Genomic DNA, 57,671 nt, shown 5'->3' on the forward strand with positions numbered 1-57,671 from the left:
GGAGCTAAATTTAGCGGGTTCCAACGGAACTGACCATCATTTATTTCACTAATTTTACCAATACCCGGAAATGGTAAATGTGCAAATGCAACGAAGGTTTGCTCTTGAGCAAAACGTTTAAAAATTGCTAAACGAGTTTCACTGGCTTTGACCGGATCGACATCAAAATCAACAGATAACTTGGGTTGTTCAAACTGTAAATGATAGGAATGAACCACATCCCCGAGGATAGCAAAACTTTTAGCTTGCGACTTTAAGATAAAAGAATAATGCCCTGGTGTATGCCCAACACTCGGTAGTACTTCTAATCCATTAATCACAGAACCAACGCTAAAAGTCTTAAAACTCCGCATGGTCTGATAAGGCGCAATCGCAGCTTTAATTTTTGCAACGGTTGCTAAATAACCGTCACGTTTTTCGGCAGCTAAAGTGTCAACGGTGTTTTCACTTAACCAATACTGACTTTCTTGTTCATTGACGTAAACCGTTGCATTTGGAAACACGGCCTTGCCTTGTTTCGCAATGCCACATGCATGATCTGGATGTAAATGGGTTAAGAATACACTGCGTACACGATTAAGCTTATAGCCAGCTGCTTCAATATTTTGTGCAATAGAACCTAAGTTCGGACCAAAACAACTGGCTGCACCACTATCGACAAGACTGATGCCGCCTTGTCCATCATCAAGCAGGTAGGCATTGACACTGGTTTGTATGCCTTTGCTCTGATCAACCGCAAGCTTTTGAAATAAGGCACTGACTTCTTCTGGAGTTAAGTTTTGTTTAAACAAATCAGGACTTAATTCGAGTGTCCCATCTTTTAAAGCAATGACTTTATACGCACCCACTTGGAAAGAATAAAATCCCACGGGCTGAGTCACATTCGTTTTGATTTCCGTTTGAATAAATGCCGGCTCTGCACTGACAAACTGGCTGGTTAAAAGTGTTGCTGCAAGCACAGCAAAACTAAAGTTTTTCATTGTTGACCTATATCACTTTTATTATTTCATGCAATGAAGCAAAGGCTTCAAAATTAAAAAATTTAAACGCCTGTATTGTGCCTGAAATTCAGGCAAATTTTAAGTCCAATACATGATAAACATAGCACTAACTTGATACAGACTTATGTAAATCATCCTAAACGTTTAGGCCTCATAAAATAAAAACTGAATGCAAGAAAACTTTAAGCTTGGCATGCTATATTTTCGCCAGTTTTTAAATCTATACGTCTGTACAGTACTATGAGTGAAATTTCCCCGTTTAAAGGTAAATCTGGACTTAAACGAATTTTAAATGCAACGCAATATTCCCTCGATGGATTCAAAGCTGCTTATCAAAATGAAGCAGCATTTCGACAAATTGTCTGGATGAATATGGTGCTTATTCCCACCAGTTGTTTTCTCGATGTCAGTCGTGCTGAACATGCGCTTATGGTGGTGGTGTGTTTATTTGCCTTGATTGTTGAGTTATTCAATTCTGCCATTGAAGCCGTTGTCGACCGGGTATCTTTAGACAAGCATCCACTTTCTAAAATTGCCAAAGATATGGGAAGTGCAGCTCAATTTGTCGCTTTAGCAATTATTTTTTTTACTTGGTTAATTATCCTTTTGCCTTAAATAAAGGCTGTCTCACTCTATTTGCAGGGTTATGCCCTGCTTTTTTATATCGACACACTTTAATAAATGGATTTAAGAAGATTTTAAAGCCATAAAAAAACCCAGCTTTCGCTGGGCTTTTTTTCGAATCAGTTCAATGCTTAGTGAGCAGCGAATTGGTTCATTGTGTTTTTCGCATCGTCACCCGCTTTAAGCGCGTTGTCACCAGCGAAGATTTCTTTGTGGTCGTCACCGATGTCAGAACCAGCCATTGCTTGGTGTTTAACACAAGAAATCGTACCGCGGATTTCTTTACGTTGAACGCCAGCTACATAAGCAAGCATACCTTGGTCGCCGAAGTAACCTTGAGCAAGCTCGTGAGTAGAAAGAGCAGCTGTATGGTAAGTCGGAAGTGTGATCAAGTGATGGAACACGCCCGCTTCACGAGAAGCATCAGCTTGGAACGTACGAACTTTTTCGTCAGCTTCAGCAGCTAATTCAGAGTTATCGTATTCAGCGCTCATTAGTTTAGCACGGTCGTAAGCAGAAACGTCTTTACCTTCAGCAACCCAACGGTCGTAAGCTTGTTGACGGAAGTTTAAAGTCCAGTTGAATGAAGGCGAGTTGTTATAAACAAGTTTCGCATTTGGAACTGTTTCTTTAACACGGTTAACCATGTGAGCGATTTCTTCAACGTTTGGAGTCGCAGTTTCGATCCAAAGAAGGTCAGCACCATTTTGAAGGCTAGATACACAGTCAAGTACAACGCGGTCAATTTGCGTGTCTGGACGGAACTGGTACAAGCCAGAAGCAAGACGTTTTGGACGGTGAAGTTTACCGTTACGCTTGATTAGGATTTCGTCTTCTTGAGCTTCTGAAATGTCAATTTCAGTTGTGTCTAAGTAGCTGATGTATTGAGAAGCGATGTCGCCTGGCTCTTTAACCACTGGGATTTTTTGAGTCAAGTCAGCGCCTTCAGAGTCAGTACGAGCAACGATGATACCGTCATCAAGACCCATTTCTAAGAATGCATAGCGAAGAGCGTGGATTTTCGCGATGAAGTCTTCGTGTGGAACTGTAACTTTACCAGCTTGGTGACCACATTGTTTAGCGTCAGATACTTGGTTTTCGATTTGTAGTGCACAAGCACCCGCTTCGATCATTTTCTTAGCTAGTAAGTAAGTCGCTTCTTCGTTACCGAAACCAGCGTCGATGTCCGCAATAATTGGCACAACGTGAGTTTGGAAACCGTCGATTTGAGCAGTGATTTCAGCAGCTTTAGCAGTATCACCAGCTTCGTTTGCTTTTTTAAGCGCACGGAACAAGTCGTTTAATTCTTTCGCGTCAGCTTGGCGAAGGAAAGTGTAGATTTCTTCGATCAATGCAGGAACTGAAGTTTTTTCGTGCATAGATTGGTCAGGAAGTGGACCGAATTCTGAACGAAGAGCTGCAACCATCCAACCAGAAAGGTAGATATAACGACGTTCAGTTGTACCGAAGTATTTTTTGTTCGCAATCATTTTTTGTTGTGCGATAAAACCGTGCCAGCAACCTAATGATTGAGTGTATTTGCTAGAATCAGCATCATAAGCAGCCATATCACGACGCATAATAGCAGCTGTATATTTCGCAATGTCTAAACCAGTTTTGAAACGGTTTTGCATTTGCATACGTGCAGCATCTTCTGGGCTAATATCGCGCCAAGTGCTTCCGAATTTTGCTTTTAATTCACGGATTGCATCAATCGCTGTTAAGTATGTAGACATGATATGTTCCTGTAATAATATTAGGATTTTTCTGCAACGTAAGGCTAAAATCATACCCTCGAATGATTGTTCAGATTTAGAACACTTCGTTGCGATAGACACAGAGTAGATTGACTAAAAAAATTAATCCAATATTCTGCATTAATTTTCGGTATTTATTTAAAAAATATGTAGATTAAAGTCGTATTATAATAATTAACCAATATTCATAAGCATTTGTATTTAAATACTTTTATTAATATATTTTGCTAATTTTCTTGTCTATTTTTCAAACATTTTGATGAATTATTCTTCATTAGACTTAAGTCGACTGAGCATTCACTTTAAAAAAAACAGCATTTTTTACGCCTTTTTTGCCCAAATTTACCAAACTAAATGCATGGTTATTCCGTCCTCAAATGATTATGTAAATGAGATATTTCATCTTACTTTTTAGTTTTATGAACATCACTTCGCATAATCAAAATTGCTCCTTATTTTTATTATATTTATTTAAAAATATCGGTCTAAACAGGTAATAAGTGTTTAAGAAATATGTGCTGTCGCTTCAGCAAATTTGTCTTAAAACTGCCGAATTTTAGTACAAAAGTACACGTCATTTTTTCATCCATTTTTTACACAAGCCTTAGTAGTTATGGCATAATCAGATAAATTTCATGATTTTATTGTCGGTATTTATTTTATGAATCTGGAGCGGGTCGATCTCAATCTATTAATTTATCTTGATGTACTTCTTCGTGAAAAAAATGTGACTCGTGCTGCCGAGCAACTGGGTGTAACTCAGCCTGCGATGAGTAATATTTTACGTCGTTTACGCAACTTATTTAATGATCCACTTCTTATTCGTTCTTCAGAAGGTATGACACCTACAGAACGTGCGCTTGAATTACAGCCACGTATCCGTGATGCTCTCTCTGACCTTTCGATGATTTTGGAACCTCGTACCGAGTTCCGACCTTACACTTCAAATCGTGTCTTCCGCATCATGACTTCAGATTATGCTGAAGCAACACTGGTGCCGCGCCTAGTAAAAGCTTTGCGCTCAGAAGCACCCAATGTGGTTCTCGATTTTTTAACGCCTAGTGATGTGTCTTATCGAGATATGGAACAAGGTAAAGTCGACTTGGCGATTAACCGCTTTAATGAAATTCCGCAAAGTTTCCACCAAGTTTTGGTCTGGCGTGACAGTTTTTCATGCCTTTTAAATGCCAAGCACCCTGCTGCAAATAATTTAAACCTGAAAAGCTATCTAGATGCACAACACATTTGGGTATCTAAAACAGGTATGGGTGTCGGTTTTGGTGTCAATCCTGAAAAACAAGCGGGTCTAGGTTGGATTGATCAGGCTCTAGAACGTATTGGCCAAAAACGTAAAATTTCAGTTTTCACCCGTCATTATCAAATGCCAGGCTTATTGGCCTCGAATGTTGATTTGGTTGCGACTCTGCCAAGCCGTATCGCTCGCCTTCAAGCCAAAAGTCAAAACCTATTACTTCGCGATCCACCATTCTATATTCCTGAATTTGAATTAAAAATGGCTTGGTGTCCATTACTTCATCATCACCCTGCTCATCGCTGGTTACGTCAACTTATATTGTATGTTGCACGTCAAATGATTGAAGAAGAAAACCGCGAATACTTAATGAATAACTCTCAGTTTTCACAGTATCAGTAATTAATTCTTTAATTCCTTATTAATTCAAACGTATACTGTCACTATATAGGTAGTAGTTAAGACTACTACCTTGCCCATTTTTGTGTTAGAAATACAGAAAAATAGAATGAATCACAAACAGGTGTATTCGTGAGCCTTTTCCAAAATATTGTCATTATTATTCTCCTGATCGTCGGTGCGGGTTTTCTTTCATTAACAGAAATTGCCCTTGCGGGTGCACGAAAAGTAAAACTTAAAATTTTGGCTGAATCTGGAGATTCACGTGCACAACGTGTGCTTGACTTACAAGCCAACTCAGCAGACTTTTTCGCCGCATCACAAATTGGCTTAAATGCTGTGGCAATTCTTGGCGGTATTTTGGGTGAAGGTGCTTTTCGTCCTTACTTCATTAGCTTAGTCACTCGTTTTTATCAGGGCCCGTGGACTGAAACTATCGGTTTCACCCTGTCGTTTACTTTAGTCACCTCCTTATTCATTCTATTTGCTGATTTGATGCCAAAACGTTTGGCGATGATCGCACCTGAAAAAATTGCCGTTGCTGTTGTTGACCCGATTCAAATCTTTATTAAAGTGTGTAAGCCAATGGCGTGGGTGATTAATGCCATTGCCAATTTGTTGTTTCGTTTATTCAAAGTGAACACAACACGTGATGACAATATTACCTTTGACGATATTTCAGCCGTGATGGATGCCGGTGCTCAAGCTGGTGTACTACAAAAGCAAGAACACCACTTTATTGAAAACGTATTTGAGCTGGAAGAACGTAACGTCCCTTCAAGTATGACTACACGTGAAAACGTGGTGTACTTTACCCTAAAAGAATCAGAAGCCAGTATTCGTCAAAAACTCGCTGAATTTCCATATTCGAAGTTTTTAGTCTGTAGTGAAAATATTGATGACGTCATTGGCTATGTAGATGCCAAAGATATTTTGGTTCGTATCCTCAACAATCAGTCACTTCTACAGCTCAATGAAAATACTATTCGTAATGTCCTCACGATTCCAGATACATTAACACTGTCTGAATTACTCGATCGCTTTCGTTCAACCAAAGAAAAATTTGCCGTAGTAATTAACGAATACGCGTTGGTTGTCGGCGTTATTACCCTCTCCGACATTATGATTACCGTGATGGGCGACTGGGTAACACCGATTGAAGCAGAACAACAAATTATTAAACGTGATGCGGATTCTTGGCTTATCGATGGCAGTACACCAATTGAAGATTTAAAGCATGCCCTCGCTTTAGATGAAATGCCCGATGAAGAAAACTATGAAACCCTTGCGGGCTTTATGATGTTTAAACTGCGTAAAATTCCACGTCCAGCGGACTTTGTCACCTATCATGGCTACAAATTTGAAGTTGTGGATGTAGACCACTTTAAAATTGACCAATTATTAGTGACCCGCTTACAACAGGCTGAAACTGAACTAGATACACCAGAAGAATCGGATTAATTCGATTCTTTTTTTCTAAAACAATAAAATATAAATACGATGGAATACGAAGTTGTCTTTTTCACTTAAAGCGATTTTGACTTGCTTTAGTTTTTATACTGGGGCTTATCTGATCTATTATTTTTTTAAAGCTCATCCACAACCTTTATTTCTATTGCTCGGTGTTACACTGATCGCCACTGCGTGGTTTTTAACGCCTTATCCTTATGAACGTGGCAGACAACAATATGACGAAACCATGCGTTTTGGTCTGTTTTTTTATAATCCCTTAATATTTTGGTTCCGATTTTTTAGTTGGCCGATTCGGACGCTACTGTCTATTTTTGCATAAGCGTACTTGTTGTGATCAAACTGTATCTGCACAGCACTTACAGTTCTCTACTGATGTTGAATATATGTAAACAGACCACATTTTTTGAATAAAAATTAAAATAAATCGAAAAATCTCCCTTCCTTAATACCTTCATTATTAATGACTATTTTTCATTAAAATAGTGATGTATTTCACATTTTCTCACCTTTGTTTTGACTGATGAAATTTATCTTTATGCTCTGCCCTTGGATTTAAAAACAGCTTTATATTTCAAAGGAATGAACCATGTTAACCGTACTCGGTTTGGGCATGATCTTGTGCTTTATGTATTTGATCATGTCGAAACGCTTAAGCCCACTTGTCGCACTGACTTTAATTCCCCTACTTTTTGCCTTGATTGCGTGGTTACTTGGTTTTTATTTTGACAGCTTGTCACACATACAAATAAATGAAATTGGCGAAATGATGATAGAAGGTGTAAAAAAACTTGCACCGACTGGCATCATGCTGCTTTTTGCGATTCTGTATTTTGCCATCATGATTGATACAGGATTGTTCGATCCTTCGGTGAAATTTATTTTAAAAATGGTCAAAGGTGATCCGTTAAAAGTTGTCCTTGGAACCATTACCCTGACGTTAATTGTCTCTTTGGATGGAGATGGTTCTACAACCTATATGATCTGTGTTGCTGCCATGCTGCCACTCTATAAGCGCTTAGGTATGAGCCCATTGATTATGGCATGTTTGATTATGCTCTCTAGCGGCATTATGAACCTTACGCCATGGGGTGGGCCTACAGCCCGCGCCGCCAGCGCACTTCATGTCGACCCAAGTGATGTTTTTGTTCCGATGGTTTTACCGATGCTATTTGCCATCGGCTGGTTGTACTTTTTGGGAACCATGTATGGCCGAATGGAAAGAAAGCGTCTGGGAATTGTCCAATTGGATATCAGCCATGGTGAAAACATTCAAATTTCAGATAATCCAGAAGCCAACCGCGCAGATCTACGTTGGTTCAATGCACTGTTAACCGTCGTTCTGATGATTTGTCTGGTTTTTAGTATTTTACCTATGCCTATTTTATTCATGGTGGCTTTGTGTATTGCGCTAGTCGTCAACTACAAAAATGTCGACTTGCAGAAAAAATTAATCGCACATCATGCAGGTAGTGCTTTAAATGTGGTCGGTATTATTTTTTGCTGCAGGTATTTTTACCGGTATTTTAGCTGGAACAGGCATGGTAGAAGCCATGTCTAAAGAACTTGTGGCGATCATCCCTGAAAGTATGGGTCCCTATTTAGCACCGATTACTGCTGTGATCAGTATGCCGATGACTTTCTTTATGTCGAATGATGCTTTCTATTTTGGGGTTTTACCAATTCTTTCCGATGCTGCCGCTCATTATGGAATTGCACCTGTAGAAATGGCACGTGCCTCCATCGTAGGGCAACCTGTACACCTACTCTCTCCGCTTGTTCCTTCGACCTATTTACTCTGTGGACTTGCAGGTATCGAGTTTGGACAACATCAGAAATTTACCATTATCTGGGCTGTAATCACCTGTTTTGTCATGTTAGCAGCAGGTCTGATCTTTGGAATGTTTCCGTTTTATTCGAGCTTAACTTAAAAATTTAAAGATAAAAAAAGCACCATCAGGTGCTTTTTTATGCTTAACAATACTGAACTAGCCAGTGTTTTACACTCACAGGTTCATTTGTAGTGATTAATGCTTTGAAATTAATGCTTCTAGAACTGCTTCATAATGTATGCGAATGTCATCTTCTAAAATTTTATAAACATTGTCGAATTGCACCATTGGCCAGCCTTCTTTCCAAAATGGGAAAATGTTATGCAGGTCATGAGTCACCGTTGCGTCTTCACGTACAATCGCTTGTGCAACTTGTGACAATACTTGTGCAGTTTCAGCACCATCAATCGCTAAATAATCGATACCACGAACTTTCAAAATACGGATACGATCTTTTTTGTAGCGGATTTTTTTACTTTGGCCTTCATTTAAGCCTAAAGCCAAAGTCACAGCTTCAACAAATTTATCTTCAAATGCTTGATTTAATTTCACCAAAGCTTGTTTATGAGCCTCTTGACGACCAGCTTTCCCCCCACTACGAATCACTTCATTTGCTTCAGTATTTAAAACATCTGATTTCATCGACTGAAGAATGTCTAGAATTTCGATATCGCTTAATGTTTCAGGAGAGTGATCAGTCATAAACTGCCTATAAAAACTTAATATTCAATAAGTATGTATTTTCGCATAAAAGCAGCGTGAAAACTGCGACCTTCGCTATAGAAATTGCGTTTTCTCTTATAATGTTCAGATATACAACATGATTTAGAAAAAAATTATGTCAAAAATATCGAAATCAACTATATTACTTTCACGCTTTAATACTAACGTCACAATATGGCTCAAAAGAAACAGGCTGCACTTTACCTTCAACAACTGAAACAGCAATATCCAGCAGCCTTTAAACATAATTATTTATTTTATAGCCAACTGAAAACTCAAGGCATTTTAGACGAACTCAAAGAACTCATTCCTTGGGTTTTGGCGGCGATGATTTTTATTTCTTTGAGCATGAGTATTGGTCATGCAGTGCAACTATATTTTCCAGATATGAGTGAGTTTCGCGCTCATGGTGTTGCTGTACTGAGTATTATGCTGTTTTTCATGCTGGTTGTGCCCTTAGTCATCAAGCAAATCAAGCACAGTTCAATGTCACTGTATCAAAGTTTGAAGAATACGCCGTTCAGACTTACGATTGTAATTTTATTACAGTTACTCAATATCGCCTTTTTACAAAGCACCTTCGTTCAATCTGTATTGTTCTTTTTTGCCATGAGTTTCGGCTTTGTGCGTTTTTATAAAGAAAATCTATTCAAAGGTGGAAGTAACACCCAAGAATACTATTTTCTGCATGAAACACGTCGTATTGCTTATTGGTCGTATAAACAAATGCTTAAAGCCAAATTTCGTTTAACGCTCAGTAATCCGAATCAAGCAAACTACAAGCGGTTATCTGAGCGCTTTACCCAGTTCCAAAATTTGCACATACAAATGCTACATCAGGAAAATCAGCTGTGTAAAAAGCTAAAGCACCAAAATGTTGAACATTATCTTGATGAGTTAATGAAATAAGTCGGCGTTAATGAAGTGCAATAATCTTTCAATCACAGCTCAAAAAGTCCTTCAATACATCACTAGTTTTGAATATTTTCAACTTATATGCATGAATTGATTGATTTTAAAACAAACACCATCAAATACACTTGCCAAGCTCCATTTCGTCCTCTATTATTGCGCACATGCCCGAGTGGTGAAATCGGTAGACACAGGGGATTTAAAATCCCCCGCCCACAAAGCGTGCCAGTTCGAGTCTGGCCTCGGGCACCATTCTTATACTTCTAAGATTGGTGCAATAAAAGATCCAGCAATTTGCTGGTTTTTTTATGCCTAAAATTTAAAAACTTATTATTATTCAATGCCAATACCTTCAGATTTTGATCTCCCTGCACTACAACTTAAGCATCCCGATGCTTTTTATCAACGGTTGCTGTTTGCGCATTTTAAAATCATCAATCTAACGCCCACTGCACCTATTTTAATCTTTAGCTTTTGCCTGATACTTTTTATCTCACTTGGCAGCGCAGCACTTGGGCATATACTTTCAACGGCACTTTCAATTCACGCCCCAAAAATGGCGTTCAATCTTGGTGTATTGATTATTCTTCCTTTAATCTATTGCTATGTCTGGTATGCACATTATCAAGCACGTTTTAGCAGTAAGTTTGCAGTTCAACGTCTGCAAATACAGCTGTATCTCCTTGGGGGATTCACACTTCTCCTTACTATAAACTTTAAGTATCTACAAACAGATGTATTAAACCTCATCAGTCTCTGTGGACTTTTTTTTCAGTCTGTTTTTATGTGTATTTACTGAATTATTTTATAAACCTGAAAGCAGCGCCATTGAAAGAGTAAAACTACAAAAGCTTCGCCAACTGGCATTTTGGTCTTATCAACAATCTTTAAAACAAAAAGAACATCAATCGTATTTCTACGCCCTACACTTACAAGCCATGCAAGAAGAACAGAAACTATCAGCATCGATCAAATCATCGTTTAAAGATTTTATAGACAAAGCTAAATAATTTTTTAAATCCCTAGACACAAAAAAGCCCTGTCACTACAGGGCTTTTTTAAAGTTTAATTACCATTCTCGGTTAGCAACCAACTCTTCCATTTCAATATCCATATGGCCTTCATCTTGCAGCACCATCATCATGGCTTCTGCAATATAATCTGCAGCCGTATCATCCAAAGACGAATCTAAATCTTCAAATTGAGGTTTCATCTTATTGAGCTGTGCAACCGTTTCATTGGCAAAATGGTAGATATCAGTTGAACTTAAATCTGCTTTTGCAATTTTCTTCGCAAATTGAACAACCAATAACTTCACCTCTGCAACCAACACATCTGGGTAATATTCATCATCAAACATGGGTAGCAGTAAATCTGCAAACATACGAAACTCTATCACAAAACATTCAGGGCGCTTATATAACACAAATACTACAATTCACCAAATTTATTGGAATTCAGTATTTTCAAATCACACTGCATTCTGCATGGCTTGCCAAACACGTATCGCATCTACCGTTGCTTTGACGTCATGTGCGCGAACCATACATGCACCTTGTTGAATGCTGAGTAGATGCGCTGCAACCGAGCCTACTGCGCGATTTTGTGCATCTGCACCGCCAAGTGCTTCACCGATAAAACGCTTACGAGATAATGCCGAAAGGATCGGATAGCCCATGTCATTCAATTGATAGAATTGCTGTAAAAGCTTTAAGTTTTGCTGTGCATTTTTAGCAAAACCAAAACCTGGATCAATCATAATGTTTTCTGCACGCACACCGGCGTCTAATGCATCTTGCACACGTTGCTTTAATTCATCGATGACGTCAGCCACGACATCTTGATACTGATCTAGATTATTCATCGTGGTGGGTTCGCCGCGCATATGCATAATGATCACTGGAATGTCCAGTTTTGCAGCGGTTTCTAAGGCATTCGGCCGAGTTAATGCACGTACATCATTCCAGATATGCGCACCTGCCTGAACCGCTACCTCAATCACCTCAGGTTGTGAGGTATCGATAGAAATCACTACATTGTGTTTAGATAAGGCTTCAACGACGGGTACGACCCGTCGAATTTCTTCTTCAACCTCAACAACAGATGCACCCGGACGTGTTGACTCACCACCGACATCAATCACTGTCGCACCATCCGCAATCATTTGTAAGGCATGTGCTATAGCTTGGTCTTTACCATTGTGTTTGCCACCATCACTAAAAGAGTCCGGTGTGACATTTAAAATTCCCATCACATGTGGCTCTGACAAATCTAATTGCAAATTACCACAGTTTAAAATTTTATTCGGCAAAGACACCAACTTCATATTACACATCCCAGATTTTGCTATGCTTATTTTAACGCTAAGTTTGCTCAGCATTTCGCTCACATGCATTTATTTTCATATAAAAAAACCACCCGAAGGTGGTTTTAAATTTTTATGCTTTTGGCAATGACGGTAATGGTGGTGGAACATCTGGACCATCCGTTGGTGTGACATCAATCACTGGATTTTCAGCGATGTACACTTTTGGTGGTTGTGGTTCACGACCTTCCATAATGTCACGGATTTGATCACGATCAATGGTTTCCCATTCAAGTAATGCTTTCACCATGGCATGCGCAATATCCTTGTTATTTTCAAGAATGTCGCGAGCAACTTTATATTGTTCATCTAAAATACGGCGAACTTCACGGTCAACTTCAAGCTGCGTTGCTTCGGAAATCACACGACTTCCTAAACCACCCATGAATGACTGCTGTGAGTCATCTTCGTAAACCATGACGCCCATTTTATCGGACATACCGTATTTAGTGACCATTGCACGTGCCATTTTCGTTGCACGCTCAAAGTCATTTGAAGCACCAGTCGACATTTGGTTAATGAAGACTTCTTCTGCAATACGACCACCAAACAAAATTGAAAGTTCATTCAACATTTTGTCTTTGTAATGGCTAGTTTGGTCATGTTCAGGCAACTGCCAAGTAACACCCAGTGCCCAACCACGCGGCATGATTGTCACTTTATGTACTGGGTCTGTACCCGGCAAAATTTCAGCAACAATCGCATGACCCGCTTCATGATAAGCCGTCGCACGACGTTCTTCTTCACGAATCACCATCGATTTACGTTCAGGACCCATGTAAAGCTTGTCTTTTGCATCTTCAAAGTCATGCATATCGACCGTGTTCTTGTTACGACGTGCAGCAAACAGTGCTGCTTCGTTTACAAGGTTAGCCAACTGAGCACCTGAGAAGCCCGGTGTACCACGTGCCAAGACTTTAACATCTACACCAGTCACAGAAGGTAATTTTTTCAAATGTACATTCAGGATTTGCTCACGACCTTTAATATCCGGTAGAGATACCATCACTTGACGGTCAAAACGACCTGGACGAAGTAAAGCTTTATCCAATACGTCAGCACGGTTTGTTGCAGCAATAACGATAATACCTTCGTTGCCTTCAAAGCCATCCATTTCAACCAACATTTGGTTTAATGTTTGCTCACGCTCATCATTACCACCACCTGTACCTGAACCACGGTGACGACCAACGGCATCGATCTCATCGATGAAAATGATACATGGCGCATGACGCTTTGCTTGTTCAAACATGTCACGGACACGAGACGCACCCACACCCACGAACATTTCAACAAAGTCAGAACCCGAAATACTAAAGAACGGTACTTTCGCTTCACCCGCAATCGCTTTAGCAAGTAAAGTTTTACCCGTACCCGGAGGACCAACCATGAGCACGCCTTTCGGAATGCTTGCACCAAGTCGCTTGAACTTAGATGGATCTTTTAGGAAGTCAACGATTTCAACAACTTCTTGTTTAGCTTCATCACAGCCCGCAACATCAGTAAATGTCACTTTGATTTGGTCTTCAGACAGCATTTTTGCTTTTGACTTACCAAAACTCATTGGGCCATTCTTACCACCAGCTCCACCACCCATGTTGCGCATAAAGAACATGAATAACAGAATGATTAAAAGAACAGGGAAACTTGCAATCAGAAGTTGCATCAAAATACTTTGACGCTGTGGCGCTGTACCTTCAACAACAACATTGTTCTTGATCAGGTTCGGCATAAGTTCAGGATCTTGAACCGCAGGACGGATACTTTCAAACTCAGAACCGTTTGATTTTTCGCCACGAATTCTTTCGCCATCAATGGTGACTTGTTTAATCTGACCCGCATTTACGGCTGCCACGAACTCAGAATAGTTCATCGCGGTCGGTTGATTGCGGTCACTGACGTTGCTGAAGATTAAAACCAGCACGCCTAGGATAACCAGCCACAACACGGCATTCTTAAAAAGATCGCTCAAAGCTTTATTCCCATTTCTATCTAATTCGTTCAATCCCATTTACATGGGTGACTCTAATACTTACGCTGCAGAGTAGCTTCGCAATAATTTAAAAACGTACAAAATGCACAATTTTTAACGAGTTGGCAAGTAAACTTTACTTGAAAGCTTTCTTACGTCCCTGCCCGATTAAAAACACTTCTTTAGATCGAGCACGTGAAGCCGCCGGTTTTGCTGTTTTCAGCACATCAAATGTGTCTACAACTTGCTTACGGTATTCATCAAATCCAATACCTTGGAACACTTTAACAACAAACTGTCCATTTGGTCCAAGAACCTTTTGAGCAAAGTCGATTGCTAATTCACAAAGATAGATCTGACGCGGTTGATCTACAGCCTTATTACCTGATGTATTGGGGGCCATATCTGAAATTACAACGTCTACAGTACGTCCATCTAAAATTTTTAACAATTCATCGAACACTTCTTGTTCACGAAAGTCACCTTGCAAGAAGGTCACATCGGGTAAAGCATCCATGGGTAAAATATCAGAAGCAATTACCAAACCTTTGTCGCCAACAAGTTTACCGGCAATTTGCGACCAACTACCTGGTGCAGCACCTAAGTCGACAACGGTCATGCCCGGCTTGATCAATTTGTATTTTTCTTGAATTTCAAGCAATTTATAAGCGGCACGCGCACGATATCCTTCCTTTTGTGCTTTTTTCACAAAGGGGTCATCAAGATGCTCACGCATCCAGTCACGACTACTTTTGGATAATTTCTGGTTAGTAATGCGGGTATCCATAACTCTCTAAATAAAAAAAACTTCTCAGTCTTGATTGTACGTGAAATTCAGCAATTTTGCAGTAGACATGTGTATCTAAAAAGCATCTTAAATCATGTTTTTTTCAATAATCTTCATCGAGAAAATGCCGATTAAATACAGCGCTTCAACTTTGATTTTGCTATACTAGGTCGTTTTTAAAATTAGGTTATATTTATGGCGGCTTTATCTATTCAAGAACGTAAACGCTTACGTCAAATTGGTCACACCCTAAACCCAGTTGTAATGGTTGCGGACAAAGGCTTATCAGAAAGCGTTATTGAAGAATTAAACCGTGCGTTAAACGACCATGAGTTAATTAAAGTGAAAGTTGTGGCAGAAGACCGTGAAGCTCGTGCTGCAATGATTACTGAAATTGCGACTGTTTCAGGTTCTGAAGTTGTTCAAACGATTGGTAAGATTGCTTTGATTTACCGCAAAGCGGCAAAACAAAATGCAAAACTGTCTAACCTTGTTCGCTACGCACACCTGTCTAACTAAGCATTTATGGCAAGTTTCGAACTCAGTGCCTTTGATCGTCGCTTTCAGGCTGTATCAGTCGTTGGTGCTATCGAACAACAAAGCCCATATACTTTAAATGTGGGTTATTGGATTCGAGACCCAAACCAACTGATTCAATGGCCAGAATTGGTATCAGCTCACCCACGAATCGATTTTTTGTGGGAACAGACCTGCTTAGAAGTTTTTATTGGTGTACACAATGAAGACTTTTATCGTGAAATCAACCTCTCCCCTTCACAAGCTTGGCAGGCTTACCAGTTTGAAGAATATCGCTATCCAGAAGATATGCCGCCACAAGCTGCTTACGATATTGAACTGAATCAGTTGAAACGGACGCACTATGGCTTAAATGTCAGTCTTGATCTGACAGAATTTATGCTGAAGTACAAACTTAAATGGGAAGATCTCTATATTGGTCTAACTGCAGTACTGAAAACCCCTCAAGGTGAACAGTACTATGCCATGCAGCATAGTAGTCCAAATGCTGACTTTCACAACAAGCGTGATTGGCTACATCAGTTCTAAACCATTTGATGTTTTGATCTTCGATAAAAAGCAAAAGTACGATCTTTTGCTTTTTTATTGCCTGTTTATTTTAAATAAGTATTTTGGACTTAAATGTACCATTCACAATAAGGGAGCCATTAATGACTCCCTTTTGCATATTTAGCGTTAAATTGAAGTTTAATTCGCTCTCACTGAATCCAGCTCCCTGGAATGACTAGACTTAGCTCAAGCGTTTTAAAATTCATGTCATTCACAATTAACTTTTAAGATCTGTGGTTTGATCCGTAACTTCAGCTTTCACTGGTGAAACTTTTTTCCACGCTTCCAAAGTATGTTCCTTAGAACGCTTAAATGTTTCTGTTAGATGATCTTTGTGCTTTCCTGAAATTTGGGTCACATCTTCTTTCAGCTCTTTTCCAAGTTTTGAAAGATCATCAATAACAGTATTAAACTCAGTTTTCACAAATTCTTTGAGTTCGCTAAAATCTTTTTGCGATGAACCAAACTGAACTTTTAACTGATCAAGTTTATTCAATACATCTTGCTTCAACTGACGCAATTGATCTTGCACACTGGCATTCAACTGCTTTGCCTCTGCTCCGATCTTTCCTTTGCTTTCAGTGACCGCTTCTGTGGCTTGAACACTTGCCTCTTTTGCAACTTGTTCAAGCTTTTCAGCACCTTCGATAACGACTTCTTTCAGGGAGGTTTTAGCCGCTGTTTGTTTTTGTTGTGTTGCCATGACTTTGTACCTATAGTTTTTGCTGACCGACCCACATTAGCGCTTTTTGATAAATTTTAATTTATGATTTGTCTGACAATAATTAATTGCTTACATTTTTCTAAGATTTTGCAAAACCAAACTTTATTCTAAAATGCAAGCGCTTTATCTGCTTTATTCCTGATATTTACGATGGACTTTCAGTGGCTTTCTGCGTATAATGCCGTGTTAAGTTCAAGCGAGCAGATGTAAGGAGGGTAGGTTTTTAAGCAGCCTTCCTTTTTTTTCGTCTTCTCGCTTTTTTACAGCCTAAATTTCAGGAGCTTTGGTTTGAGCACCCCAGCAATTTTAGCCCTTGCCGACGGAACTATCTTTAAAGGTACTTCTATTGGCGCATCGGGTAGTACGACTGGTGAAGTCGTTTTTAATACAGCAATGACTGGCTATCAAGAAATTTTGACTGACCCTAGTTATGCACAACAACTTGTGACACTAACTTACCCACATATCGGTAACACAGGTTGTAATGATGAAGACGCTGAGTCAGGTCGAATTCATAAAGTATGGGCTAACGGATTGATCATTCGTGACCTACCTTTATTGCATAGCAACTTCCGTGCTGAGCAATCACTTGGTGATTACCTTGAACAACACAATGTTGTTGCTATTGCAGACATCGATACACGTAAATTAACGCGTATTCTGCGAGCAAAAGGTGCACAAAATGGTTGTATCCTTGCTGGCGAAAACATTACAGAAGAAGAAGCTTTAGCTAAAGCACGCGCTTTTGGTGGTTTAAATGGTTTAGACCTTGCAAAAGAATGCTGTGACCCTGAAGGCTTTGAATGGACTGAAGGTTCTTGGACATTAGGTAAAGGTTTCTCTCAGCCTGAAGCTAAATTCCATGTTGTTGCATACGATTACGGTGTCAAAACCAACATCTTACGTATGCTCGCAGACCGCGGTTGTAAATTGACTGTCGTGCCTGCGCAAACTCCTGCTGCTGACGTACTTGCATTGAATCCAGATGGCGTGTTCTTATCGAACGGCCCCGGCGATCCAGCTGCATGTGACTACGCAATTGAAGCTGTAAAAACAATTGTAGAAGATGCTCGCAATGTACCAGTATTTGGTATTTGCTTGGGTCACCAAATTCTTGCACTTGCTTCAGGTGCAAAAACTGTGAAAATGCCTCACGGCCACCACGGTGCCAACCATCCTGTTCAAAACATGGAAACTGGTATTGTGATGATTACTTCGCAAAACCATGGCTTCGCAGTCGATGCAGAAACATTACCTGCAAACTTGAAAGCTACGCACAAATCACTGTTCGACCAAACCCTTCAAGGGATTCATCGTACAGACAAACCTGCGTTCAGTTTCCAAGGTCACCCCGAAGCAAGCCCTGGTCCACATGACTGCGCACCATTGTTCGATCATTTCATCGAACTTATCGAAGCATCTAAGAAGTAATTAAGGAAGCATCATGGCTAAACGTACAGACATTAAAAGCATCTTAATTATTGGTGCTGGTCCGATTGTCATCGGTCAAGCATGTGAGTTTGACTACTCAGGTGCTCAAGCATGTAAAGCCCTTCGTGAAGAAGGCTACCGTGTTATTTTGGTAAACTCTAACCCAGCAACCATTATGACTGACCCTGCTATGGCAGACGCAACTTACATCGAGCCGATTACTTGGCAAACTGTAGCTGCAATCATTGAGAAAGAACGCCCAGACGCAGTTCTTCCTACAATGGGTGGTCAAACAGCATTGAACTGTGCCCTTGCACTCGATGCCAACGGTATTTTAGAAAAATACAATGTTGAATTGATTGGCGCGACGAAAGAGGCGATCGAAAAAGCGGAAGACCGTAAACTTTTCGATATCGCAATGCGTAAAATCGGTTTGGAATGCCCTCGCGCTGACGTTGCAGAAAGCATGGAACACGCTTTGGAAATCCAAGCACGTTTCGGCTTCCCTGTAATTATCCGTCCATCATTCACCATGGGTGGTTCAGGTGGTGGTATCGCTTACAACCGTGAAGAGTTCATTGAAATCTGTGAACGCGGTTTCGATCTTTCTCCAACCAAACAATTATTGATCGATGAATCTTTAATTGGTTGGAAAGAGTACGAAATGGAAGTTGTTCGTGACAAAAACGACAACTGTATCATTGTATGTACCATTGAAAACTTTGACCCAATGGGCGTGCACACTGGTGACTCAATCACTGTTGCTCCTGCGCAAACATTGACAGACAAAGAATTCCAGCTTTTACGTAATGCATCTTTAGCTGTACTTCGTGAAATTGGTGTTGAAACTGGCGGCTCTAACGTTCAGTTCGGTATCAACCCGAAAGACGGCCGTATGGTTGTGATCGAGATGAACCCACGTGTTTCTCGTTCATCTGCACTTGCGTCTAAAGCAACAGGTTTCCCAATTGCGAAAATCGCGGCGAAATTGGCTGTAGGTTATACCCTTGATGAGTTGAAAAACGACATCACTGGCGGTACAACCCCTGCATCTTTCGAACCTGCGATCGACTATGTTGTAACCAAGATTCCTCGTTTCAACTTCGAGAAATTCCCGCAAGCTGACGCAACTTTGACGACTCAGATGAAATCTGTAGGTGAAGTCATGGCCATTGGCCGTAACTTCCAAGAGTCTGTGTCTAAAGCACTTCGTGGTCTTGAAGTGGGCGCATGTGGTTTTGACGAAAAAATCGCTGTGGGCACTGAAGGCGCACGTGAGAAAATTCTTGTTGAATTGAAAGTGCCAGGTCCAGAGCGTATTTGGTATGTAGGCGATGCATTCCGTCACGGTTTCACCCTTGATGAAGTATTTGAAGCAACCAAAATTGACCGTTGGTTCTTGATTCAAATCGAAGATATCATCAAAACTGAAAACCAAATCAAAACTTTAGGTTTTGGTGATTTGAATGCGGACAACATCCGTTCGTTCAAACGCAAAGGTTTATCTGACCTTCGCATTGCGGACTTGATGGGCATTTCACAAAAACAATTCCGTAAACACCGTTGGAACTTGGGCGTAACTCCAGTTTACAAACGTGTAGATACATGTGCTGCAGAATTCGAATCTGACACAGCTTACATGTACTCAACTTACGATGAAGAATGTGAAGCGAACCCATCGAACCGTGACAAAATCATGGTCATTGGTGGCGGTCCTAACCGTATTGGTCAAGGTATCGAATTCGATTACTGCTGTGTACACGCGGCTCTTGCAATGCGTGATGACGGTTATGAAACCATCATGGTGAACTGTAACCCTGAAACGGTTTCTACAGATTACGACACATCAGATCGTTTGTACTTCGAACCAATTACTTTGGAAGATGTACTTGAAATCGTTCGTATCGAGAAGCCAAAAGGCATTATCGTTCAGTACGGTGGTCAAACTCCGCTTAAATTGGCTCGTGCTTTAGAAGAAGCTGGTGCACCAATCATCGGTACATCACCAGACGCAATTGACCGTGCGGAAGACCGTGAACGTTTCCAACAAATGATTCAACGTCTGCAACTTCGTCAACCAAACAACAGCATCGTAAAATCTGCTGAAGAAGGTATGGCTGAAGCTGCTAAAGTTGGCTACCCACTTGTGGTACGTCCTTCTTATGTCCTTGGTGGTCGTGCGATGGAAATCGTATACAACGATGACGAATTGAAACGCTACCTACGTGATGCGGTTCAAGCATCGAATGAAGCGCCAGTACTTCTTGACCACTTCCTAGACGATGCGATTGAAGTTGACGTGGACTGCGTATCTGACGGTAAAGACGTTGTGATCGGCGGTATCATGCAGCACATCGAACAAGCGGGTATTCACTCAGGTGACTCAGCATGTTCTATTCCTCCTTACTCTTTATCTAAAGAAGTTCAGGACGAAATGCGCCGTCAAACCATCGCTATGGCGAAAGAGCTTGGCGTAATTGGTTTAATGAACGTTCAGTTTGCTGTTAAAGGCACTGACGTATACATTCTAGAAGTGAACCCACGTGCATCACGTACTGTTCCATTCGTATCTAAGTGCATTGGTGAATCTTTAGCGAAAGTTGCTGCGCGTTGTATGGCTGGTCAATCTTTAGAATCTCAAGGATTCACTACAGAGATTATTCCTGAACACTTCTCTGTAAAAGAAGCAGTGTTCCCATTCAACAAATTCCCTGGTGTTGACCCAATTCTTGGCCCTGAGATGAAATCTACAGGCGAAGTGATGGGTGTAGGTAAAACATTTGGTGAAGCGTTCTATAAAGCTGTGTTAGGCTCTAATGACCGTTTACCAGGCCTACCAACGGAAAGCGAAGTAAAACATGCATTCTTATCTGTTCGTCATTCTGACAAGCCTCGTGCTGTTGGTATTGCGAAACAGTTAACAGATCTTGGCTTCAAAGTCATCGCTACTGGCGGTACTTATGATGTGATTAAAGATGCTGGTATTGAATGTGAACGTGTGAACAAAGTGACTGAAGGCCGTCCTAATATCGTAGACCGCTTGAAAAATGGCGAAGTTCACCTCATTATCAATACAACTGAAGGCAAACAGGCTCAAGAAGATTCATTCTCGATCCGTCGCTCTGCATTACAAGGTAAAGTGTATTACACAACTACCCTTAACGGTGCTGATGCAGTATGCCAAGCTTTAGCAATCAAATTGCCAATGGATGTATACCGCTTACAAGACCTTACTAAAGGTTAATTAAGTTACCGAGAAGTCCCGCCACCTCTCGGTGGCGGGCTTTTTTTCATTTCTAGGTCAGTAAAAATTTTACTGATTTTTTCTTTTTACAAACATGAGGGACAACAATGCAACGTTATCCTATGACTCCCGAAGGCAAAATTGCCCTAGAGAAAGAATTACAGCAACTTAAAAGTGTTGATCGTCCACGTATTACTGCAGCAATTGCTGAAGCGCGTGAACATGGGGATTTGAAAGAAAACGCAGAATACCACGCTGCTCGCGAGCAACAAGGTTTCTGTGAAGGCCGTATCCAAGATATCGAAGGTAAACTGGGTGCTTGCCAAGTGATTGATGTTAAATCACTTGAGCAAAATGGCCGTGTGGTTTTCGGTGTGACTGTGACCATTGAAAACTTAGATACTGAAGAACAAAAGACTTATAAAATCGTAGGTGATGATGAAGCAGACTTTAAGATCAACAAGATCTCTGTGAACTCTCCGATCGCGCGTGGCCTGCTGGGTAAAAACGAAGGCGACGATGTGAAAATCGTGACACCACAAGGTGAAGTTGAATACGAAATTGTAAGCGTTGAATATATCTAATTTTTAACTAGATATTTTAGGCTGTAAGACCCCTCAGATGAGGGGTTTTTTATTGAGCCTAGAAATTCCCATCGATTTTATTTTAAGAAGCCAGATGCCAAGGCTTCAAATGCCTGTAAAGCCTGAGGTAAGACCTGTGCAGGATCCTCACTAGAAGCGACCCATAGTGCTGCATTCATTGCTGCACCATTTAAAAATATGGCTGCCGCTTCAGAATTCACTGCTTTAATTCGGTCTGCTGCCAATAACTGTTCTACGCATTCACGTGTCGACTGCAGGCATTTATTTTGACTTGGCCAATGTGCGGGGTCCCCTAATACTGCCGGACCATCACGTAGCACAATCCGTTGGAACTCAGCATTTAAAGCATGTTCGATATAGGTACGCCCTTCAAGCATCAATCCCTCCCATAGATCATCAGGCTGCTCCAGATGTTGCCCGGCATATTCAGCCATTTCTGAATCAATCTGATCGACCACGGCAGCAAATAAGCCCTTTTTATCGCCAAAATGATGGTACAGCGCACCACGGGTCAGCCCTGCTTCTGCCGTGAGTTTATCCATTGAGGTGTCTACATAGCCATACTCAGCAAACGTACGGCGTGCCACTTCAATCAGTTTCTTGCGGGTTGCCGCCATTTTTTTTTCACGAACAGACATTGCTTTGATTACCTCATCATCACAAAAATTTTAATTGACATACCAGGCGTATGTCAATTATGTTGACATACGATACGTATGTCAAAAATAAAACTGCTTTCCCCCCACTTTTAAAACCAGATATTGAATGAGAATAAACATGACTAGAATTGCAATATTTCCCCAAGATCGCCATGCCTTGTATGAACAGCATGGTTACTCTGCTGCTATTAAATCGGAAAATTTACTCTTTGTATCAGGCCAGGTCGGTAGCCGTGAAGATGGCAGTCCTGAACCTGACTTTGAGAAACAGGTAGAACGAGCTTTTGAAAACTTGGCTGCTACATTGGCAGCGGCTGGTTGTACTTTCGATGATATTGTCGACGTCACGACCTTTCACACCAATCCTGAACAGCAATTTGAAAGCATTATGAAAGTTAAAAACCAGATTTTTACGCAAAGGCCCTATCCGAATTGGACAGCTGTGGGGGTGACCTGGCTGGCAGGTTTTGACTTCGAAATCAAAGTCATTGCGCGTATTCCTCAATCCGCTAAGGCCATATAAAACTTAATCCTGATCAGGCCAGTTATTGAATGGGATTGTTCTCCAGCTTAGAGACCAATTCGCTATAATGGCGTATTCCTTATTTTTGTATTTTGGTTATGGCTGAAAAACTGATTAATTCCCCTGTGAACCATTGGTGCGAGTTCGAATTCATCTCCAAAACCGTGAAGAATCCGAATATTCATATCAAGGGCAATTACAGCTATTACTCAGCTTATTGGGATCAAGGTTTCGAGCGTTGTGTGGTGCGTTATCTGCATGACAAACCAGCCACACCAGAGAAACCAATTGACCAGCTTTATATCGGCAATTTCGTCTGCTTTGGCGCAGAATGCGTGATTATGATGGGCGGTAACCAACTCCACCGAACAGACTGGATTTCAGCCTTTCCGTTTGATACACGGAGTTTTGTCCCTGCGGGTGATACAATCATTGGTGATGGCTGCTGGATCGGCTCACGCGCCATGATTATGCAAGGCGTTACACTCGGTGAAGGTGCTGTGGTGGCTACAGGCGCTGTGGTAACTAAAGATGTACCACCTTATGCTGTTGTCGGCGGCGTGCCTGCTCAAATTATTAAATATCGTTTCCCTCTGGAAGATATCGAAAAACTACTTTCACTTAAGCTCTATGATTTAGATGAAAAGCAGTTTTTAAAGATGCGGGAGCAGTTGCAGACAGATGATATTGAAAAATTATTCCTGTACTTCAAATAACCCTGTTTTAATGTATTGCCTCCAAATATCTTTGAAATTCTTTATATTTATTTTTGTACCAACACAATATTGATTTAAAATCCGACTCATAGCACTCTCTTTTTGTCCTTGTTGACCTTGAGTTTTATAATTATTTTCTAAATATTGAATTGCATCATATATTTCACAGATTATAGAATTTTTGATATTTGTGTGTTCTACAATCTTTTGATTAATAAAATAGCTTTTTGTCATATACATATCATCAGTACCTTCAAAATAATTATATAAATTATGAATTTGCTTTGTAAGATATGGATAAGTCACTTCAAATAACCCATCAAAAATAAATCCACATAAAATTAAATTTAACTTCGGATCATCAGTCCTTAAAAGTGCGTATTGGTTAATTTTTTTTATCAACTCCCTAGAATTATATTTTTTAGTCATTTGAAAATTAATAATCCAAAAATACAACTCGGAATCACCTTCCTTCGTTGAAATTTCCCCAACTCTAAACAGCTGATCTTTTATTATTTTTTCATGTGATACAGAATTATCTAAATTTGGAAATTTAAACGTAAAATCCACAAATTTTTCAAGATAATCTCCATTCATCTCTGAATCATAGCCATAGTATGATTTGACTGATTGTAATAATTGAGGCTTATTCATTACCAAAACAAAAACAATTTTTGGAATATCAAAAAAGTGCTTAATTCTTTCAATTAGACGAATTGCAAAATCAGGACGACATCGATCCAATTCATCAATAATAAAAACTAAAGGTTTATCTAATTTTCCAGCTAATACAGCAAGTTCTTTCTTAAAGTCATGAATTGTTTGTTTCTCAACTTGATGATTCTCTATTTTCTTTTCGATTTTCTCCTTAACTTTTGCAGCTATTTCCTCACTTGCTGTGTCATACAACTCTTTTCCTTCTTCATATACCTCTTTAAATGCTTCTCCAGCTCCACCCAAGCCAATCCAATGCATCCCCGCTTTAGCCGCAATTATTGGTATGACAGCCGCCAGCGATATTAATACTGAAGCAGTCTTAGCATTAAAATCTTTAATTTCATCATCATCAATTTCTTCTGATTCTTTAAAAGTTTGACTTATTTCAGCGGCAATCGTTAAAAATGGATCTTCCAAATAATCATTAGCAAATGCATCCAAATAGATCACGTTATGCTGAGTATCATCTAAATGTTTCGCCCAGTGACGAACAAACCACGTTTTTCCCTCACCCCATCGTGCATCCAAAGCAAGAACAGCTCCGCAATTTAAGCGATCGACGTAATTTGTAAGTTGCTCTCCTAAGCGACGGCGATCCCAAAGATCGCCTTCCCATGCAGTTTCAATATTCTCAAAATTATCTTTAGCCCAGTTTAATTGATTATCCATCATTTCTATTTATATTCATCAAGTTAACTATGTATTGAGTATAGCAGTAGCGCTATAAATTAACATTTAACCCATAAGCATCTCGTAACTTGTCATAGCCTTTTCCTCAAATTCAGACTATAAAGAACTCATAAAATAAAAAGACCCCACTTTTCAGGATGAATGATGACGAGAACCACTCAATTCTCAGGCATATTTATACTTGCCCTGCTGGCAGCAATTGTCGCGACATTTTGCGATGCGATTCATGTCTATACCCAAACGCTTAATTATCCCAACCCATTATTTTTCCATCAGGCTTGGTGGGTATTCCCCGGCTTTTTTATTGCCTTTGCTTTCATGGCATATAGCTATATTCAACTTACGCAACGACTTAAACACAATGTGATGACTCAGCTCAGTTGCCATCATGACGGCACTGCGCCACTCGTCGAGAGCCTAATACTATTTACCATCGTCTATATACTCAGCGGATTTGGCAATTTTCATCCAGAAGCACTTTGTTGGATTTTTTACCTGAGCTTTTTTATTCGCTGGCTATTTAGCTATGAGCGTACATGGCTACTGATATTAGCCATCATGCTTGCCATTGGCGGTATGTTCTTTGAAGGACTATTAGCTGAGTTTGCTTTAGTGAAATATCGCCATGAAGATATTTACAATGTGCCGTATTGGCTGGGTGGCGTATATATGCATGGCGCATTTGCCTTACGTGCAGGCATGCGTCGTTTTGTTTACCGTTAATTTTTTAAATTTGGAAGATTTAGACATAAAAAAAGACCACTCAATCGGAGTGGTCTTTTTTTGAATATGGTGGCTATGACGAGACTTGAACTTGTGACCCCCGCATTATGAGTGCGGTGCTCTAACCAACTGAGCTACATAGCCTTAAACTGTGCGCGCATTATGGAGGGATATTTAAATATCGTCAAGCCCATAATGCGCGTATTTGATCAAAATTTGTTGAAGTGAACCGATAAGCCGGGTTCTGTCGAGGACGATCATTCCTCTAGGCGTACAATCACTCATACGCTCAAGCGACCTACCCGGATCCAGCATGGGCCATGCCTAAAGGATCCCTATTTGGTCTTGCTTCCGGTGGGGTTTACCATGCCATGAACTGTTACCAGTCATGCGGTGCGCTCTTACCGCACCCTTTCACCCTTACCTCCGATTTCGATTGCTCGATACCATAATGAAGGCGGTCTACTCTCTGCTGCACTTTCCGTCGGCTCACACCGCCCAGGCGTTACCTGGCACCTTGCCCTATGAAGCCCGGACTTTCCTCCCCTGCTTTAGTCACGGAGACCTATACACAGCAGCGATCGTCTGGTTCACTTCGGGGCGCATTCTAACAAATCTGACAACTAATTGCTTGATGTTTTTTGAGCAGTTAGTTTTTCGTACTTTTGTTGAAGCTGTTCCTGAGTTTCAGGATGAGCCGGATCCAATGGAATACAATCCACCGGACAGAACAACTGACACTGCGGTTTATCGTGATGCCCAACGCATTCCGTACACAAATCAGGGTTAATCTCATAAATGAGTTCCCCCATGAAAATCGCCTCATTGGGGCATACAGGTTCACAGACATCGCAGTTGATGCATTCATCAGTGATATATAAAGACACTCTACCAACCTTGCTGTTGTTTACGCTTAAAGGCTTCCACAACAGCTTGTGGTACAAACTGAGTGACATCACCATTTAAACGTGCAATTTCACGCACGAGCGTAGATGAAATAAACGAATATTGCTCTGATGGGGTTAAGAACACGGCTTCAAATTTACTGTCCAAACGGCGATTCATATTTGCCAATTGAAATTCATATTCAAAATCTGAAACTGCACGTAAACCACGTAATACGGCTGTTGCTTTTTGCTCGTTAAAGAAGTTGACCAACAGCCCATCAAAACCTACAAACTCAACATTTGACAAATGACTTAAAGACTCTTGCGCTAGTGCAACACGTTCTTCCAGACTAAACACAGGGTTTTTGTGATGTCCAATTGCAATTGCCACGACAACTTCGTCAAACATGCGTGATGCACGTGTCACTAAGTCGATATGACCATTAGTAATTGGATCGAATGTGCCCGGATAAATTACACGAGTTTTAGACATCCAGTTGTACTCTGTTATTTTGTAGACGGGTATTTTAACAAAATCTTGATTTATAGGTGAAGTCAGCTTGTAAATTTAAAAACTTCATCTTATTCAAAGTTCGGGTACAATAGTGATAAGTTTGGAAGTTTTTGATTATGACGAAAGCAGTAGTTAAAAAAAATAGTAGCAGTACGATTGCCCTAAATAAGCGTGCGCGTCACGATTATTTCATTGAAGAAAAATTTGAAGCGGGTCTTTCATTACAAGGCTGGGAAGTCAAATCAATGCGTGCGGGTCGAATGACTATCGTAGAGAGCTATATTACGTTTAAAAATGGTGAAGCATTTTTATTCGGCGCTCAAGTGCAACCTTTACTGAGTGCTTCGACACATGTAGTGCCTGAAGCAACACGTACTCGTAAATTATTGCTGAACCGCCGTGAAATTGAAAAACTACAAGGTGCAATTAACCAAAAAGGTTATTCATGTGTGCCTTTGGCATGTTACTGGAAAGGTCCTCATGCCAAACTTGAAATTGCCTTAGTAAAAGGTAAACAGCTTCACGACAAGCGTGCAACGGAAAAAGACCGTGATTGGCAGCGCGATAAAGCCCGTATTTTTCATAAATAAGTTCAATAAAAAAACCTCCATCTTGGAGGTTTTTTTATTTTTAAATTGCAGATTTAGCAGAATTTCAACCCACCAAAACAGTTAGTCCGAACTTCCTGATTCCCCAAGACCTGATTTTTTAAAGTTAAATTGGCCGCACCTGCATTACTGAGGTTAATTGAACCTACATTTTTATAAATTGGCAGACCAAATGCTGCACCGACAGCAGAACCTAAGGGAATATAAATCGGTTCATTGGTTAAAATTTGCGATACTTTTTGTGCAACTTGTGGCAAGACGCCTGAGATATCCACTTCAGATGTTGGATTCAATTTGCCAATATTGATCGGGTCTTTAAATGACATCCACCAACCTGTACGTGCAATATCATCGGCATTGGCATCTGGCCAACTGATATCTTGAGATTGAAGCGATAAATAACCGGCTGTGCCATTTAGTGGAATGTTATGAATCATATTTAAGGCTTGCTCAAAGGTAATGTTCATTTTCAAACCATCAATTGATGAGCCCGAATCCATAAAGAACTGCGCCCCTTCTACCCATAACAAATTACGGTCAAGTTTGACCTGCAAACTACCACTATCACGGTTGAGTTGAATCGACGGTACAGTCGCACTGATATTTTTGGCAACGGCTTGAGTTTGTCGTTTTCCGTTGATGGTAATTTCAGGGACGGTAAATGGCACATTCATTGAAGGAATTTTTAATCCTTGACTATTTTCAGGTTGGCTGACAAAACTACGATCGTTGTTCCAAATCGTGTTAATCACCAAGTTCCCCGATAAAGTCTCACTGCTGCTATCCCCAAAGATCGCGGCTTGGGTCTTTGCTGTCCCTGTAGTCGGTGCAATTTTCATATAACCGCTCAGTGACTTAATCCCGTCTGTTGACACACCTGTATTTTGAATACCTGTGGTCAATAAACCCGTAATAGATTCAGCACTGACACGAAAGCCTTTAACTTCGCGTAAAGCGGCTTGTTTAGGGTTTTTAATGGCAAATTCAATAAATGGATTTTTTAGTTTGGCACTTGTTGACGCTCGATCACCATTAAAGACGGGATTACCATTGGCATCGGTCAACGTTACATTACCACTCAGCGCTAGATGACGAATATCAATATCACAGCCATTTGACCCATTTACCCCACCACAGCCGAGTTGCAAACTTTTGACATTGACGTTCAAATCCATGACGGCATCTAAACTGAGTTTGTAGAAACCAATATTTTCATCGACCATTTGTTGGTTGACTAAAATAGGGTCGGTATAGGACATATTCATCAATGCCGCACCATTGATGGCAGACAATTCTTCATCGGCTAATCCCACCAAGCCTTCTGCTGCAAAAACAACGTCAGAAACACATAAGGTCAATGCCATTACTATTGTTTAATCCTTTTTAATATTTACCACTCATCCAGAGTGAAATTTATGAGAAGATTAAATCAATAGCTTTGGCGCAAATGAATGGCAATATGTGACGCACATCACATCTTAGTTATACGAAATGCCAATTTTCACAGATTTTAGGCCAATAAAAAACCCCAGTAATATTTCCATCACTAGGGTTTTCAAAGATTTATAAATGATAGTTCAAATAATTTATTTACAAATTAATTAACTTTATTTAACAACAACCCCAGATATTCACCAAACCAAATGGCGGTTTCTAAATCGCCCGTAGGTGGAGTGACTTCAACAGGCGCATTATCCGATTGTGTCATCAAACCTAAAAAGCTCGACATCCGATTTAAATCTGTTGTGCTCCGTCCAGTTGGCATCAATGGAAGACCACTCCACAACATGCCGTGCTGCATGGCAAATAAATTAATTTGCTGCAATACTGCCAATTTATCACCACTTAAGCCGCCACCATTGGTAAAACCAGCAGCCAACTTGCCTTGCCATGTCCGTGCTAACCAGCGTTTAGATGATTGCTCCATGAATAATTTCATTGCCGCACTCATACTACCCATATACGTTGGGCATCCAAAAACGATGGCATCTGCGCTGTCCAACACATCCCAATCCACATGTTCTACATTCATGAGATGGACTTTTACACCGGCTTTTTCTGCACCTTGTACAATGAAATTCGCCACTTTGGCAGTGTGCCCGTAGGGACTGTGGTAAACAACAGCAAGAGATTTAGCAGTCAAAGACATAACATTTAAAAGTCGATAGATTCAGTCAAGTTTAGCATTTTCAAAGCATAAAGACGAATGTTGCCATGCGCCCTGTTTTCGCTTCGCGGCGATATGAAAAATATTCTTCAGTTTGCAAAAAGGTACATTGGTCGCCACCTGTTACAGCTTTAACCCCATGTAATGCAAGAATATAACGTGCTATCGCATAAAGATCAGCATAATATTTGCCTTCCTTTACACCAGCTTTAAATGCACTTTCAAGTTCTGGGTATTTTGAACAAAAGGCAGCTTTGACTTCTGCACCAATTTCAAAACTCTCTTGGCAAATTGCTGCCCCCAACCAAGCCCATGTTGGCTGTGTGTGCATGGCTGCAATGGTGTTTTCCACAATACCGTTGGCCAAGCCCTTCCAACCTGCATGCAGATTGGCAACTTCTGTCCCGTCAGCATTACCCAAAACCACGGGTAAGCAGTCTGCGGTCATCATCATCAGGGCATGATGTTTAGACTGCGTGACCATACCATCGCCTTCGGGTGCAACAAAGTTGATCTGTTCATCAATGCGATGGCATAGCGTACTGTGGGTTTGGTTCATCCAGCTGATTTTATTCACGCCATATTTAGCAAAGTCTTTGAGCAATTGCATCCGGTGCTTTTGCACACGCGCTGCATCATCTCCCACATGCAATGCCAGATTAAATCCTGCCAGTTCAGGTTGTTCAGCGGGTTGCGTCTGATCATGATGAACTCGAGTTTGTCCCACAAAAACACCCTGTGGAAGTCCCTGAACAAATTGCATGTTGCCGTCCTTTTCTATCTATGGCGTGTAAATCAGGTTAAAACTTAATACGCTTTATTTTCGCTACGTAATACTTCAACCAATTGATTAAAGTCTTCAGGCCATGGTGCTTCAAACATCATGTCTTCACCTGTACGTGGATGAACGAGACCCAATTTAACCGCATGTAAAGCCTGACGTTTAAAGCCACGTAAAGTGTCATCTAATAACACCGACGCGCCTGCAGGCATACGTACACGTGGTACATACACTTGATCGCCCACAAGACCATGACCGATATAAGTAAAATGCACACGAATTTGATGGGTACGACCCGTTTCTAAACGTGCTTGAACGCGGGTAAAGTTTTGGAACCGTTCTTTCACATTATAGTGAGTCACCGCATCTTTACCGCCCGGCAAGACAGCCATTTTAATGCGATCGACAGGATGACGTTTAATTGGTTCATCGACTGTACCGCCAGCAATAATGTTGCCATATACGATCAAATCGTAAATGCGGTAAACCGATTTCTTCGCCAATTGCTTACTTAAAGAAAATTGGGATTCGAGGTTTTTCGCAACAACCAACAGACCTGAGGTGTCTTTATCAATACGATGCACCAAACCTGCACGGGTCAACTCTGAAGATTTTGGGTAGTGATACAAAATTGCATTCACCAATGTGCCTGTACTGTTTCCAGCGCCCGGATGAACAACCATACCGACAGGTTTATTAATCACCATAATATCGTCATCTTCATAGACAATATTGAGTGGAATATCTTCAGGTAAGCTACGTGTTTGTGCTTCTAACTCGACGTCTAAAGTCAGTAACTCTGTGCCTTCGCATTTGTACTTTGGTTTCACAGTGTTACCATTGACCAACAAATGGCCCTCTTTGAGCCACTGTTTTAGCTTTTCACGAGAAAAATCAGTCCAAACCAGTGCTGAAACCTGATCAATACGTTGTCCTAAATAGCTTTCATCCAATTGAAATTGCAACGATAAACGTGTTGCAGTTGAGTCTGAAGTATGGTTATCTGCATCCTCAGAATCTTCAAGTAAATTGAAATCAGTTTCAGGGAAATTAGAATTGGAAGATTGTGCTTGACTCATTTGCTCATTCAGACAAAAGTGGTTTAATAGTTCAATTGTAGCTCATTGCCCGTATTAACAGAGGAATTTTTATGTCGCTACCAAAATATAAAATGACAATGCTTGCTCTAACAATAGGCATTGCATCGGCAATGGTAGGCTGTAGCAGTAATCCAAAGAAAGAAGTGGTCGACACAGGTCCACAATCAAGCGAACAGATTTATATCGAAAAAGCACAAAAAGCGCTTGAACGTAACCAATATACAGATGCAGCAAAACACCTTGAAGCTCTAGAGACCTACTACCCTACAGGTAACTATGCGCAGCAAGCACAACTTGAACTATTGTATGTAAAGTTTCAGCAAAAAGACTATGAAGGTGCGATTGCACTTGCAGACCGTTTTATTCGTATGAACCCACAACATCCGCAAGTTGATTATGCGTACTACGTGCGTGGTGTTTCAAACATGGAGCAAAACTACAACGGTTTGCTTCGCTATACTTCTTTAAAGCAATCGCATCGTGATGTGAGCTATCTCAAAGTGGCTTATCAAAACTTTGTCGACTTTATCCGTCGCTACCCATCGAGCGAATATGCAGTCGATGCCGCACAACGTATGAAGTTCATCAGTCAAGAATTGGCTGAAAGCGAGATGAATGCGGCACGTTTTAATGTGAAGCGTAAAGCATGGTTAGCTGCTGTTGAACGTTCACTTTGGGTGATCGAACATTATCCTCAAGCACCACAAGTTCCAGAAGCTCTAGCGACGGTTGCCTATGGTTATGACAAACTTGGTGATAAAACCACGTCTCAGCAATACATTGACGTGCTTAAACTGAACTATCCAAAACTTGTGAAGTCAGACGGTACAGTCAATATGCGTGCTGCACGTAGTGAAGGTAGCTTCCTTAACCGTGCAACGTTGGGTATTTTCGGTAAAGAAGCACAAACGATGTCTGAGCAAACCTCTACAGACGCAGTGAAAACTGATGAAGAAAAGCGTAGTTTAACCAATCGTTTAAGCTTTGGCTTATTGGATCGTCCTCATAGCGAAAAAACTGAGTCGTCAGAATCAGCTGAATAATATAGTCGCAACGAAGGTCGATTTTTCACAAAGGGCAAGTTAGAATACTTGCCCTTTTATCTTTTCAGGATCTACAGATTCGGTTAGATTAAAAGGTATACAATAGTTCGATGGACGATGCTGTACTGCATCTCCCCTGAACGTACAGCATTGCTGATTTCAACATATTTCACGAACTGCCCAAATTCAATAGATAGACAGATAAAACAGCATGGCCATTCCTCAACATACAATTGATCAAATTTTAGATCGCACCGATATTGTCGATGTGATTGGTCAATTTGTGAAATTGAAAAAGACTGGACGTACCTACTCAGGATGCTGCCCATTCCATCAGGAAAAATCGCCATCTTTCCATGTCTATCGCGATAAACAATATTTTCACTGCTTTGGTTGTCAGGCCAATGGTAATGCCATCCGTTTTTTAATGGATATTGGTAGCCGTAACTTTATTGAAGTAATGAAGGATTTATCAAGCCAAACAGGTATTGAACTACCGAAAGACAATAACGATTCCAATAAACTCAAATATAAGCGCGAATCTAAACCTAAACCTGTACAAAAACCTGCAATCGAAACAAAAGCTCTGACGCCCCAAACAGGCGAAACACAGACTGCTCCTGCTGCAGTAAATTTCGAACACGACCCATTTGCTGAGTTTCAAAATAGCGAAGAAGCCTTTTATGGGAGCGATCCGTTTGCTCACTTTGACCAAGTTGCCAATGCTTTTGAAGATGTGCCGCAAGATGGAAACTTATATGACTTGCTGGAAAATGTCGCACAGTTTTATGAACAACAACTTCCGCTCAGTCCAATTGGGCAAGCTTATTTTAAACAACGGGGTCTCAGTGCAGACACCATCGCCTATTGGCGCTTAGGCTATGCCCCTGAAGATTGGCAACATTTAGAAAAAGCCTTTCCACAAGATATCGAAGGACTCAAACTTCTCGGTTTGATTCGAACCAGTGACAGTGGTCGTGACTTTGACCTACTGCGCGAGCGGGTGATTTTCCCGATTCGAGATGCGAAAGGTCGTGTGGTCGGTTTTGGTGGTCGTGCCCTAAATGATGAAATCAAACCGAAGTATATCAACTCTCCAGACTCTGAAGTTTTCCATAAAAACCAGTTACTTTATGGTTTATATGAAGGCCGTAAACAAAAAGCCCAAGACTGGTTAATGGTCGAAGGTTATATGGATGTCATTGCCCTTCAGCAATATGGCATTCATGGCGCTGTAGCAACTCTTGGGACAGCCAGTAATACAGAACATTTAAACATTTTATTTAAGCAAAATAGCCGTATTACCATTGCATTTGATGGTGATGCCGCGGGTCAAAAAGCAGCTCGTCGTACGCTTGAAATTGCCCTGCCATTACTGAATGATGGACGAGAACTTAAATTCTTTGTTTTGCCGAATGACCACGACCCAGATTCATTGATCCGTCGTGAAGGTATCGAAAATTTTCGACGTTTATTGGACACCTCACCGCTACTTTCTGAATTTGTTTTTGCACATTTAACGCAAAATCATAATGTTGCTTCGCCTGAAGGTAAAAGTCAGGTGATGGGTGAACTGAGACAACTGACTGAACTGTTACCGAAAGGTGGTTCATATCGTTATTTGCTACAACAATATTTCCGTGAAAAATTAGGGTTTAGCCGAAAGTGGCAGCCTCAAGTCAATAATGATGCGTCTCTGAGCTTTAGTACAAAAATTGATGCTGAAGAATATGTGATTGCGATTTTAATCAATCATCCTTATCTCTACATTCATTTTGAGCCTTTACGCGCCTTAGTTTCACAAGATCTCTTGCTTTATCACGTTTTAAATATTTTCAATGTGATTTTTGATGAATTGCCTGATGACCCAGAGTTATCGACCTATTATGTACTCGGTGCTTGCGCAGCACATCATCATGAATTACAACATATTTTAGAGCATGCCAATATCAGTGACTATACATCATCACCTGAACAAGCAGATAAACTCGCAGCAGATTTATCGACAAAATTGCAATATCAATTCTTACAACTCAAGATCAAGTCGAATAAGTTTTCTAGCCTTGCAGAAATGCGTAATTTAAAACAACGTATTTATGATATTGATAAAAAAAGATCGCTCACACTCCTTGAAGATTAAGTTTTAACTTCAAGTTCAAGCTGTGAACAACATACTTTTCAATGAATCAGCTTATTTATTTCTTTGGTTTACGGCGATTTTCAGCCACATTAACTAAATCTTGCTCTATCATTTCAAAATATGCTGGGTCTTCCGCCATCGCCGCATTACGCAGCACAATAGAGGTTGGATGCAGCAGCTTTTGGGTTAAACGATGCGACATTTCTTGCATAATCTTCGCAGCATCTTCACCCTTTTGTAGACGATTCAGCGCCAAAGTCAGTTCTTCTTGACGTAATGACTCACCATGTTCACGGTATGCATGAATCGTCGAACCAGCCAAATTCACTTTTTGCTGTGTGATTAAATCTGTCGCAAGCTGATTGACCATCACTTCGGCTTCAACTGCCGCCTGACGACGCTGAGCCAAATTTTCTTCAATGACAGTTTGCAGGTCATCGACACCATATAAATAAACGCCATCTAGACTTTCAACTTTGGCTTCAATATCTCGTGGTACAGCCAAATCAACCAATAGCATTTGTTTATAACGACGTTTTTTCAGTGCTGCTTTGACATCCGCAAAATAAATCACTTGATGCAAGCTTCCGGTACAACTTGAAATTACATCTGCACGATGTAAATTGTCTGCCAAATCTGCAAAATCAATAATTTCAACTTCTACACGATGAGCAATCTCTTGCGATAAAGCTTCGGCACGGGCACGTGTACGGTTACAGATAATAATTCTGCCCACACCCATTTCGGCCAAATGCTTTGCAACCAAGCTATTCATTTCACCAGCAGCAACAATCATCACCGTCAATTTTTCAGGCTGACTAAAGACCTGTAAAGCGAGCTGAGCAACAGCATAGCCCATCGACACCGCATGACTTCCAACGGCTGTTTCAGAACGCACACGTTTTGCCGCATAAAAGGCATATTCAAAAATACGGTTTAAATTTGGGGAAACGGTTTCGGCATCTTTGGCTAAGGACAAAGCCGTTTTGACTTGACCTAAAATTTGAGGCTCACCAAGCATGAGCGAATCCAAGCCGCTAGCCACACGCATGAGGTGTGTCACCGCTTGTGCATTTTCATAACGATACACATGATTTGACAATTGCTTTACATCGATACCATTTGATTGGGCGAGCCAATTCAATACCACGTCTGCATTTTCAGACATCGCATAGACTTCGGTACGATTACATGTAGACACCACCACCATGTCATTGAGTTCAGGCGTATGGCTTTGCTGTTCAAGCAGTGCAGTTAACTTTTCAGGGTTAAATGCAATCTGTTCACGCAGCTCTACAGAAGCGGTTTGATGGTTGACACCCAATGCAAAGAAAGACATATCAGATCATCATTTCGCTAAATTTATGCTATTGTGCAACATCGATGTCATAAAAAGCATTACTTGGATCAAGAAAAATTGCGTCTAACAAATAGCCGACTGAACGGCCAGACAATAAAGCAGTATTCTACCACATTCTTACTTGTCGGTAGCATGGCTTCTACTGCCCCAATTCGGGCCGTGGGAGAAGTTTACCATGCAAATTCAGGATATGATGCAATTAAACAAAGTATGATTGCGGAATTTGCCTTAGCTTATAACGACATCCCAACCGCGCTTCATAATTACACCGTGCTTGCAATCAAAAGTAAATCCACCATGGTCAAACAACGTGCTTTAAACGTTGCAATTGAGCAAAATGATCTACAAGCAGCTTTAGACATTGCCACACATTGGGTCGTCCAAGAACCTGAAGATGTCCCGGCATTATTTTATTTATCACATATTGCCCTGAAAGCCCATGAATATGAGCTTGCCGCCGAAACACTTGATAAAATTTTAACCATTGACCCGAATGCAGATTTAGAACAAATTTTGGCGGGTATTTCCCCTGAGTCAGAGGAAGATCGTGCTTATCTGATCCAAGCACTGACCGCCAGCAAAGAAAAAACCAATCCCTCTATTTTGGTCTTAGTCGCAGGTTTACAAGCTCAAAATGGTGCCTTTGCTGATGCCTTAGACACAATTAATTTAGCACTAAAAAAACGCCCGAAAGTGACTGGCTATATCTTAATGAAAGCCAATTTACTTATGTCGTTAGGTGATGAAGAAGAAACCTTAAAATGGTTCGAAAAATCCAGCCGTAAACACCGCAACAATATGGAAGTTCGCTTAGCCGAAGCAAAATATTTAATTAAAATCAATCAGTCAGAATTAGGTCTAGAAAAACTCGAAGATATTCTAAAGAAGTGGCCATCTGCTGAAGAACCGCTATTTATGGCAGGTTTGACCAGTATTGACTTAGAGCTTTATGAAAAAGCCGAAAAGTATTTGGTGGAGTTACGCTATTCGAGCAAATATCAAAATGAGGCGTATTACTATCTCGCGGTAAATGCTGAACGCAAACAACATTATGAAACAGCGAAAGCCTATTATCGCCTTGTAGATGGTAGTCTTTATACGGTTTCACGTCGCAATATGATCAGCATTTTTAGCCAGCAAAATAAGCTGCATGATGCACTGCGCTTTTTAACCCAAGAGCGGGTTAATTATCCTCAACATGCCAGTTTTTTATATCTTGCTCAGGCAGATATTTTAAAACGCATGAACAATAAAAAAGCAGCAGTCCGTTTACTTGATGAAGCGGTAAAAAACTTACCTGAAGATCCAGAGCTCATTTATGCCGAAGTTCTATTGCTCGACGCCCATCAAGATAAAGATAGACTCGACCAATTACTAAAACAATTACTTGAAATTGAACCCAATAGCCCGACTTATTTAAATGCATATGCCTATACTTTGGCGGTACAAAATAGACGCTTAGATGAAGCCCGAAAGTACGTCGAACATGCCTTAGAATATGCTCCTGAGCAAGCCTCAATTTTAGATACGTTCGGTTATATTTGCTATTTGCAAAATGATTTTAGTACCTCTGCATCGGTTTTGGCCAAAGCGTATGAACTGAGTAATAGCTTAAAAATTGGCATTCGCTATGCACGATCCGTCTTCATGCAAGGTGATATGAATAAATTTGACGCGTTGTTACAACAACTCCAACAAAAACATCCGAATGATCCGCAATTAGAGCAACTACATTCGTTATTGTTACCCCAACCCCTGAAAAAGAGTTAAAAAGAATTTATGCAAGTATCTTCAAAATTTGGGGTATCTGCCCTGACCTGCTGCGCTTTATTTTTTACCGGTTGTCAGCAATACGTTAAAACACCCGCTCAACCGAGCCCTGAAGAAGTCGCTGCAAATCAATTCAACTTACAAGGTAAGATTGGTGTGCGCACGCCACAACAGTCAGGAAGTGCTTTTTTTACTTGGGTTCAAGACCGCAATGAATATGACATCGAACTGAGTGGCATCTTGGGTGTTGGAAAAACTCAAATCAGCGGTAAACCCGGTCAAGTTCAGTTAAACAGTGCAAAAACCGGTTTAATTGAAGCAGAAACACCTGAAGAATTACTGGAACGTGCTACTGGTTGGCAAGCTCCCATTACCCACCTCGTCGACTGGGTACAGGCGCGCCCTGCAACCACACAAGCAAAAATTCAACGCGATACTGCACAGCGCCCACAACAGATTATTGAAGATGGTTGGACGGTTGACCTAAGCTATAACGAGACTGCGACGGTACCGAACAAGTTAATTTTAAAACAAGCACTTGAATCCGGTCAGGAAAACCGTATTACAATGGTGATTCAAAATCGTTAATTTGCCTAAAAGCTGAGCTATGACTTCTGTGATTCGTGTACCTTCTCCTGCAAAACTCAATTTGTTTTTGCACATTACTGGCCGACGTCCTAATGGATATCACGAATTGCAGACGATTTTTCAGCTCATCGATTTATCTGATTGGATGGAATTTCACCCACTTGCAAATTCTGCTGATGAATATTTTATTCAAATTGAGGGCTTAAACAGCGTCAATCTAGAGCAAAATTTAATTTATCGTGCTGCTCAAATACTCAAACCGTTTGCTAAAGCACTGACTGCACAAAAAATCCACATTGAAAAAAATATTCCCATGGGTGCAGGGCTCGGTGGTGGTTCATCCAATGCAGCCACCACCCTAATCGTGCTCAATCAACTGTGGAAATGTGGTCTAAATACCGAACAACTTGCAGAACTCGGCTTACAACTTGGGGCAGATGTTCCCGTGTTTGTACATGGTCTAAATGCATGGGCAGAAGGCATCGGTGAACACTTAACATTCATAGATTTAGCTCAAAAACAGTACATTGTGTTAAAACCTGACTGTTTTATCAGCACTCAACTGCTTTTTTCACAAAAAACGTTGACAAGAGACTCAAAGCCCACTAAATTTTGCGGCTATCAGGAAACGCCATCTGATTTTGGAAATAACTTTGAGCCTGTGGCACGAAGCTTATATCCCGAAGTCGATGAAGCAATGCGGTACTTAGATCAGTTCGGTACAGCAAAGCTTACAGGTACAGGTGCTTGTGTATTTACTGAAGTAACTGAAAATATGAATATTGATGACATATTGAAAAATGCACCATGTAAATCTTACTTGGTTCGCAGTTTACAAGAATCACCATTACGTCATTTTGAAGTTTGATATAGGGGCGTCGCCAAGTGGTAAGGCACCGGGTTTTGATCTCGGCATCCGTTGGTTCGAATCCAGCCGCCCCTGCCATCATTTTTTACCTGTAGATGTAATTGCTGTAAAGTATTAGGGGCGTCGCCAAGTGGTAAGGCACCGGGTTTTGATCTCGGCATCCGTTGGTTCGAATCCAGCCGCCCCTGCCATTTACTTTATTCGCTATTTCATCAATTTAGGGGCGTCGCCAAGTGGTAAGGCACCGGGTTTTGATCTCGGCATCCGTTGGTTCGAATCCAGCCGCCCCTGCCATTTACTTCAAAAAAGACAGAGCATAATTTGCAGTATCTTTGTTGTTTCAACTTGACAAAATACCGCAAAAATATTAAAGTTCTGCCGCATTAGGGGCGTCGCCAAGTGGTAAGGCACCGGGTTTTGATCTCGGCATCCGTTGGTTCGAATCCAGCCGCCCCTGCCATCTAATTCTCCAATTTGCCAACCGCCAAGGGTGCTTCATGCCCAATCTTGTCGTTTTTAGTGGATCTGCACATCCACAATTCGCCCAAAAAGTCGTTAGCCACCTTCACATCCCTCTAGGTGCTGCATCTGTAGGTCAATTTTCTGACGGTGAAATCGCTGTCGAAATTACTGAAAATGTTCGTGGTAAAGACGTATTCATCGTACAACCAACTTGTGCCCCAACTAACGATAACCTTATGGAAATCTTAGTTATGGCTGATGCTTTGCGTCGTGCAAGTGCTGGTCGTATCACTGCTGTCATTCCTTACTTTGGTTATGCTCGTCAAGACCGTCGTCCACGTTCAAGCCGTGTGCCAATTACAGCAAAAGTTGTTGCAGATATGCTCACAACTGTTGGTATTGACCGCGTTGTCATGATCGACCTTCATGCTGACCAAATCCAAGGTTTCTTCGATATTCCTGTAGACAACATTTACGGTACTCCTGCGCTTTTAGCAGATCTTCGTCAACAGTCACACGACAACTTAATGGTTGTTTCTCCTGACGTTGGTGGTGTAGTACGTGCGCGTGCTGTAGCTAAGCAAATGGGTGATATCGATCTTGCGATCATCGACAAACGCCGTCAAAAAGCGAATGAATCTCAAGTAATGCACTTGATCGGTGACGTTAAAGGCCGTGACTGTGTCATCGTTGATGATATGGTGGATACAGCAGGTACATTGTGTAAAGCTGCTGACGCACTAAAAACTTTTGGTGCTCGCAAAGTTGTTGCTTACGCAACTCACCCTGTACTTTCTGGTAAAGCTTTAGAAAACTTGAAAAACTCTGTGATTGACGAATTGGTTGTAACAGACACTATTCCGCTTTCAGAAGAAGCTCAAGCTCTTGGTAAGATTCGCCAAGTTTCAGTTGCAAGTATGGTTGCTGAAACAATTCGTCGTATTAACAACGAAGAATCTATTAGCGCAATGTTCGATTCTTATCTATAATATAGCGCTAAATTTAAAAGCCCTGCCTTTTGGTGGGGCTTTCTATCACTAGACTGGTCGAAGGTCTAGTCAATTAAACTTAAATAGGAATGTCTATCATGGCAAACTTCGTATTAAATGCAGTAGCACGTGAAGAAGCAGTACAAGGGAAAGGTTCGAGCCGCCGCCTTCGTCTTCAAAATAAAGTACCAGCAATCATCTACGGTGGTGCAGCTGAACCTGTAGCAGTTACTTTGGAACTTCGCGAACTTGTTAAAGCTTTAGAAAACAACGCATTCTTTGAAGAAGTTGTTGAAATCAACATCGACGGTAAAGCTGAAAGCGTTAAAATCCAAGCTTTACAACGTCACCCAGCTAAAAACACTCCTATGCACGCTGACTTCAAACGCGCATAAGTGTTAAATGGTGTAAATGAGTGAGTAAACTTTCACTGATTGTTGGTTTGGGTAACCCTGGTTCTGAGTATGCCCAAACCCGCCATAATGCAGGCTTCTGGTTTGTAGAACGCCTTGCAGAACAATATGGCATCCAACTCAAAGCTGATCCTAAATATAAAGGCATCAGTGGTCGTGGTAATATCGAAGGTCAAGACGTTCGTCTGCTGTTACCTACAACCTTTATGAACCTCTCTGGTCAAAGTGTTGTTCCCTTCGCTAAATTCTATCAAATTGCTCCCGAAGCAATGCTTATCGCACACGATGAACTTGATATGAACCCTGGTGTCATTCGCCTGAAAACTGGCGGTGGTCATGGTGGTCATAATGGTTTACGCGATATCGTCCCGCATATTGGTCCAAATTTCCATCGTTTACGTATTGGTATTGGTCATCCTGGTTCTAAAGAACGTGTCTCAGGCCATGTCTTAGGTAAAGCACCAAGTAGTGAACAAGGCTTAATGGATGATGCTATTGCACATGCCTTATCACGTACTAAATTGTTGGTAAGTGGTGAGATTCAGCAAGCCATGAACCAAATCAACGCTTACAAATAGAACTGACAATTCCACAAATTGTTGAACAATACTTATTGCCATCTGAATGATTTCAGAGCAAAATGCGCTTGCATTTGACTGCTCACCCAGCATTCAAGAGATTGTTCCACCATAAGATACGATCTTAGGTCTACCAAGGAGACGCTAGCCATGCTATCTCGTTTATTAAAAGCTAAAATCCACCGTTGCGTCGTTACACAAGCAGAATTACATTATGAAGGTTCTTGTGCAATTGACGGTATTCTTCTAGATTTAGCCGGTATCCGTGAATATGAAGAAATTCATATGTGGAACGTGACTAATGGTAAGCGTTTTACCACTTATGCCATTCGTGGTGAAGAAGGTTCTGGCATTATCTCTGTAAATGGCGGTGCTGCTCACCAAGCAGATATTGGCGACTTGATGATTATCGCAACTTTTGGCGATTTCACAGAAGCTGAAGCAAATGCACATAAGCCACGTTTAGTCTACGCGAACCCAAACAACACTGTGAACCACACAGCGAACTGTATTCCAGTTCAAGTTGCATAAGTTAAAGCATTTAAAGATTCTAAAAAGCCCGCAATTTTGCGGGCTTTTTTATGGCTGAAATATGCATTATTGATTACGAAAATTCAGTATTAGACGCATATCACTACATACAACTCAACAGCTCAATTTATTTGTCTACCCTGCTCTCGGGCCCTTCCACCATGCTTGATTTTGTTTACAATCAAAGGGCTGTAAATGCTCTCCGACCAACCCCACCAACAAAGGCTGACCATTTTCTTGTACCTTTAGCTCTGCATATTGCGCATCGCGATAGCACGCTTCCAAGCCTTCAGCAAATAAAAAACTGCTCGCAGCGGGATATAAACCCTCAAATCTATCGTCAGGATTTTTGAGCACCAGTTTTGTGGATGAGCTTGGATACTGCGCTAGTAACTCTGGGTTGAAACTGGTTCGAATCACTCTACGCTGTGCATCAAGCTGCGCATAACTCACAATACTTTTTTGATCGGCAAAATAGTCACGGTGTACATTTTCTTCTTTGTTCGCTTTGGCAGCCTGCCCATTGGCAGATTGCTCTACAGAAGGTAGACCACCAAAATAGAGCTGATAATTCAAGGCCATATAATCCCCTTGAATCAAAGAGCGCGGATCGACGGGTTGCAGCTTCACATAAATACTCTGACTGTTTGCCAGATGCCATTCATGACGTGCAATCATCAATACAAATAAAAGAATACTGAGTACAGCTAAACCAATAGGAAGCATTTTTTTATTGAGTATGTTCATCATGCTCCTCCCACTTGTTTAAGCTGTTTCGCAGATAACATCTTGGTGATGCCAAGCAGCAAAAGACCAGAGATCAAAATCGTTAAACTTTTCAATAAAAAACTCAGACCCAAATTGTAGTACAGCATCCATAAGCTAAAAATGATCAACACGATGCAAAGGGCTTTAACCAAAGATTGCTGATAGACCTGCGCCCATGCCAATAAAACCAATAACAAGAAAATTCCAAAATAGCCCATCGCAATCAGCACAAGGCCCAATAGCAGTAACGGCCATTTTTCGCTCCCCACCTGTTTTTGCTGATTTGCGATGTAAAGACCAAGCCAAACTACAGGCAGTAGATAACAGACAAATAGGTCAAGAATGCCATGTTGGGTCTGTTCAAACTGTAGAACGTTATTTGACAGCGTCTGCAACACCACAACCGTCAATACGATGCATAACATCCATAACACAATGCTTTTTCGATACATCGTGTGCAACCAAGCTGTTGCACTCCCGAGCAAGAAAATCAGTAGAATATAATTCAATCCAATCACAGCTAAGATGACATGTTCATCGCTCATAAAAAGATCGGCATCAAATAGTGTGGCCACTGCAAGGCCGTATCCTGCAATGAGTTGAATAAAAACAATAAACCAATGCATTCGACTAAACAAACAGAGCAAGATAACGCCAATTTGCAACACTAAAATAAACGAAATGCTATTGGTCAAGCTCTCTGTATGAATGAAGACCGCAGATTGGCCACATACCCATAAGCAGTAAGCAAATTGGCGACTAAAGATACTTTTAGCTCGTCGAATCAACCACCAAGCCACAGCTACAAAAACTAAGCCCATGACGATCGAAAACGCCTTCCAATAGGTCAGCAATAAGCTCGATAAAATAATGCCTGCCAACCATGCCCCAATCGCTAAAGGAATAACCGCAAATTTAGTCTGTGGCAGAAATTTCATCAGTGCCCAACTGATCACCGCAAACCAAGCAAATATCAGCAAAGCAAAAACCAGCAATCCTGCAATCGAATCAGATAAAATATGTTCTGCCCATTGGAAAATCAAAATACTGAAACTCGCAGCAAGACCCGCGGCTTGTAAACTGGTTTCTAATGCACGATGTTGTCGATAAAAATAGATAATCAGATAAATTGGAAGCAACGATGCAAAAATTAAATATTGCCATTGATACTGATCTACCCCATTTCCACAGTATAAAAACATGCAATACATCGACATTAGTGTAATGAATGCAATAAATACAAAGCGCAGTGCAGCATAATATTTCAAACACAAGGTCACACATATTGCCGTCAATATATTCATACAAAGTAAATACCACCATGAATGATCAACGATTAAATAGCTTTGTTTAAAATATAAAAATAATGCCAATTGACTGATCAAACACAGTAACGCAAAGACTCCGATATTCGATCGATATAACCAAGGTAAAAGCAGCAAAACCCAAACTAAAAATAACAGATAACTGTCTGCACCTGTTTGATAGACCTGCCCGATCACAGCTAAACTTAATCCGAGCAACAAAGCACTTAAAGCATCTAAGCTTTGCTGAATCCAAGCATGCCTTACAAAATATACACTCGTCACAGCACTCAGTACCAACAGCAACATTGGAATTGCCAATTGAATAAATTTGGGTAACATCAACCAGTTTGCCGCGATCAAATACACGAAACTGGCAGCTATCAGTGCAACACCGATCACTTGCAGATACCGAATGACCTGTACATCTTGGAACAGATCTGTTGAAAACTCTTGATCTAACTGTGAACGATGCAGCTTTATATTCTGCTGCTGAGAATGCTGAGGAGCGGTCATTTTTTATCATTATGCAATCATGGTTGATTTATCGGCACGATAGCATGCTTTGACACACTTTATATAAATGCTTACAAATCCAATCTTATAAATTTACTTATCTAAAATTTTGCAAATGATTCTAAGCAATAATCCCCCATCATCACTCAAACAGGTCTATACTCAAGACACATCGCTTCAGGGCGGGGTGAAATTCCCCACCGGTGGTAAATTTGCTGGGTTGAAAGCCCTGCAAAAAGCCCACGAGCCAATCGTTTAAACGCGATTCGCAGATCAGGTGCAATACCTGAGCCGACGGTATAGTCCGGATGAAAGAAGACGACGTCACATCTCTATATCATTGATCATTTTCAATATATATCGTAACGCCACTATTTCACATGTCCTGAAATGTTCAACCGTATCTAAAATTTACGCGAGCGTTTCAATGTCTAGTTTAATTCAACCCGAAATTTTCTTTTCTGCCCTTCCACCTGCAGAACAGCGCATGCTGCAAGCCTTAGAAGACATTCGTCAAGGCAAGCCTGTTTTAGTCATGGACGATTTTGACCGTGAAAATGAAGCCGACCTGATTGTTGCTGCAGAAACACTGACTGTAGAAACCATGGCACGTATGATTCGTGACGGTTCAGGGATTGTCTGCCTGTGTTTAACCGATGCTCAAGCCAATCATTTAGAACTTCCACCCATGGTATCTGATAACTCTAGCCATTTTAAAACTGCCTTTACCGTAACCATTGAAGCTGCGGAAGGTGTTACTACTGGAGTTTCTGCAAAAGACCGAACAACTACAGTCAAAACCGCAATTAAAGATGGTGCTGTTGCTGCTGACTTAAACCGTCCGGGTCATGTTTTTCCTTTACGTGCGCGTGAAGGCGGCGTATTGACCCGTCGCGGACATACTGAAGGGACTATTGATTTGGCACGTCTGGCCGGTTTAAAACCTGCAGGTGTTTTGTGTGAATTAACCAACCCAGACGGCACAATGGCGAATGGCGTACAAGTTTTAGCGTATGCACAAACCCATCATTTGACTGTACTCACTATTGAAGAGATTGTGCAATATCGTTTACAGCACAATCTCTAGTGCGAATAAGTTAAAGATCTACACGTTCATAAAAAAGGCTGATTGAATCAGCCTTTTTTATTTTTTACTGCACATTTCAAGTTAAGAATTAAACCGTGAATATGCTATAGATGCCATAGATGGCAACCACCACTAAAATCAGCCCACACAGTGCCAACAATTTTTTATACCAGCGTGATTTCGACAATCGATGAAAAGACAAATACACCAAAGACAAGGTCGCGAAATCTAAAACGATCCAACTCAGGGTCAACACAATTAAACTCAGATTAAGATGAGGAGTAATTCCTACAAACTGCGGAAAAAATGACGCGAAGAAAATAATATCCTTAGGATTTGAAATCCCCACAATTAGTCCTTGCTTAAAACCCCCTTGTGCTGCTTTTAACTGCAGAGATTGTGTAGTGGGCTGTATAGTTACTTCTTTTAAAATATCAAATCCAATATAAGCAATATATAAACAACCCAGTATTTTGATGCCATCGAGCCAGTGCGCATTCACATTTAAAATGCCTTTTAAAATACACACCGACAGTACGATCAAAATCAGTGAAGCAAAATTCGTCCCGACAATGGTTTGAAATGCCTTTTTATATCCGCCTTGTAAACCTGAACTTGCGACCAACAGCATGACAGGTCCAGGTGTTGCAATCATTACGATGACGGCCACACAATATAAAAAGTACTCCGAATAATTCACGCTGAGATTCCTTCACTTATTTTTTTTACATCACGATAAATTTCATAAATAAAAAAAGAGGACTTAGTCCTCTTCATCCATGTTTTGTAATAAATGCAAGCGAATGGCATCTGCTCTTAAAAATGCCAAATCATAGCTGGCTGTGGCGAGTGCTAAAACACGACGCTCAAATTCATCCCACAACGGTCGCACCTGTTTGTAATGTATCCCGAGTCCACTTTCATCTGTGAAATGACGGTTTTTTTCGCAGAGCTTGAGTGCGTGATACAGTTTACGGCCTTTGCTTGCATCTGGACGTAAGCGAACTCGCTTAGACAAGACAAAGCCTTCGACATGGATGATATCTGCTTGCGGCAACATCGGTATTAAAATTTGATCTAATTGTGCATCTAAACGACACCAAATGGCCGTGTGTTGCTCTGCTGTATAGGTATTCCATTTTATGACTTCATGGTTAAAGCGGCGGCAACCACGACAGACTGAATCACCAAATACCGTAGAACAACGCCCTGCACATGGGGTTAACGAGGCAATTCGACGATCAGTACTCAAAACCGGCTCCATTCAAGCAATATTTATGGGATAAAAACAACTCGGCATGACTATACACGCTAAAACTACTGAAATGAAGCTATGATCAAATGTGTGGTTAAAAGCCATCGCTTTACTCGCTTATTCATCCAAATCACGGTAGAATGTGCGCCTTAATTTTTATCCTGTTTATTCATTTGGAGTACTCCATGAACGCTACTGTAGAACAGCTTGCACCTGTAGAACAGCAAGCGACCTCTGGTTGGGTTGTTGCCGCACTTTATCAATTCAAAGAAGTTCAAGATCCTGCTGATCTTCAACAACGTCTTTTAGACTTGGTAAAAACCATCAACCTTTGCGGTACTCTAATTGTGGCAGGTGAAGGTATTAACGGTACGGTTGCCGGTGACCGTAAATCTGTAGATATCATCCATCAATTCCTTCTCAATGAAGGCTTCAATGCGATGGAATACAAAGAATCGCATAGCGCGGATAAACCATTCCGTAAAATGAAGATCAAACTGAAAAAAGAAATCGTGACTTTAGGTGTGGAAGTGAAACCACGTGATTTAGTCGGTCACTATCTTGATCCTAAAGAATGGAATGAACTAATTGCACGTGATGACGTAATCCTAATTGATACACGTAACGACTATGAATACAAAGCAGGTACATTTAAGGGTGCGATTGACCCGAAAACTGAGACTTTCCGTGAATTCCCTGAATACGTGAAAAAAGAGCTTGAGCAGCATAAAGATAAGAAAATTGCCATGTTCTGTACAGGCGGTATTCGCTGTGAAAAATCAACCTCACTTTTACTTCAAGAAGGCTTTAATGAGGTTTATCACCTTAAAGGCGGTATCTTAAAATATTTAGAAGAAACCCCTGTTGAAGAAAGCATGTGGGAAGGTGAATGTTTCGTATTTGACGGTCGTACTGCTGTCACTCACGGTATGGAAGAAGGCGAAAATATCAAATGTCACGCATGCGGTTGGCCACTGGCTCCTGCTGAAGTTGAACTTCCGAGCTACGAACACGGCGTATCATGCAAATACTGTATCGACAAAACCACTGAACAGCAAAAAGCAGGCTTCCGTATGCGTCAATCACAAATTGTGGCAGCAAAACGTAAGCGTCTCTAAGCAAAATTTGTTGTAACGATATATAAATAAAAGCCCTATTTTTAGGGCTTTTTTTACGCATTCTCAACAGTGACTTAATTTTTTTGACAAAATAACTATATCTGGTTATTTACGAGAATCAGTTCGCGCATTTATGCTTATTCTGATCAATTGATCCGAGAAAATCATTATAGATAATTGAAAAGGAAAGCATTATGCCAAAATTAATCAACTCTCCTATTGCAACCTCAAGGCGCCTTGCTTTACCCGCTCCACGTGTAAAAGAAAGTGTTGCAGAATTAAAACACCTCCTTAACCAACAGTCGCATATTTTGATAGTCAGTATTGCCACATGCATTGGTGCAATTTTTGCCTTATTTATTGCTTATACCTTGCACTTACAACCCACTCTGCTCAACATTCTTGGACTTTGTGCGATTCCATTTGCTTTATCGCTGAGCTTACGCCAAGTCTATATTCACACCCTGTTAAATATGGAACATGATGATTAATTTGCGCACCTTGCAAAGCTACTTATTGCAACTTTGTCCTACGCTGTTCAGTATATAAAACGATTTTTAAGGCTGCTAAAGCGCCAAAATCAAAAATAAAATCCAAACTGCACAGCGTAAACTCAGTAATATAAAAACCGTACTCTATGCCTATCAATTATTCAGTTTTACTATTACTCAGCATTGCTCAATACCATCACGCATTAATACATTTTCCTTCTAATTCAGCCTACGTGCTACTTAATACAAGATGAACTCAACATTTGTTGTTTTTGCTTAGGTGGTTTCAGGAATATTTAAAACGGAACTTTACCCACTGCGCTTTTCAACATAGGATAAATACACCTTTTCTCTGCCTTAGCTACCATGACTTTAACTGAATGGATCATTTCAATCATGGAACAATTGGGTTATCTCGGTATTGCCCTGCTCATGTTTCTTGACAATGTCTTCCCCCCAATCCCCTCTGAAATCATTATGCCCTCGGCTGGCTATTCTGCCTCCCAAGGTCAACTACTCCTCATTGGTGTCATTATTTCAGGTTGTGTCGGTTCTTTACTGGCGGCTGCATTGCTATATTGGATTGGCTATAAATTTAAGCATGAATCCATCTTTCACTTCGTCGATCGCTATGGAAAGTATTTATTTATCAAATCGGCAGATGTAAAAAAATCTCTAGCATGGTTTGAGCAATACGGTCACCGCATTGTATTTTTCGGACGAATGATTCCAGCTGTGCGTTCTCTCATTAGTATTCCTGCTGGAATGAGCCGCATGCCATTTTGGAAGTTTATGTTTTATAGTGGTTTAGGTACGATTATTTGGACCACTTTTTTAGCTTGTATGGGTTTTTATTTAGGTGAAAATCAGCAGTTAATGCAGCAAATATTTAGTAAAGTTGGCCATGTGATTATTCTGATCACAGTCATCATTATTGCTTGGATTTTGTACCGTCGACATCAACGTCGACCTCGTTAATTTTTTGTTTTGGGGCTTAAATGAAACACTATCTCCTACACTTTGCTGCTGTTTATAGCATCGCCTTGGTGCTTTTGATTACCGTATTAATTTTTGGATTAAATCTTGGTGGTATTACATTAATTCCTACATTGGTGGCATGTGCATTAATCAGCGTTGGGCATTTTGTAAAGAAAGAACAACGTGTGCCTAGCAACCATGAAAAGATCCAACTGGTTTGGGGCTCCAGTGCCGTTGCAATCATCATTGGTAGCTTTTTTGTGCTGTTCTTGGTGCTGATGAATCCCAATGCCGAAAGCATTATGAAGTCTGTGGATAATGCAGGCATTGGGCTAACTGCTGTAATTATGCTCTGCATGGTCGCCATTCATGGCACGATATTTCATATTGCCTACGGTTGGTATGCAGACTACTGCGCTAAAAAATTATAAATTTTTTTAACTTATTCCGTTAGAATTTGAATCAATACCCTTCACTGAAACTTAAAATTGAGTGAAGAAACTTCGGGCAAGCTATACTCGCTCTTTATAAAACGAAAACATGAACATTAAATAATGAAAAAATACATCATCACATTTAGCATTGCTTATGCCCTCGCCATGGTCGCTGTCGCAGCCATAGAGTCTTTCTTTGATTTACCCGGTGGTTCATCCATTACCTGTCTCATCGTGGGCGGTTTTGCTGCGGCATCCAGCTTTGTTAAAGACCATCAGCGAGTGCCAAATAAGTTAGAAAAGCGAACTTTGATTTGGAGCTGTATTTTAGCTTCGGTTCTCATCAGTGTCGTTGCTACAGTCATTTGTCTCTTGATCTTCCCTGAAACCCAAGCCTTTATTCAAATGGCGCTAACGCAATTACCCGCTTGGGTCTGGCTGCTTGCTATCAGCTTTACCTTATTCATCCATTATCTCATGTTGGCTTTATCTTTTGGATGGATGGCAAAGAGCTTCTTAAAAGCCAAACGTAGTTAAGCCTTTAGACTAACTTTGAATTGAAAAGGTATAGCGCTAAAAAAAGCACCCCAAGGTGCTTTTTTTAAATTTCGTCGAAATTAATTTGGTGTGTGATACATCAAATATAATTCGTTCAAATTGGTTGGGATTTCTTCTGCAAGTTCATCCATCAACTGACCATTACGACGGAAAGATTCCATTTGTGGATCTTCTTCATCAATGCCGCTGAACACCATGATTGGCAAAGTTAAATCTACCAATTGTTCTTCAAACTCGTCGGTGAACCATGCATCTTCGTTTAGGAACATGGCATCAACGAAGCCAACACTCCAGTCACCAAGACTTGATTCAACATCGGCTTCTTCAATTTCAAATGGAAATTCAATACCATCTTCATTGGCAAGATTCTGACGAATCGATTCGAGCCATGCTTTTACTTGTGCAATAATTTCAGCAGGTACTTTTTTCTGATTGTTATCAAAAAGTTCGTCTAGCCATTTATCAAAAGCTGGGCCTACTGCAATTGCACATAAAAAACCATGAGTCGCTGCAAAATCTAGACCATGCTCGTTGTCATCGCCGTCTAAATAGTCACTCAAAAGGTCTAAATCTAAAGCACTCATTTCAAATCCAGAGTTAGAAACTTAATGCGTAAGCATAGCATTTTCAAGCGCTATGCTAAATCGCTATTTAGTCTTCTTCGTCATCAAAATCATCGTCATCGTCGATGTCGTAATCAAAATCTTTAAGCTCACGTTCAAGACGGCGCTGAGCCAGAAGGTCATCAATAAGTCGGCGCTTTTCTAACGATTCTTTCGCGCTAGTTTTTGCACTGGCCTCATCGAAATTCACATCATCATCACCGTAGTTATCATCTAGTTCAAAATCTGTAGAAGACACCAAAACTACCTCATAATGAAAAAAATTGAAGGGGTCTAGCCGCTATTTATATGGGATATAAAATATTGTCAAGTTTTATTTGTTTTTTTAACAACTAAACTTTAAAAATAGGGCTTTTTTTCTTACCAAAACCTGTGGCATGATATAATCCACCCTGCGTCCTTCATTTTTATGACAGTCAAAGATGACTCGTAAAATAATCGATGCATGGGATGAACTTGAAAACAACAATTTCAGCCCCACCTAAATTACTGAATTTAAATTTTTAATATCTCATTGGACAGCTTGATGCTGTACCGTCCTAATGGGATAAGCCAGCTATTAACAAGATTTAATGAGACGATCGTGCTAAAATGCACGGTTTTTTACTGCCACAGATTCAACGAAGAGTAAGCAAAGATGAGCGATATGACTTCCCCTACTTCTCAAGTAGCGGCTCTGATTAGCCGAGGCAAAGAGCAAGGTTACCTAACTTTCGCCGAGGTTAACGATCATCTCCCGGACTCAATCACTGAAAGTGAACAGATTGAAGACATCATTCAGATGTTGAATGACGTGGGTATTCCGGTACATGATCGTGCACCAGAAACTGACGATACAATGTTTGAAGGTGGCAGCGAAGCGACTGACGAAGTTGCTGAAGAAGAAGCCGCTGCTGTACTTGCATCTGTTGAAAATGAACCCGGTCGTACCACTGACCCTGTGCGTATGTATATGCGCGAAATGGGTACAGTTGAGCTTTTGACACGTGAAGGCGAAATTAGCATTGCAAAACGCATCGAAGAAGGTATTCGTGATGTTTTACATTCTATTGCTTATTGGCCAAATGCAGTCGAAGTTGTATTGCAAGAATATAAAGATTATGAAGCGGGTGAACGCCGTTTAGCTGATATTCTTTCTGGTTATTTAGATCCAGAATCTGACGAAGCCATCCCAGAAGTGATCGATGAAGATGATTCTGAGATCGATGAAGATGAAGCGTCAACCAACAAGCCAACTAAAGATGTCAAACTTGATGATGACGATGAAGAAGAAGAGTCTGAAGGTGATGATGATTCTGAAGGCGAATCTGGTCCAGATCCTGAAATTGCTAAAGCACGTTTCACTGAGCTTGAACAAGCATGGTTAGTCACTAAAGCTGCAATTGAAAAACATGGTCGTAACAGTAAAGAAGCTGCTGCTGCACTTGAAGCACTTGCAACTGTGTTCATGATGTTCAAATTCACACCACGTTTATTCGACATCATCTCTGATTTGATTCGTAATACCCATGACCAAATCCGTACTTCTGAACGTGAAGTTATGCGCTATGCAGTACGTCGTGGTCGTATGGACCGTACTCAATTCCGTACGTCATTCCCAGGCCAAGAATCTAACTTTGCTTGGTTAGATGAACAAATTGCTAAAGCACCTGCAGAAATGAAAGGCTATCTTGAAAAAGTCCGCCCTGACGTTCTGGCATTCCAACAAAAAATCGCTGACATTGAGAAAGAACTTGGTTTAGATGTTAAAGGCATCAAAGACATTTCTAAACGTATGTCGATTGGTGAAGCGAAAGCTCGCCGTGCGAAAAAGGAAATGGTTGAAGCTAACTTACGTTTGGTAATTTCGATTGCGAAAAAGTACACCAACCGTGGTTTGCAATTCCTCGACTTGATCCAAGAAGGTAACATCGGCTTGATGAAAGCGGTGGATAAATTCGAATATCGTCGTGGTTATAAGTTCTCTACTTATGCAACTTGGTGGATTCGTCAGGCGATTACACGTTCGATTGCCGACCAAGCACGTACTATTCGTATTCCAGTACACATGATCGAAACCATTAACAAGATCAACCGTGTATCTCGCCAACTTCTTCAAGAAATGGGTCGTGAACCGACACCTGAAGAATTAGGTGAACGTCTAGAAATGGACGAAGTGAAAGTTCGTAAAGTGCTTAAAATCGCGAAAGAACCAATTTCAATGGAAACACCAATTGGTGATGACGAAGATTCGCATCTTGGTGACTTCATTGAAGACGGCAACATCACCTCTCCGATTGATGCTGCAACGTCTGAAGGCTTAAAAGAAGCAACACGTGAAGTTCTTGAAAACTTGACTGAACGTGAAGCAAAAGTCTTGAAAATGCGTTTTGGTATCGATATGCCAACCGACCATACTCTGGAAGAAGTGGGTAAACAGTTTGACGTAACACGTGAACGTATTCGTCAGATTGAAGCGAAAGCTTTACGTAAACTTCGCCATCCATCACGTTCAGAGCATTTGCGTTCATTCCTTGAGAATGACTAACCTATAACTAGGACAATGCAGGCTTGAATATGGGGTTTTCCACCCCATATTATGAGCATGTAGCAAATGATTCCAAATACCTGCTCATTGCAGGTATTTTTAAATAATGAGGTGTCCCATGACTGATATGACTAATCGCGCTCCTTCACGTGAATTGCAAGAGCATCTTTGGGTCTTCCCTATGGACTACCCAATTAAATTGATTGGTAATGCTGGTGAAGAACTTCGCCTTGCAGTGAATGAAATTTTTGTTAAACATTTTCCTGATTTTGATGGCAGCAAAATGACTGTGACTCCATCTCGTACAGGTAAATATCATTCAATTACTGCTCAATTACGTTTCGAAGAGTTAGAACAAGTACATGCGGTCTATGCGGATTTAGCAGCTTGTAAACACATTCGTACCGCGCTGTAATTCTGTTGATTTAAATAAAAAAGCACGCTTTAGGGCGTGTTTTTTATGTCTAAGTATAATAGTAATACCCTCAAGTAATTCAGTATTTAACCCCCCTTTTGTACGTCTAATTCATTATAATCCATACATGACTTTGATAGAAAAGGACACGAAATACGTGACTGAAACTGTTCAAAAACCCGAATTAATCATTCGTCAATATAACCACCTTACCCCTTATGCAGACCGCTTTTTAGAGATGAAAACTCTCACCGAACAGCGAGATGAATACTCACCCGATGAGCTGTGGATATTGCAACATCCCGATGTATTAACTCAGGGGCAAGCTGGCAAACCTGAACATATTTTGGTGCAAAGTAACATCCCTGTGGTACAAACAGACCGTGGTGGACAAGTCACTTGGCATGGACCGGGTCAGTTGGTCGCTTATTTCATGTTTGACTTAAATCGCTTAGGTTGGAACGTGCGTACGCTGGTTTCCTATGCAGAAAACTTGATGATCGAACTGCTGAAAAAGTACGGCATCGACGCTTATGCCAAGCCTGATGCACCCGGTGTTTATGTTGCAGAACGCAAAATTGGTTCTCTCGGTTTTAAAATTCGTAAAGGCCGCAGTTATCACGGTTTGGCACTGAATATCGATTGTGATCTATTTGGTTTTCATACCATTAATCCATGTGGCTATGCTGGATTAGAAATGGTTCGTATACAAGATTTGGTGCAAGATTACCCTAAATTTGAAAACTTATGCGTCGATATCATTGATACTTTGAAAAACAGTGGTTACTTTAAAGACGTAACAGTCAAACAACTATAAAAGACTTTGCTTTCTCAAATAAAATAATTTAGAGTAAAAGCTCTAAATTAATAATTATAGATAAGGGATGTACACGTGATTGCAACTAAATCCGTTAAACCCGCGCTCCAGCAGGCCTATGTCAAACTCATGATGGATGTGATTGGCAGAGGTCTGGTCATGGCGAGCCAGGTCGATGAAGAAATTAAACAAGAAGTTGCTAAATTTCCAGTTAATTTTATTTTATCTATGAATGTTTTTCCAAATGGTGCTGCATTTGTCGCGCAAGTCACGGAAGACCATCAACTCAAACTCCTCACACCCGGCACTCAAAAGCCTGACTTAACCATTACGTTTAAGCATTTGAATCATGCCTTTTTGGTCTTCTCATTTCAAGAAAGTACCGCACAAGCCTTTGCCAATGACCGCATGATCGCCGATGGTGATTTGTCTTATGCCATCCGACTGGTGCGTTGTCTCAACAAAATGGAAGCGTTAATTTTACCTAAATTGGTGGCTGAATTGGCTGTCAAAGAATATCCAACACATTTAAGCCTAAAAGAAAAACTGAGCGGTGCTGCAAATATTTATTTAAAAGTAGCCCAGTCTTATTTAAAACGGAGCGCATAACACATGGCTAAACCATATTACGAATTTTTCTGTCCTGTAAAAGTGATTGCTGGCCATGCTGCTTTAGAACACATTCCATTCGAACTGTCTACTTTAGGTGCTAAACGCCCCATGATCATTACTGACAAAGGCGTTCGCAGTAATCAATTACTTGCACCGATTGAAGCGGCATTTGAAAGTACCGAGACGGTGATTGGCTATATTTTTGATGATGTTCCGCCAGACTCAAGTCTAGAAACCGTACGTAAAGCGGCTCAACTTTACCGCGACAACCAATGTGATGCCATTATTGCCGTCGGTGGCGGTTCAGTGATTGATACCTCTAAAGCAACCAACATCTTGGTATCTGAAGGTGGTGATGACTTACTGAAATACTCAGGTGCGCACAACTTACCAAAACCTTTAAAACCATTTTTTGTGATTCCAACAACCTCAGGGACAGGTTCAGAAGTGACTATGGTCGCTGTGGTTTCTGACCCTGAAAAGAATGTAAAAATGGCCTTTGCATCGAATTATTTGATGCCACATGCGGCAATTCTTGACCCACGTATGACGCAAACTTTGCCACCTCATCTTACGGCGATGACAGCGATGGATGCGATGACGCATGCCATTGAAGCCTATACGTGCATGGCGGCGAACCCGATTTCAGATGCCTATGCAACTGCCGCAATCAAGAAAATCAGCAATAGTTTATTTGGTGTATTAGATAATGCCAGCGATGCGCATGGTCGCTTAGAACTTGCACAAGCCTCAACGATGGCAGGAATTGCATTTTCAAACTCAATGGTTGGATTAGTCCACTCATTGGGTCATGCTTTAGGTGCTGTTGCTCACCTGCCCCACGGCTTATGCATGAATTTATTCTTGCCGTATGTGTTGGAATACAACAAAGAAGTGAATGGCGATAAGATTGCTGAATTGCTATTACCACTGGCTGGTCCTGATATTTATGCACAAACACCGGCCAACCTCCGCGCTGAAAAAGCCATTTCAACGCTTTTAGCCATGCGTGACCGCTTGTTTAGTTTGACCAAATTACCACGTACTTTGAGTGAAACAGGTAAAGTGACTGAAGCTCAATTAGATGAAGTGGCAGAGAAAGCACTGAATGATGGATCTATTATTTATAATCCTAAAGAAGCCAGCTTAGAAGACCT

57 protein-coding genes, 6 tRNA genes, 1 other RNA gene, 1 pseudogene and 1 riboswitch (1 of these 66 running past the window's edge) are annotated in these 57,671 nt (G+C 40.8%); of the genes and pseudogenes, 40 read left to right on the forward strand and 25 right to left on the reverse strand.

Going from position 1 to position 57,671, the window contains the following annotated elements; translation table 11 throughout:
• A partial coding sequence (locus FTT72_RS01155; protein WP_180134639.1) for an MBL fold metallo-hydrolase occupies positions 1-980 on the reverse strand: 980 nt, incomplete at its 3' end.
• 261 nt (positions 981-1,241) lie between these two features.
• Between FTT72_RS01155 and FTT72_RS01160 the strand changes: the two genes are divergently transcribed.
• The gene (locus FTT72_RS01160; RefSeq protein WP_078191329.1) at positions 1,242-1,616 is read left to right on the forward strand and encodes a diacylglycerol kinase; all 375 of its coding nucleotides are present in this window, start codon (positions 1,242-1,244) and stop codon (positions 1,614-1,616) included.
• Between the two features lie 140 nt (positions 1,617-1,756).
• On the opposite strand, the gene FTT72_RS01165 is transcribed toward FTT72_RS01160, so the two are convergent.
• Positions 1,757-3,361, reverse strand: a complete 1,605-nt coding sequence (locus tag FTT72_RS01165) for an isocitrate lyase (protein WP_168378085.1) — start codon at positions 3,359-3,361, stop codon at positions 1,757-1,759.
• A 682-nt stretch (positions 3,362-4,043) separates the two neighbouring features.
• Between FTT72_RS01165 and FTT72_RS01170 the strand changes: the two genes are divergently transcribed.
• The 3 genes and pseudogenes from FTT72_RS01170 to FTT72_RS01180 all read left to right on the forward strand — a co-directional run bounded on the left by FTT72_RS01170 (position 4,044) and on the right by FTT72_RS01180 (position 8,434).
• Positions 4,044-5,036, forward strand: coding sequence for a LysR family transcriptional regulator (locus tag FTT72_RS01170; protein ID WP_078191331.1), 993 nt, complete (start codon positions 4,044-4,046; stop codon positions 5,034-5,036).
• Positions 5,037-5,165: 129 nt separating this feature from the next.
• Positions 5,166-6,494, forward strand: a complete 1,329-nt coding sequence (locus FTT72_RS01175) for a hemolysin family protein (protein WP_078192153.1) — start codon at positions 5,166-5,168, stop codon at positions 6,492-6,494.
• Between the two features lie 598 nt (positions 6,495-7,092).
• Positions 7,093-8,434: pseudogene (locus tag FTT72_RS01180) on the forward strand (CitMHS family transporter).
• A 96-nt stretch (positions 8,435-8,530) separates the two neighbouring features.
• Here FTT72_RS01180 and FTT72_RS01185 read toward each other — a convergent pair.
• A complete protein-coding gene (locus FTT72_RS01185; RefSeq protein WP_078191335.1) occupies positions 8,531-9,037 on the reverse strand; it encodes a hypothetical protein in 507 nt (168 codons plus the stop codon).
• A 195-nt stretch (positions 9,038-9,232) separates the two neighbouring features.
• On the opposite strand from FTT72_RS01185, the gene FTT72_RS01190 reads away from it, so the two are divergent.
• From FTT72_RS01190 to FTT72_RS01200, 3 genes are all read left to right on the forward strand, one after another.
• The gene (locus FTT72_RS01190; protein WP_180039579.1) at positions 9,233-9,967 is read left to right on the forward strand and encodes a hypothetical protein; all 735 of its coding nucleotides are present in this window, start codon (positions 9,233-9,235) and stop codon (positions 9,965-9,967) included.
• Positions 9,968-10,136: 169 nt separating this feature from the next.
• Positions 10,137-10,222: transfer RNA gene (locus FTT72_RS01195), tRNA-Leu, on the forward strand.
• Positions 10,223-10,728: 506 nt separating this feature from the next.
• The gene (locus FTT72_RS01200) at positions 10,729-10,980 is read left to right on the forward strand and encodes a hypothetical protein (protein ID WP_180162444.1); all 252 of its coding nucleotides are present in this window, start codon (positions 10,729-10,731) and stop codon (positions 10,978-10,980) included.
• A 59-nt stretch (positions 10,981-11,039) separates the two neighbouring features.
• On the opposite strand, the gene FTT72_RS01205 is transcribed toward FTT72_RS01200, so the two are convergent.
• From FTT72_RS01205 to rlmE, 4 genes are all read right to left on the reverse strand, one after another.
• Positions 11,040-11,354 carry a DUF5713 family protein gene (locus tag FTT72_RS01205; protein ID WP_078191338.1) on the reverse strand — a complete coding sequence of 105 codons (315 nt, stop codon included), beginning with the start codon at positions 11,352-11,354 and terminating at the stop codon, positions 11,040-11,042.
• A gap of 87 nt (positions 11,355-11,441) precedes the next feature.
• Positions 11,442-12,296 (reverse strand): dihydropteroate synthase, encoded by an 855-nt coding sequence (gene folP / locus FTT72_RS01210; RefSeq protein ID WP_218949917.1) that lies wholly within the window; start codon positions 12,294-12,296, stop codon positions 11,442-11,444.
• A gap of 112 nt (positions 12,297-12,408) precedes the next feature.
• Positions 12,409-14,307: an ATP-dependent zinc metalloprotease FtsH gene (gene ftsH / locus FTT72_RS01215; protein ID WP_078191443.1), complete on the reverse strand. Its 1,899-nt coding sequence runs from the start codon at positions 14,305-14,307 to the stop codon at positions 12,409-12,411.
• A 136-nt stretch (positions 14,308-14,443) separates the two neighbouring features.
• A complete protein-coding gene (gene rlmE, locus FTT72_RS01220) occupies positions 14,444-15,094 on the reverse strand; it encodes a 23S rRNA (uridine(2552)-2'-O)-methyltransferase RlmE (RefSeq protein WP_180177734.1) in 651 nt (216 codons plus the stop codon).
• A gap of 195 nt (positions 15,095-15,289) precedes the next feature.
• Between rlmE and FTT72_RS01225 the strand changes: the two genes are divergently transcribed.
• Both FTT72_RS01225 and FTT72_RS01230 read left to right on the forward strand, forming a co-directional pair.
• Positions 15,290-15,613: a YhbY family RNA-binding protein gene (locus tag FTT72_RS01225; protein WP_168378090.1), complete on the forward strand. Its 324-nt coding sequence runs from the start codon at positions 15,290-15,292 to the stop codon at positions 15,611-15,613.
• Between the two features lie 6 nt (positions 15,614-15,619).
• Entirely contained in the window at positions 15,620-16,159 is a 540-nt protein-coding gene (locus FTT72_RS01230; protein WP_180010009.1) for a DOMON-like domain-containing protein, read from the forward strand.
• 238 nt (positions 16,160-16,397) lie between these two features.
• Here the strand turns inward: FTT72_RS01230 and FTT72_RS01235 are convergent, their stop codons facing one another.
• Positions 16,398-16,883 (reverse strand): hypothetical protein, encoded by a 486-nt coding sequence (locus FTT72_RS01235; RefSeq protein ID WP_168378092.1) that lies wholly within the window; start codon positions 16,881-16,883, stop codon positions 16,398-16,400.
• Positions 16,884-17,192: 309 nt separating this feature from the next.
• Between FTT72_RS01235 and carA the strand changes: the two genes are divergently transcribed.
• The 3 genes from carA (at position 17,193) to greA (ending at position 22,163) form a co-directional block, all read left to right on the forward strand.
• On the forward strand, positions 17,193-18,335 hold the full coding sequence (gene carA, locus FTT72_RS01240; protein ID WP_168378093.1) for a glutamine-hydrolyzing carbamoyl-phosphate synthase small subunit: 1,143 nt from the start codon (positions 17,193-17,195) through the stop codon (positions 18,333-18,335).
• 13 nt (positions 18,336-18,348) lie between these two features.
• Positions 18,349-21,579, forward strand: a complete 3,231-nt coding sequence (gene carB, locus FTT72_RS01245; RefSeq protein WP_180177735.1) for a carbamoyl-phosphate synthase large subunit — start codon at positions 18,349-18,351, stop codon at positions 21,577-21,579.
• A 107-nt stretch (positions 21,580-21,686) separates the two neighbouring features.
• Positions 21,687-22,163: a transcription elongation factor GreA gene (greA, locus tag FTT72_RS01250; protein ID WP_180117539.1), complete on the forward strand. Its 477-nt coding sequence runs from the start codon at positions 21,687-21,689 to the stop codon at positions 22,161-22,163.
• Between the two features lie 77 nt (positions 22,164-22,240).
• Here the strand turns inward: greA and FTT72_RS01255 are convergent, their stop codons facing one another.
• The gene (locus tag FTT72_RS01255) at positions 22,241-22,822 is read right to left on the reverse strand and encodes a TetR/AcrR family transcriptional regulator (RefSeq protein ID WP_180177736.1); all 582 of its coding nucleotides are present in this window, start codon (positions 22,820-22,822) and stop codon (positions 22,241-22,243) included.
• Between the two features lie 139 nt (positions 22,823-22,961).
• On the opposite strand from FTT72_RS01255, the gene FTT72_RS01260 reads away from it, so the two are divergent.
• A complete protein-coding gene (locus FTT72_RS01260) occupies positions 22,962-23,366 on the forward strand; it encodes a RidA family protein (RefSeq protein WP_180117534.1) in 405 nt (134 codons plus the stop codon).
• A 98-nt stretch (positions 23,367-23,464) separates the two neighbouring features.
• Positions 23,465-24,082 (forward strand): CatB-related O-acetyltransferase, encoded by a 618-nt coding sequence (locus FTT72_RS01265; RefSeq protein ID WP_180177737.1) that lies wholly within the window; start codon positions 23,465-23,467, stop codon positions 24,080-24,082.
• On the opposite strand, the gene FTT72_RS01270 is transcribed toward FTT72_RS01265, so the two are convergent.
• Entirely contained in the window at positions 24,062-25,471 is a 1,410-nt protein-coding gene (locus tag FTT72_RS01270; protein WP_180177738.1) for a P-loop NTPase fold protein, read from the reverse strand. The two genes, FTT72_RS01265 and FTT72_RS01270, sit on opposite strands and share 21 nt — an antisense overlap.
• A gap of 162 nt (positions 25,472-25,633) precedes the next feature.
• Between FTT72_RS01270 and FTT72_RS01275 the strand changes: the two genes are divergently transcribed.
• On the forward strand, positions 25,634-26,212 hold the full coding sequence (locus FTT72_RS01275; RefSeq protein WP_180039564.1) for a hypothetical protein: 579 nt from the start codon (positions 25,634-25,636) through the stop codon (positions 26,210-26,212).
• Positions 26,213-26,279: 67 nt separating this feature from the next.
• Here FTT72_RS01275 and FTT72_RS01280 read toward each other — a convergent pair.
• From FTT72_RS01280 to coaD, 4 genes are all read right to left on the reverse strand, one after another.
• A tRNA-Met gene (locus FTT72_RS01280) sits at positions 26,280-26,356 on the reverse strand.
• 73 nt (positions 26,357-26,429) lie between these two features.
• An RNA gene (gene rnpB, locus FTT72_RS01285) (RNase P RNA component class A) lies at positions 26,430-26,809 on the reverse strand.
• A 26-nt stretch (positions 26,810-26,835) separates the two neighbouring features.
• Entirely contained in the window at positions 26,836-27,099 is a 264-nt protein-coding gene (locus FTT72_RS01290; RefSeq protein WP_078191349.1) for a YfhL family 4Fe-4S dicluster ferredoxin, read from the reverse strand.
• Between the two features lies 1 nt (position 27,100).
• Positions 27,101-27,592, reverse strand: a complete 492-nt coding sequence (coaD, locus tag FTT72_RS01295) for a pantetheine-phosphate adenylyltransferase (RefSeq protein ID WP_078191350.1) — start codon at positions 27,590-27,592, stop codon at positions 27,101-27,103.
• Between the two features lie 137 nt (positions 27,593-27,729).
• On the opposite strand from coaD, the gene smpB reads away from it, so the two are divergent.
• Positions 27,730-28,203: an SsrA-binding protein SmpB gene (gene smpB / locus FTT72_RS01300; RefSeq protein ID WP_078191351.1), complete on the forward strand. Its 474-nt coding sequence runs from the start codon at positions 27,730-27,732 to the stop codon at positions 28,201-28,203.
• A 53-nt stretch (positions 28,204-28,256) separates the two neighbouring features.
• Here the strand turns inward: smpB and FTT72_RS01305 are convergent, their stop codons facing one another.
• The 4 genes from FTT72_RS01305 to rluD all read right to left on the reverse strand — a co-directional run bounded on the left by FTT72_RS01305 (position 28,257) and on the right by rluD (position 32,248).
• A complete protein-coding gene (locus tag FTT72_RS01305) occupies positions 28,257-29,585 on the reverse strand; it encodes a hypothetical protein (RefSeq protein WP_180177739.1) in 1,329 nt (442 codons plus the stop codon).
• A gap of 233 nt (positions 29,586-29,818) precedes the next feature.
• Positions 29,819-30,370 (reverse strand): flavodoxin family protein, encoded by a 552-nt coding sequence (locus FTT72_RS01310; protein WP_180011557.1) that lies wholly within the window; start codon positions 30,368-30,370, stop codon positions 29,819-29,821.
• 40 nt (positions 30,371-30,410) lie between these two features.
• The gene (gene pgeF / locus FTT72_RS01315) at positions 30,411-31,151 is read right to left on the reverse strand and encodes a peptidoglycan editing factor PgeF (RefSeq protein ID WP_180117823.1); all 741 of its coding nucleotides are present in this window, start codon (positions 31,149-31,151) and stop codon (positions 30,411-30,413) included.
• Between the two features lie 44 nt (positions 31,152-31,195).
• Positions 31,196-32,248 (reverse strand): 23S rRNA pseudouridine(1911/1915/1917) synthase RluD, encoded by a 1,053-nt coding sequence (rluD, locus tag FTT72_RS01320; RefSeq protein ID WP_180177740.1) that lies wholly within the window; start codon positions 32,246-32,248, stop codon positions 31,196-31,198.
• Positions 32,249-32,319: 71 nt separating this feature from the next.
• On the opposite strand from rluD, the gene FTT72_RS01325 reads away from it, so the two are divergent.
• Both FTT72_RS01325 and FTT72_RS01330 read left to right on the forward strand, forming a co-directional pair.
• Positions 32,320-33,312, forward strand: a complete 993-nt coding sequence (locus FTT72_RS01325; protein WP_180177741.1) for an outer membrane protein assembly factor BamD — start codon at positions 32,320-32,322, stop codon at positions 33,310-33,312.
• A 211-nt stretch (positions 33,313-33,523) separates the two neighbouring features.
• Positions 33,524-35,452: a DNA primase gene (locus FTT72_RS01330; protein ID WP_180089148.1), complete on the forward strand. Its 1,929-nt coding sequence runs from the start codon at positions 33,524-33,526 to the stop codon at positions 35,450-35,452.
• 55 nt (positions 35,453-35,507) lie between these two features.
• Here the strand turns inward: FTT72_RS01330 and hemA are convergent, their stop codons facing one another.
• Entirely contained in the window at positions 35,508-36,791 is a 1,284-nt protein-coding gene (gene hemA / locus FTT72_RS01335; protein WP_180177742.1) for a glutamyl-tRNA reductase, read from the reverse strand.
• Positions 36,792-36,869: 78 nt separating this feature from the next.
• On the opposite strand from hemA, the gene FTT72_RS01340 reads away from it, so the two are divergent.
• From FTT72_RS01340 to panD, 11 genes are all read left to right on the forward strand, one after another.
• Positions 36,870-38,582: a hypothetical protein gene (locus tag FTT72_RS01340; RefSeq protein WP_180177743.1), complete on the forward strand. Its 1,713-nt coding sequence runs from the start codon at positions 36,870-36,872 to the stop codon at positions 38,580-38,582.
• Between the two features lie 9 nt (positions 38,583-38,591).
• A complete protein-coding gene (gene lolB / locus FTT72_RS01345) occupies positions 38,592-39,170 on the forward strand; it encodes a lipoprotein insertase outer membrane protein LolB (RefSeq protein ID WP_078191359.1) in 579 nt (192 codons plus the stop codon).
• A 28-nt stretch (positions 39,171-39,198) separates the two neighbouring features.
• A complete protein-coding gene (gene ispE / locus FTT72_RS01350) occupies positions 39,199-40,038 on the forward strand; it encodes a 4-(cytidine 5'-diphospho)-2-C-methyl-D-erythritol kinase (RefSeq protein ID WP_111885317.1) in 840 nt (279 codons plus the stop codon).
• Between the two features lie 3 nt (positions 40,039-40,041).
• Positions 40,042-40,116: transfer RNA gene (locus FTT72_RS01355), tRNA-Gln, on the forward strand.
• A 38-nt stretch (positions 40,117-40,154) separates the two neighbouring features.
• Positions 40,155-40,229: transfer RNA gene (locus FTT72_RS01360), tRNA-Gln, on the forward strand.
• 28 nt (positions 40,230-40,257) lie between these two features.
• Positions 40,258-40,332: transfer RNA gene (locus FTT72_RS01365), tRNA-Gln, on the forward strand.
• A gap of 91 nt (positions 40,333-40,423) precedes the next feature.
• Positions 40,424-40,498 (forward strand) — tRNA-Gln (locus FTT72_RS01370).
• A 37-nt stretch (positions 40,499-40,535) separates the two neighbouring features.
• On the forward strand, positions 40,536-41,489 hold the full coding sequence (locus tag FTT72_RS01375) for a ribose-phosphate pyrophosphokinase (RefSeq protein ID WP_078191360.1): 954 nt from the start codon (positions 40,536-40,538) through the stop codon (positions 41,487-41,489).
• A gap of 98 nt (positions 41,490-41,587) precedes the next feature.
• Positions 41,588-41,884, forward strand: a complete 297-nt coding sequence (rplY, locus tag FTT72_RS01380; RefSeq protein WP_078192179.1) for a 50S ribosomal protein L25 — start codon at positions 41,588-41,590, stop codon at positions 41,882-41,884.
• 20 nt (positions 41,885-41,904) lie between these two features.
• Positions 41,905-42,480 (forward strand): aminoacyl-tRNA hydrolase, encoded by a 576-nt coding sequence (pth, locus tag FTT72_RS01385; RefSeq protein ID WP_168378106.1) that lies wholly within the window; start codon positions 41,905-41,907, stop codon positions 42,478-42,480.
• Positions 42,481-42,630: 150 nt separating this feature from the next.
• The gene (panD, locus tag FTT72_RS01390; protein WP_078192181.1) at positions 42,631-43,011 is read left to right on the forward strand and encodes an aspartate 1-decarboxylase; all 381 of its coding nucleotides are present in this window, start codon (positions 42,631-42,633) and stop codon (positions 43,009-43,011) included.
• A gap of 135 nt (positions 43,012-43,146) precedes the next feature.
• Here panD and FTT72_RS01395 read toward each other — a convergent pair whose 3' ends face one another.
• A complete protein-coding gene (locus FTT72_RS01395; RefSeq protein WP_180089154.1) occupies positions 43,147-43,758 on the reverse strand; it encodes a GDYXXLXY domain-containing protein in 612 nt (203 codons plus the stop codon).
• A complete protein-coding gene (locus tag FTT72_RS01400) occupies positions 43,758-45,599 on the reverse strand; it encodes a DUF2157 domain-containing protein (RefSeq protein WP_180177744.1) in 1,842 nt (613 codons plus the stop codon). Before FTT72_RS01400 ends, FTT72_RS01395 begins: the two co-directional genes overlap by 1 nt.
• 170 nt (positions 45,600-45,769) lie before the next feature.
• Positions 45,770-45,923, forward strand: a riboswitch (FMN riboswitch).
• A 103-nt stretch (positions 45,924-46,026) separates the two neighbouring features.
• Between FTT72_RS01400 and ribB the strand changes: the two genes are divergently transcribed.
• Positions 46,027-46,686, forward strand: coding sequence for a 3,4-dihydroxy-2-butanone-4-phosphate synthase (gene ribB / locus FTT72_RS01405; protein WP_180144792.1), 660 nt, complete (start codon positions 46,027-46,029; stop codon positions 46,684-46,686).
• Between the two features lie 88 nt (positions 46,687-46,774).
• Here ribB and FTT72_RS01410 read toward each other — a convergent pair whose 3' ends face one another.
• Both FTT72_RS01410 and FTT72_RS01415 read right to left on the reverse strand, forming a co-directional pair.
• Positions 46,775-47,386, reverse strand: a complete 612-nt coding sequence (locus FTT72_RS01410; RefSeq protein ID WP_180177745.1) for a LysE family translocator — start codon at positions 47,384-47,386, stop codon at positions 46,775-46,777.
• 63 nt (positions 47,387-47,449) lie between these two features.
• Positions 47,450-47,938, reverse strand: coding sequence for a DUF1289 domain-containing protein (locus tag FTT72_RS01415; protein ID WP_168378110.1), 489 nt, complete (start codon positions 47,936-47,938; stop codon positions 47,450-47,452).
• 188 nt (positions 47,939-48,126) lie between these two features.
• On the opposite strand from FTT72_RS01415, the gene FTT72_RS01420 reads away from it, so the two are divergent.
• The 5 genes from FTT72_RS01420 (at position 48,127) to FTT72_RS01440 (ending at position 51,499) form a co-directional block, all read left to right on the forward strand.
• Complete coding sequence (locus FTT72_RS01420) at positions 48,127-49,059, forward strand: rhodanese-related sulfurtransferase (protein WP_180011542.1); 933 nt, start codon at positions 48,127-48,129, stop codon at positions 49,057-49,059.
• Between the two features lie 194 nt (positions 49,060-49,253).
• Positions 49,254-49,550 carry a hypothetical protein gene (locus FTT72_RS01425; RefSeq protein WP_180011540.1) on the forward strand — a complete coding sequence of 99 codons (297 nt, stop codon included), beginning with the start codon at positions 49,254-49,256 and terminating at the stop codon, positions 49,548-49,550.
• Between the two features lie 366 nt (positions 49,551-49,916).
• Positions 49,917-50,528: a DedA family protein gene (locus FTT72_RS01430; protein ID WP_111885305.1), complete on the forward strand. Its 612-nt coding sequence runs from the start codon at positions 49,917-49,919 to the stop codon at positions 50,526-50,528.
• A 20-nt stretch (positions 50,529-50,548) separates the two neighbouring features.
• On the forward strand, positions 50,549-50,959 hold the full coding sequence (locus FTT72_RS01435) for an ABZJ_00895 family protein (protein WP_180021958.1): 411 nt from the start codon (positions 50,549-50,551) through the stop codon (positions 50,957-50,959).
• A gap of 123 nt (positions 50,960-51,082) precedes the next feature.
• Complete coding sequence (locus FTT72_RS01440; RefSeq protein WP_078192190.1) at positions 51,083-51,499, forward strand: ABZJ_00895 family protein; 417 nt, start codon at positions 51,083-51,085, stop codon at positions 51,497-51,499.
• Between the two features lie 80 nt (positions 51,500-51,579).
• On the opposite strand, the gene FTT72_RS01445 is transcribed toward FTT72_RS01440, so the two are convergent.
• Both FTT72_RS01445 and FTT72_RS01450 read right to left on the reverse strand, forming a co-directional pair.
• Positions 51,580-52,104: a YecA family protein gene (locus tag FTT72_RS01445; protein WP_078191372.1), complete on the reverse strand. Its 525-nt coding sequence runs from the start codon at positions 52,102-52,104 to the stop codon at positions 51,580-51,582.
• 67 nt (positions 52,105-52,171) lie between these two features.
• The gene (locus FTT72_RS01450; RefSeq protein WP_078191373.1) at positions 52,172-52,381 is read right to left on the reverse strand and encodes a PA3496 family putative envelope integrity protein; all 210 of its coding nucleotides are present in this window, start codon (positions 52,379-52,381) and stop codon (positions 52,172-52,174) included.
• Positions 52,382-52,780: 399 nt separating this feature from the next.
• Between FTT72_RS01450 and rpoD the strand changes: the two genes are divergently transcribed.
• The 5 genes from rpoD to FTT72_RS01475 form a co-directional block, all read left to right on the forward strand.
• Positions 52,781-54,670, forward strand: coding sequence for an RNA polymerase sigma factor RpoD (gene rpoD, locus FTT72_RS01455; protein ID WP_078192191.1), 1,890 nt, complete (start codon positions 52,781-52,783; stop codon positions 54,668-54,670).
• Between the two features lie 127 nt (positions 54,671-54,797).
• The gene (locus FTT72_RS01460) at positions 54,798-55,085 is read left to right on the forward strand and encodes a YbeD family protein (RefSeq protein ID WP_078191448.1); all 288 of its coding nucleotides are present in this window, start codon (positions 54,798-54,800) and stop codon (positions 55,083-55,085) included.
• Between the two features lie 157 nt (positions 55,086-55,242).
• On the forward strand, positions 55,243-55,902 hold the full coding sequence (gene lipB / locus FTT72_RS01465; RefSeq protein WP_180023222.1) for a lipoyl(octanoyl) transferase LipB: 660 nt from the start codon (positions 55,243-55,245) through the stop codon (positions 55,900-55,902).
• 75 nt (positions 55,903-55,977) lie between these two features.
• Positions 55,978-56,511, forward strand: a complete 534-nt coding sequence (locus tag FTT72_RS01470) for a hypothetical protein (protein WP_180011534.1) — start codon at positions 55,978-55,980, stop codon at positions 56,509-56,511.
• Between the two features lie 3 nt (positions 56,512-56,514).
• Positions 56,515-57,671 carry the 5' portion of an iron-containing alcohol dehydrogenase gene (locus tag FTT72_RS01475; RefSeq protein ID WP_180039544.1) on the forward strand. It continues 28 nt past the right edge of the window, so 1,157 of the gene's 1,185 nt are visible here — the first part of the coding sequence; it begins with the start codon at positions 56,515-56,517; its stop codon lies off the right edge, out of view.

The sequence above is a fragment of the Acinetobacter sp. YH01005 genome (assembly GCF_013420465.1).
GTDB lineage: Bacteria > Pseudomonadota > Gammaproteobacteria > Pseudomonadales > Moraxellaceae > Acinetobacter > Acinetobacter amyesii.

Coding starts and splice junctions, on each gene's coding strand:
- FTT72_RS01425 (WP_180011540.1), top strand. CDS start 49,254: ATGCCAAAATTAATCAACTCTCCTATTGCAACCTCAAGGCGCCTTGCT.
- rlmE (WP_180177734.1), bottom strand. CDS start 15,094: ATGGATACCCGCATTACTAACCAGAAATTATCCAAAAGTAGTCGTGAC.
- greA (WP_180117539.1), top strand. CDS start 21,687: ATGCAACGTTATCCTATGACTCCCGAAGGCAAAATTGCCCTAGAGAAA.
- FTT72_RS01190 (WP_180039579.1), top strand. CDS start 9,233: ATGGCTCAAAAGAAACAGGCTGCACTTTACCTTCAACAACTGAAACAG.
- panD (WP_078192181.1), top strand. CDS start 42,631: ATGCTATCTCGTTTATTAAAAGCTAAAATCCACCGTTGCGTCGTTACA.
- hemA (WP_180177742.1), bottom strand. CDS start 36,791: ATGTCTTTCTTTGCATTGGGTGTCAACCATCAAACCGCTTCTGTAGAG.
- FTT72_RS01230 (WP_180010009.1), top strand. CDS start 15,620: ATGGCAAGTTTCGAACTCAGTGCCTTTGATCGTCGCTTTCAGGCTGTA.
- FTT72_RS01160 (WP_078191329.1), top strand. CDS start 1,242: ATGAGTGAAATTTCCCCGTTTAAAGGTAAATCTGGACTTAAACGAATT.
- FTT72_RS01305 (WP_180177739.1), bottom strand. CDS start 29,585: ATGGCATTGACCTTATGTGTTTCTGACGTTGTTTTTGCAGCAGAAGGC.
- FTT72_RS01435 (WP_180021958.1), top strand. CDS start 50,549: ATGAAACACTATCTCCTACACTTTGCTGCTGTTTATAGCATCGCCTTG.
- pgeF (WP_180117823.1), bottom strand. CDS start 31,151: ATGCAATTTGTTCAGGGACTTCCACAGGGTGTTTTTGTGGGACAAACT.
- FTT72_RS01325 (WP_180177741.1), top strand. CDS start 32,320: ATGTCGCTACCAAAATATAAAATGACAATGCTTGCTCTAACAATAGGC.
- FTT72_RS01235 (WP_168378092.1), bottom strand. CDS start 16,883: ATGGCAACACAACAAAAACAAACAGCGGCTAAAACCTCCCTGAAAGAA.
- FTT72_RS01430 (WP_111885305.1), top strand. CDS start 49,917: ATGACTTTAACTGAATGGATCATTTCAATCATGGAACAATTGGGTTAT.
- FTT72_RS01165 (WP_168378085.1), bottom strand. CDS start 3,361: ATGTCTACATACTTAACAGCGATTGATGCAATCCGTGAATTAAAAGCA.
- FTT72_RS01460 (WP_078191448.1), top strand. CDS start 54,798: ATGACTAATCGCGCTCCTTCACGTGAATTGCAAGAGCATCTTTGGGTC.
- FTT72_RS01170 (WP_078191331.1), top strand. CDS start 4,044: ATGAATCTGGAGCGGGTCGATCTCAATCTATTAATTTATCTTGATGTA.
- FTT72_RS01445 (WP_078191372.1), bottom strand. CDS start 52,104: ATGAGTGCTTTAGATTTAGACCTTTTGAGTGACTATTTAGACGGCGAT.
- FTT72_RS01375 (WP_078191360.1), top strand. CDS start 40,536: ATGCCCAATCTTGTCGTTTTTAGTGGATCTGCACATCCACAATTCGCC.
- folP (WP_218949917.1), bottom strand. CDS start 12,296: ATGAAGTTGGTGTCTTTGCCGAATAAAATTTTAAACTGTGGTAATTTG.
- carB (WP_180177735.1), top strand. CDS start 18,349: ATGGCTAAACGTACAGACATTAAAAGCATCTTAATTATTGGTGCTGGT.
- FTT72_RS01275 (WP_180039564.1), top strand. CDS start 25,634: ATGACGAGAACCACTCAATTCTCAGGCATATTTATACTTGCCCTGCTG.
- FTT72_RS01205 (WP_078191338.1), bottom strand. CDS start 11,354: ATGTTTGCAGATTTACTGCTACCCATGTTTGATGATGAATATTACCCA.
- ribB (WP_180144792.1), top strand. CDS start 46,027: ATGTCTAGTTTAATTCAACCCGAAATTTTCTTTTCTGCCCTTCCACCT.
- FTT72_RS01310 (WP_180011557.1), bottom strand. CDS start 30,370: ATGTCTTTGACTGCTAAATCTCTTGCTGTTGTTTACCACAGTCCCTAC.
- rluD (WP_180177740.1), bottom strand. CDS start 32,248: ATGAGTCAAGCACAATCTTCCAATTCTAATTTCCCTGAAACTGATTTC.
- lolB (WP_078191359.1), top strand. CDS start 38,592: ATGCAAGTATCTTCAAAATTTGGGGTATCTGCCCTGACCTGCTGCGCT.
- FTT72_RS01270 (WP_180177738.1), bottom strand. CDS start 25,471: ATGATGGATAATCAATTAAACTGGGCTAAAGATAATTTTGAGAATATT.
- FTT72_RS01420 (WP_180011542.1), top strand. CDS start 48,127: ATGAACGCTACTGTAGAACAGCTTGCACCTGTAGAACAGCAAGCGACC.
- FTT72_RS01265 (WP_180177737.1), top strand. CDS start 23,465: ATGGCTGAAAAACTGATTAATTCCCCTGTGAACCATTGGTGCGAGTTC.
- coaD (WP_078191350.1), bottom strand. CDS start 27,592: ATGTCTAAAACTCGTGTAATTTATCCGGGCACATTCGATCCAATTACT.
- FTT72_RS01255 (WP_180177736.1), bottom strand. CDS start 22,822: ATGTCTGTTCGTGAAAAAAAAATGGCGGCAACCCGCAAGAAACTGATT.
- rpoD (WP_078192191.1), top strand. CDS start 52,781: ATGAGCGATATGACTTCCCCTACTTCTCAAGTAGCGGCTCTGATTAGC.
- FTT72_RS01395 (WP_180089154.1), bottom strand. CDS start 43,758: ATGAACATACTCAATAAAAAAATGCTTCCTATTGGTTTAGCTGTACTC.
- FTT72_RS01185 (WP_078191335.1), bottom strand. CDS start 9,037: ATGACTGATCACTCTCCTGAAACATTAAGCGATATCGAAATTCTAGAC.
- FTT72_RS01260 (WP_180117534.1), top strand. CDS start 22,962: ATGACTAGAATTGCAATATTTCCCCAAGATCGCCATGCCTTGTATGAA.
- rplY (WP_078192179.1), top strand. CDS start 41,588: ATGGCAAACTTCGTATTAAATGCAGTAGCACGTGAAGAAGCAGTACAA.
- smpB (WP_078191351.1), top strand. CDS start 27,730: ATGACGAAAGCAGTAGTTAAAAAAAATAGTAGCAGTACGATTGCCCTA.
- FTT72_RS01400 (WP_180177744.1), bottom strand. CDS start 45,599: ATGACCGCTCCTCAGCATTCTCAGCAGCAGAATATAAAGCTGCATCGT.
- FTT72_RS01440 (WP_078192190.1), top strand. CDS start 51,083: ATGAAAAAATACATCATCACATTTAGCATTGCTTATGCCCTCGCCATG.
- FTT72_RS01225 (WP_168378090.1), top strand. CDS start 15,290: ATGGCGGCTTTATCTATTCAAGAACGTAAACGCTTACGTCAAATTGGT.
- FTT72_RS01330 (WP_180089148.1), top strand. CDS start 33,524: ATGGCCATTCCTCAACATACAATTGATCAAATTTTAGATCGCACCGAT.